This window comes from Stenotrophomonas sp. RS-48, assembly GCF_030053245.1.
Classification (GTDB): Bacteria; Pseudomonadota; Gammaproteobacteria; order Xanthomonadales; family Xanthomonadaceae; genus Stenotrophomonas; species Stenotrophomonas maltophilia_P.
The window spans coordinates 1-54,649 of sequence record NZ_JASGBV010000020.1; the positions used below are offsets into that span (position 1 = coordinate 1).

The 54,649-nt window shown below is 66.1% G+C and carries 57 protein-coding genes, 1 tRNA gene and 1 pseudogene (1 of these 59 cut by a window edge); 28 read left to right on the top strand and 31 right to left on the bottom strand.

Annotated elements, in window-relative coordinates; all coding sequences use genetic code 11:
• Nucleotides 1–2,287, bottom strand: a 2,287-nt coding sequence (locus tag QMZ25_RS04540; protein WP_283219193.1) for a methyl-accepting chemotaxis protein, incomplete at its 3' end; no start/stop codon positions are given.
• Nucleotides 2,288–2,497: 210 nt separating this feature from the next.
• Nucleotides 2,498–3,391, bottom strand: a complete 894-nt coding sequence (locus QMZ25_RS04545; protein ID WP_053517184.1) for an NAD(P)-dependent oxidoreductase — start codon at nt 3,389–3,391, stop codon at nt 2,498–2,500.
• Nucleotides 3,392–3,595: 204 nt separating this feature from the next.
• Between QMZ25_RS04545 and QMZ25_RS04550 the strand changes: the two genes are divergently transcribed.
• On the top strand, nt 3,596–3,883 hold the full coding sequence (locus tag QMZ25_RS04550) for a hypothetical protein (protein WP_053517182.1): 288 nt from the start codon (nt 3,596–3,598) through the stop codon (nt 3,881–3,883).
• Between the two features lie 10 nt (nt 3,884–3,893).
• Here QMZ25_RS04550 and QMZ25_RS04555 read toward each other — a convergent pair whose 3' ends face one another.
• Nucleotides 3,894–4,244, bottom strand: a complete 351-nt coding sequence (locus tag QMZ25_RS04555; protein ID WP_128987752.1) for a VOC family protein — start codon at nt 4,242–4,244, stop codon at nt 3,894–3,896.
• 223 nt (nt 4,245–4,467) lie between these two features.
• Between QMZ25_RS04555 and QMZ25_RS04560 the strand changes: the two genes are divergently transcribed.
• Nucleotides 4,468–7,821 carry an autotransporter serine protease gene (locus QMZ25_RS04560; RefSeq protein ID WP_283219194.1) on the top strand — a complete coding sequence of 1,118 codons (3,354 nt, stop codon included), beginning with the start codon at nt 4,468–4,470 and terminating at the stop codon, nt 7,819–7,821.
• Nucleotides 7,822–7,903: 82 nt separating this feature from the next.
• Here QMZ25_RS04560 and QMZ25_RS04565 read toward each other — a convergent pair whose 3' ends face one another.
• Nucleotides 7,904–8,356 (bottom strand): PA2169 family four-helix-bundle protein, encoded by a 453-nt coding sequence (locus tag QMZ25_RS04565; protein WP_053517176.1) that lies wholly within the window; start codon nt 8,354–8,356, stop codon nt 7,904–7,906.
• 458 nt (nt 8,357–8,814) lie between these two features.
• On the opposite strand from QMZ25_RS04565, the gene QMZ25_RS04570 reads away from it, so the two are divergent.
• The gene (locus QMZ25_RS04570) at nt 8,815–9,312 is read left to right on the top strand and encodes a ferritin-like domain-containing protein (RefSeq protein ID WP_283219195.1); all 498 of its coding nucleotides are present in this window, start codon (nt 8,815–8,817) and stop codon (nt 9,310–9,312) included.
• Nucleotides 9,313–9,362: 50 nt separating this feature from the next.
• A complete protein-coding gene (locus QMZ25_RS04575) occupies nt 9,363–9,641 on the top strand; it encodes a hypothetical protein (RefSeq protein ID WP_053517173.1) in 279 nt (92 codons plus the stop codon).
• Here QMZ25_RS04575 and QMZ25_RS04580 read toward each other — a convergent pair whose 3' ends face one another.
• From QMZ25_RS04580 to QMZ25_RS04590, 3 genes are read right to left on the bottom strand one after another with little or no spacing between them, the layout of a single operon-like run.
• Entirely contained in the window at nt 9,642–10,403 is a 762-nt protein-coding gene (locus QMZ25_RS04580) for a DNA-formamidopyrimidine glycosylase family protein (protein WP_065174477.1), read from the bottom strand. It abuts the gene before it with no gap.
• Nucleotides 10,396–11,166, bottom strand: a complete 771-nt coding sequence (locus QMZ25_RS04585) for a DUF72 domain-containing protein (protein ID WP_283219196.1) — start codon at nt 11,164–11,166, stop codon at nt 10,396–10,398. Before QMZ25_RS04585 ends, QMZ25_RS04580 begins: the two co-directional genes overlap by 8 nt.
• Nucleotides 11,163–11,636, bottom strand: a complete 474-nt coding sequence (locus tag QMZ25_RS04590; RefSeq protein ID WP_053517167.1) for a BLUF domain-containing protein — start codon at nt 11,634–11,636, stop codon at nt 11,163–11,165. Before QMZ25_RS04590 ends, QMZ25_RS04585 begins: the two co-directional genes overlap by 4 nt.
• A 235-nt stretch (nt 11,637–11,871) precedes the next feature.
• On the opposite strand from QMZ25_RS04590, the gene QMZ25_RS04595 reads away from it, so the two are divergent.
• Complete coding sequence (locus QMZ25_RS04595; RefSeq protein ID WP_053517166.1) at nt 11,872–12,186, top strand: KGG domain-containing protein; 315 nt, start codon at nt 11,872–11,874, stop codon at nt 12,184–12,186.
• 58 nt (nt 12,187–12,244) lie between these two features.
• Here the strand turns inward: QMZ25_RS04595 and QMZ25_RS04600 are convergent, their stop codons facing one another.
• The 4 genes from QMZ25_RS04600 to QMZ25_RS04615 all read right to left on the bottom strand — a co-directional run bounded on the left by QMZ25_RS04600 (nt 12,245) and on the right by QMZ25_RS04615 (nt 15,816).
• Complete coding sequence (locus QMZ25_RS04600; protein WP_283219197.1) at nt 12,245–13,732, bottom strand: FAD-dependent oxidoreductase; 1,488 nt, start codon at nt 13,730–13,732, stop codon at nt 12,245–12,247.
• A 120-nt stretch (nt 13,733–13,852) separates the two neighbouring features.
• Nucleotides 13,853–14,761, bottom strand: coding sequence for a manganese catalase family protein (locus tag QMZ25_RS04605; RefSeq protein WP_053517164.1), 909 nt, complete (start codon nt 14,759–14,761; stop codon nt 13,853–13,855).
• Nucleotides 14,762–14,791: 30 nt separating this feature from the next.
• Entirely contained in the window at nt 14,792–15,313 is a 522-nt protein-coding gene (locus QMZ25_RS04610) for a ferritin-like domain-containing protein (protein ID WP_053517162.1), read from the bottom strand.
• 164 nt (nt 15,314–15,477) lie between these two features.
• Nucleotides 15,478–15,816, bottom strand: coding sequence for a hypothetical protein (locus QMZ25_RS04615; protein ID WP_283219198.1), 339 nt, complete (start codon nt 15,814–15,816; stop codon nt 15,478–15,480).
• 191 nt (nt 15,817–16,007) lie between these two features.
• Here QMZ25_RS04615 and QMZ25_RS04620 point away from each other — a divergent pair, with 191 nt between their 5' ends.
• Entirely contained in the window at nt 16,008–16,400 is a 393-nt protein-coding gene (locus tag QMZ25_RS04620) for a response regulator (RefSeq protein ID WP_053517160.1), read from the top strand.
• Nucleotides 16,401–16,442: 42 nt separating this feature from the next.
• Here QMZ25_RS04620 and QMZ25_RS04625 read toward each other — a convergent pair whose 3' ends face one another.
• The 3 genes from QMZ25_RS04625 to QMZ25_RS04635 form a co-directional block, all read right to left on the bottom strand.
• The gene (locus QMZ25_RS04625) at nt 16,443–16,871 is read right to left on the bottom strand and encodes a BLUF domain-containing protein (protein ID WP_053517158.1); all 429 of its coding nucleotides are present in this window, start codon (nt 16,869–16,871) and stop codon (nt 16,443–16,445) included.
• Between the two features lie 123 nt (nt 16,872–16,994).
• Nucleotides 16,995–17,489, bottom strand: a complete 495-nt coding sequence (locus QMZ25_RS04630; RefSeq protein ID WP_065181605.1) for a hypothetical protein — start codon at nt 17,487–17,489, stop codon at nt 16,995–16,997.
• A gap of 7 nt (nt 17,490–17,496) precedes the next feature.
• Nucleotides 17,497–18,660 carry a zinc-dependent alcohol dehydrogenase gene (locus QMZ25_RS04635; protein WP_065174470.1) on the bottom strand — a complete coding sequence of 388 codons (1,164 nt, stop codon included), beginning with the start codon at nt 18,658–18,660 and terminating at the stop codon, nt 17,497–17,499.
• Between the two features lie 157 nt (nt 18,661–18,817).
• On the opposite strand from QMZ25_RS04635, the gene QMZ25_RS04640 reads away from it, so the two are divergent.
• From QMZ25_RS04640 to QMZ25_RS04660, 5 genes are all read left to right on the top strand, one after another.
• Nucleotides 18,818–19,012: a hypothetical protein gene (locus QMZ25_RS04640; protein WP_053517152.1), complete on the top strand. Its 195-nt coding sequence runs from the start codon at nt 18,818–18,820 to the stop codon at nt 19,010–19,012.
• A gap of 99 nt (nt 19,013–19,111) precedes the next feature.
• Nucleotides 19,112–19,750, top strand: a complete 639-nt coding sequence (locus tag QMZ25_RS04645; RefSeq protein WP_164151277.1) for a DUF6766 family protein — start codon at nt 19,112–19,114, stop codon at nt 19,748–19,750.
• A gap of 3 nt (nt 19,751–19,753) precedes the next feature.
• A complete protein-coding gene (locus QMZ25_RS04650) occupies nt 19,754–20,326 on the top strand; it encodes an isochorismatase family cysteine hydrolase (protein WP_197600683.1) in 573 nt (190 codons plus the stop codon).
• Between the two features lie 74 nt (nt 20,327–20,400).
• Nucleotides 20,401–21,042, top strand: a complete 642-nt coding sequence (locus QMZ25_RS04655) for a glutathione S-transferase family protein (RefSeq protein WP_197600684.1) — start codon at nt 20,401–20,403, stop codon at nt 21,040–21,042.
• A 251-nt stretch (nt 21,043–21,293) separates the two neighbouring features.
• Nucleotides 21,294–22,049: an SDR family NAD(P)-dependent oxidoreductase gene (locus QMZ25_RS04660; RefSeq protein WP_111186237.1), complete on the top strand. Its 756-nt coding sequence runs from the start codon at nt 21,294–21,296 to the stop codon at nt 22,047–22,049.
• A gap of 52 nt (nt 22,050–22,101) precedes the next feature.
• Here the strand turns inward: QMZ25_RS04660 and QMZ25_RS04665 are convergent, their stop codons facing one another.
• On the bottom strand, nt 22,102–22,509 hold the full coding sequence (locus QMZ25_RS04665) for a hypothetical protein (protein ID WP_065181602.1): 408 nt from the start codon (nt 22,507–22,509) through the stop codon (nt 22,102–22,104).
• Nucleotides 22,510–22,692: 183 nt separating this feature from the next.
• On the opposite strand from QMZ25_RS04665, the gene QMZ25_RS04670 reads away from it, so the two are divergent.
• Together QMZ25_RS04670 and QMZ25_RS04675 are read left to right on the top strand one after the other, a co-directional pair.
• The gene (locus QMZ25_RS04670; protein ID WP_065174465.1) at nt 22,693–23,085 is read left to right on the top strand and encodes a DoxX family protein; all 393 of its coding nucleotides are present in this window, start codon (nt 22,693–22,695) and stop codon (nt 23,083–23,085) included.
• 178 nt (nt 23,086–23,263) lie between these two features.
• Nucleotides 23,264–23,881: a hypothetical protein gene (locus QMZ25_RS04675; RefSeq protein WP_197600686.1), complete on the top strand. Its 618-nt coding sequence runs from the start codon at nt 23,264–23,266 to the stop codon at nt 23,879–23,881.
• A gap of 25 nt (nt 23,882–23,906) precedes the next feature.
• Here QMZ25_RS04675 and QMZ25_RS04680 read toward each other — a convergent pair whose 3' ends face one another.
• On the bottom strand, nt 23,907–24,689 hold the full coding sequence (locus QMZ25_RS04680) for an SDR family oxidoreductase (protein WP_197600687.1): 783 nt from the start codon (nt 24,687–24,689) through the stop codon (nt 23,907–23,909).
• Nucleotides 24,686–25,012, bottom strand: coding sequence for a nuclear transport factor 2 family protein (locus tag QMZ25_RS04685; protein ID WP_065174462.1), 327 nt, complete (start codon nt 25,010–25,012; stop codon nt 24,686–24,688). Before QMZ25_RS04685 ends, QMZ25_RS04680 begins: the two co-directional genes overlap by 4 nt.
• A gap of 99 nt (nt 25,013–25,111) precedes the next feature.
• Here QMZ25_RS04685 and QMZ25_RS04690 point away from each other — a divergent pair, with 99 nt between their 5' ends.
• The 3 genes from QMZ25_RS04690 (at nt 25,112) to QMZ25_RS19205 (ending at nt 27,850) form a co-directional block, all read left to right on the top strand.
• Nucleotides 25,112–26,047, top strand: a complete 936-nt coding sequence (locus QMZ25_RS04690; protein WP_197600688.1) for a LysR family transcriptional regulator — start codon at nt 25,112–25,114, stop codon at nt 26,045–26,047.
• A 384-nt stretch (nt 26,048–26,431) separates the two neighbouring features.
• A complete protein-coding gene (locus tag QMZ25_RS04695) occupies nt 26,432–27,235 on the top strand; it encodes a type I restriction enzyme HsdR N-terminal domain-containing protein (protein ID WP_196768732.1) in 804 nt (267 codons plus the stop codon).
• Between the two features lie 357 nt (nt 27,236–27,592).
• Nucleotides 27,593–27,850: a cysteine peptidase family C39 domain-containing protein gene (locus tag QMZ25_RS19205; RefSeq protein ID WP_197600690.1), complete on the top strand. Its 258-nt coding sequence runs from the start codon at nt 27,593–27,595 to the stop codon at nt 27,848–27,850.
• On the opposite strand, the gene QMZ25_RS04700 is transcribed toward QMZ25_RS19205, so the two are convergent.
• From QMZ25_RS04700 to QMZ25_RS04715, 4 genes and pseudogenes are all read right to left on the bottom strand, one after another.
• Complete coding sequence (locus tag QMZ25_RS04700; RefSeq protein WP_283219223.1) at nt 27,766–28,176, bottom strand: hypothetical protein; 411 nt, start codon at nt 28,174–28,176, stop codon at nt 27,766–27,768. The two genes, QMZ25_RS19205 and QMZ25_RS04700, sit on opposite strands and share 85 nt — an antisense overlap.
• 22 nt (nt 28,177–28,198) lie before the next feature.
• Nucleotides 28,199–28,387, bottom strand: coding sequence for a hypothetical protein (locus tag QMZ25_RS04705; protein WP_283219199.1), 189 nt, complete (start codon nt 28,385–28,387; stop codon nt 28,199–28,201).
• Between the two features lie 113 nt (nt 28,388–28,500).
• Entirely contained in the window at nt 28,501–30,108 is a 1,608-nt protein-coding gene (locus tag QMZ25_RS04710; protein WP_283219200.1) for a hypothetical protein, read from the bottom strand.
• Between the two features lie 81 nt (nt 30,109–30,189).
• A pseudogene (locus tag QMZ25_RS04715) lies at nt 30,190–30,465 on the bottom strand (ATP-binding cassette domain-containing protein); the annotation flags it as partial.
• A gap of 234 nt (nt 30,466–30,699) precedes the next feature.
• Here QMZ25_RS04715 and QMZ25_RS04720 point away from each other — a divergent pair.
• A complete protein-coding gene (locus QMZ25_RS04720; protein ID WP_065181630.1) occupies nt 30,700–31,194 on the top strand; it encodes an integrase in 495 nt (164 codons plus the stop codon).
• A gap of 69 nt (nt 31,195–31,263) precedes the next feature.
• Here QMZ25_RS04720 and QMZ25_RS04725 read toward each other — a convergent pair.
• From QMZ25_RS04725 to dtd, 4 genes are all read right to left on the bottom strand, one after another.
• Nucleotides 31,264–31,339, bottom strand: a tRNA-Ile gene (locus tag QMZ25_RS04725).
• A gap of 65 nt (nt 31,340–31,404) precedes the next feature.
• Nucleotides 31,405–32,805, bottom strand: a complete 1,401-nt coding sequence (gene yjjJ / locus QMZ25_RS04730) for a type II toxin-antitoxin system HipA family toxin YjjJ (RefSeq protein ID WP_283219201.1) — start codon at nt 32,803–32,805, stop codon at nt 31,405–31,407.
• A 196-nt stretch (nt 32,806–33,001) separates the two neighbouring features.
• Nucleotides 33,002–34,855, bottom strand: coding sequence for an RNA polymerase sigma factor RpoD (gene rpoD / locus QMZ25_RS04735; RefSeq protein WP_053517130.1), 1,854 nt, complete (start codon nt 34,853–34,855; stop codon nt 33,002–33,004).
• A 92-nt stretch (nt 34,856–34,947) separates the two neighbouring features.
• Complete coding sequence (gene dtd / locus QMZ25_RS04740; protein WP_053517128.1) at nt 34,948–35,388, bottom strand: D-aminoacyl-tRNA deacylase; 441 nt, start codon at nt 35,386–35,388, stop codon at nt 34,948–34,950.
• 61 nt (nt 35,389–35,449) lie between these two features.
• Here dtd and QMZ25_RS04745 point away from each other — a divergent pair, with 61 nt between their 5' ends.
• The 4 genes from QMZ25_RS04745 to QMZ25_RS04760 all read left to right on the top strand — a co-directional run bounded on the left by QMZ25_RS04745 (nt 35,450) and on the right by QMZ25_RS04760 (nt 39,675).
• Nucleotides 35,450–36,370 carry a lauroyl acyltransferase gene (locus QMZ25_RS04745; protein ID WP_065174456.1) on the top strand — a complete coding sequence of 307 codons (921 nt, stop codon included), beginning with the start codon at nt 35,450–35,452 and terminating at the stop codon, nt 36,368–36,370.
• A gap of 74 nt (nt 36,371–36,444) precedes the next feature.
• A complete protein-coding gene (gene ribA, locus QMZ25_RS04750) occupies nt 36,445–37,581 on the top strand; it encodes a GTP cyclohydrolase II RibA (protein WP_074899932.1) in 1,137 nt (378 codons plus the stop codon).
• A gap of 73 nt (nt 37,582–37,654) precedes the next feature.
• Nucleotides 37,655–38,155, top strand: coding sequence for a PH domain-containing protein (locus QMZ25_RS04755; RefSeq protein WP_053517123.1), 501 nt, complete (start codon nt 37,655–37,657; stop codon nt 38,153–38,155).
• Nucleotides 38,152–39,675, top strand: a complete 1,524-nt coding sequence (locus QMZ25_RS04760) for a PH domain-containing protein (protein WP_277381113.1) — start codon at nt 38,152–38,154, stop codon at nt 39,673–39,675. Before QMZ25_RS04755 ends, QMZ25_RS04760 begins: the two co-directional genes overlap by 4 nt.
• A gap of 100 nt (nt 39,676–39,775) precedes the next feature.
• On the opposite strand, the gene QMZ25_RS04765 is transcribed toward QMZ25_RS04760, so the two are convergent.
• A complete protein-coding gene (locus tag QMZ25_RS04765; RefSeq protein ID WP_065181628.1) occupies nt 39,776–40,834 on the bottom strand; it encodes a CDP-glycerol glycerophosphotransferase family protein in 1,059 nt (352 codons plus the stop codon).
• Between QMZ25_RS04765 and QMZ25_RS04770 the strand changes: the two genes are divergently transcribed.
• On the top strand, nt 40,833–41,639 hold the full coding sequence (locus QMZ25_RS04770) for a glycosyltransferase family 2 protein (protein ID WP_128987737.1): 807 nt from the start codon (nt 40,833–40,835) through the stop codon (nt 41,637–41,639). The two genes, QMZ25_RS04765 and QMZ25_RS04770, sit on opposite strands and share 2 nt — an antisense overlap.
• A 225-nt stretch (nt 41,640–41,864) precedes the next feature.
• Here the strand turns inward: QMZ25_RS04770 and QMZ25_RS04775 are convergent, their stop codons facing one another.
• The 5 genes from QMZ25_RS04775 to def form a co-directional block, all read right to left on the bottom strand.
• Entirely contained in the window at nt 41,865–43,130 is a 1,266-nt protein-coding gene (locus QMZ25_RS04775) for an O-antigen ligase (protein WP_283219222.1), read from the bottom strand.
• Between the two features lie 143 nt (nt 43,131–43,273).
• Nucleotides 43,274–44,986: a glycosyltransferase family 39 protein gene (locus QMZ25_RS04780; protein ID WP_283219202.1), complete on the bottom strand. Its 1,713-nt coding sequence runs from the start codon at nt 44,984–44,986 to the stop codon at nt 43,274–43,276.
• Nucleotides 44,987–45,008: 22 nt separating this feature from the next.
• Nucleotides 45,009–46,340, bottom strand: a complete 1,332-nt coding sequence (gene rsmB, locus QMZ25_RS04785; RefSeq protein WP_053517118.1) for a 16S rRNA (cytosine(967)-C(5))-methyltransferase RsmB — start codon at nt 46,338–46,340, stop codon at nt 45,009–45,011.
• A 3-nt stretch (nt 46,341–46,343) separates the two neighbouring features.
• Entirely contained in the window at nt 46,344–47,267 is a 924-nt protein-coding gene (fmt, locus tag QMZ25_RS04790) for a methionyl-tRNA formyltransferase (protein WP_283219203.1), read from the bottom strand.
• A gap of 121 nt (nt 47,268–47,388) precedes the next feature.
• Complete coding sequence (gene def, locus QMZ25_RS04795) at nt 47,389–47,901, bottom strand: peptide deformylase (protein ID WP_053517114.1); 513 nt, start codon at nt 47,899–47,901, stop codon at nt 47,389–47,391.
• A 126-nt stretch (nt 47,902–48,027) separates the two neighbouring features.
• Here def and QMZ25_RS04800 point away from each other — a divergent pair, with 126 nt between their 5' ends.
• The 6 genes from QMZ25_RS04800 to QMZ25_RS04825 all read left to right on the top strand — a co-directional run.
• Nucleotides 48,028–49,158 (top strand): LysM peptidoglycan-binding domain-containing protein, encoded by a 1,131-nt coding sequence (locus QMZ25_RS04800; RefSeq protein WP_053517112.1) that lies wholly within the window; start codon nt 48,028–48,030, stop codon nt 49,156–49,158.
• Between the two features lie 79 nt (nt 49,159–49,237).
• Nucleotides 49,238–50,365 (top strand): DNA-processing protein DprA, encoded by a 1,128-nt coding sequence (gene dprA, locus QMZ25_RS04805; protein WP_164151334.1) that lies wholly within the window; start codon nt 49,238–49,240, stop codon nt 50,363–50,365.
• Between the two features lie 43 nt (nt 50,366–50,408).
• Nucleotides 50,409–50,882 carry a DUF494 family protein gene (locus tag QMZ25_RS04810; RefSeq protein ID WP_053517108.1) on the top strand — a complete coding sequence of 158 codons (474 nt, stop codon included), beginning with the start codon at nt 50,409–50,411 and terminating at the stop codon, nt 50,880–50,882.
• 39 nt (nt 50,883–50,921) lie between these two features.
• Nucleotides 50,922–51,659 (top strand): pilin, encoded by a 738-nt coding sequence (locus QMZ25_RS04815; protein ID WP_279941959.1) that lies wholly within the window; start codon nt 50,922–50,924, stop codon nt 51,657–51,659.
• A gap of 48 nt (nt 51,660–51,707) precedes the next feature.
• Complete coding sequence (locus tag QMZ25_RS04820; RefSeq protein WP_053517104.1) at nt 51,708–52,640, top strand: RDD family protein; 933 nt, start codon at nt 51,708–51,710, stop codon at nt 52,638–52,640.
• Between the two features lie 191 nt (nt 52,641–52,831).
• Nucleotides 52,832–54,649: the 5' portion of a DNA topoisomerase I gene (locus QMZ25_RS04825; protein ID WP_283219204.1), read on the top strand. Its footprint extends 684 nt past the window's final position; 1,818 of the gene's 2,502 nt are visible here — the first part of the coding sequence; the start codon lies at nt 52,832–52,834; its stop codon lies off the right edge, out of view.

Sequence of the window (54,649 nt, forward strand, 5' to 3'; positions counted from 1 at the left end):
CCTGGCCGACGATCTCCTGCATGGTGTTGCCTGCGCGGTGCACCAGCTGCGCACCGCTGCCGACCTGGGCCACCGATGCGTCGATCAGTCCCTTGATTTCCTTCGCCGCTGCGGCCGAGCGCTGGGCCAGCGCACGCACTTCGCTGGCCACCACGGCGAAGCCGCGTCCCTGCTCGCCCGCACGCGCGGCCTCAACGGCGGCGTTCAGGGCCAGGATGTTGGTCTGGAAGGCGATGCCGTCGATCACCGAGATGATCTCGGCGATGCGCTGCGATGAGGTTTCGATCTGCTGCATGGTCTGTACCACCTGGCCGACCACCTTTCCGCCTTCGCTGGCCACGTCCGCCGCCGATGCGGCCAACGTGTTCGCCTGCAGGGCATGATCGGCATTCTGGCGCACGGTGGAGGTCAACTCCTCCATCGACGCTGCCGTTTCTTCCAGGTTGGCCGCCTGCAGTTCTGTGCGACGCGACAGATCGCTGTTGCCCGCGGCGATCTCGCCGGCCGCCAGGCGGATGCTCGCCGCTGACTGCTGGATCTGGCCGACGATATGGGTCAGCTGTTGCGCGGTGCTGTTGGCATCGTCGCGCATCACCGCGAACACACCATGGAAGTCGCCCTGCATGCGTGCACTGAGATCGCCGGCGGCGATGGCGCGCAGCAGCGTGGAAAGCGCCGCGAGGTTGTGGTCGCTGGCCCGCATCATCGCGTTCAGTGTGGTCACCATGCGGCGGAAATCGTGCTCGAACCGCTCACTGTCACCACGCACGGCAAAGTCGCCGGCGGCAGCAGCGGCGGCCAGCTGCTGGATCTGCTCGTTGATCGCCGCAAGGTTGCTCTTGGTGGTGGCCATGGCGGCGGTGAACACCGCCTTCTCGCCCGGCAGCGGCTCCATGTCCACGCTCAGATCGCCCACCGCGTAGCGCTGCATCACGTCCACCAGCCGCTGGGTGACCGCATTGCTGGACGCCACCAGCTGATTGCTGTCGGCCACCATGCGACCGTACTCCCCCGGGAAGGCCGCCGCGTCCATCCGGTAACTGAGCTCGCCCGCATCATGGCGGCGTGCCATCTCCGCCTGCGCCGCCATCACAGCCTGCAGCTGTCCCCGCATGCCCTGCATCGCCTCGAGCAGGCGCCCGACCTCATCGTTGCCGCGCGCCGGCAGCGCGGTGTCCAGCTTGCCCGCCGCCACGTCACCTGCAATGCGTACCGCCTGCGCCAGCGGCCGGATCGCCAGGTGACGCAGCAGCAGGTAGACACCGGCGCTCAATGTCAGCGCGGCCAGCACGCCGACCAGCAGCGTCAGCCACAGCAGCTGGCGAGCCTCGGCCACGATAATGGCATGCGGCACCACCACACCCAGCGCGAAGCGCTGCGGGGCATCGCCAACCCGCAGTGGCACGTACAGGCGCACATTGCCGGCGCCATCCGGCTCGAACGCTTCGACGGTCCTGTCGGCCGCGATTCCGGCCAGCATGTCGCGGGTGAAGGCATCGGTGCGCGGCTTGCCGATCTCGGCGGCGTCGGCCGAAGCCAGGACTACGCCCTTGGGCGAAAGCAGTTCAACGCGGCCTGCTCCCATCGGCGCAAGCGTCGCCAGATGCTTCTGCAGTGCCGCCAGCGAGAAATCGACGGTGAACACGCCGAGGAACGTGCCGTTCTCCACGATGGGCGTGCTCAGGGTGCTCATCAGCACCTTCTGGCCGGCGATCTCATAGGCATAGGGCTCGCTCACCTTGGGCAGCTTGTCGCGGCTCGGCCCCATGTACCAGTCACCGGACCCGCTGGCGGTTTCGGTGTAGTCGGTCATCACCGACTGCTGCGGTTTGCCATCCTGCCAGGCCCAGTAGCTCATGTAGCGACCGGTGGCGTCATGGGCCTCGCTGTTGACGAACTCCGCGTCCCTGCCATCGAAGGCATCGGCCTCCCACATGGTGCTCTTGCCCAGCCACTCCGGGTGCGCGCGCAGCTGTTCGCCGAGCACGGCCGCCAGGCTGGCACGATCAGGCTGGTCGCCCCGCGCGCGCTGGGCCAGGACGGCCTCGACCATGGCATCGTTGCTGGCGAAGGCGGTGCCCAGATCGGCCGCAACCTGGCGCGCTTCGGCATGCGCCTCGCTGGCCATGGTCTGCCGCGACGCGTTGATCAGGCTGGCACTGGCCTGGCGGTAGATCAGAAAGGCGGTCAGGCCGAAGCACAACAGCGCGATGGCAGCGGTGCCCAGCATCAGCTTGTGGGCGATGCTGCCCGGACGACGGGCAGCGGCGGAGCGGGAAGACGGCATGGGAGGGTCCGCAAGGCAGGTCAGGACATCCGGCACCGCGTTGGCGCCGCGCTGGTGCGCGATCCCTCGCGCGGCGACCTGTCTGAGCCGGGCGATGCCCGGCACCGCAAGGGCGCACCGGGTTAGCGGCCGTTCCGCGGCGGGGTTGAGTCGTTGCCCTGCGTCAAGCTGAATGCACTCAGTTTGGGATGGCTCATACGTGCGGCGAACCTACTCGACCACCCGGTCCTTCAACCACTGCGTGCGTGGCAGCACTTCGATGCTGCCTGCCGCGTACTGCTGCAGTACATCGTCCGGACCGTAGCGCGGCTGCCAGCCCAGCACCGCAACCGCACGGCTGCCGTCGTACACGCGGTCGATGCTCAGCGGCAGTGGCCAGCCGCGGCGCTCGAACTCGGCCAGCAGCTGCGGTGCGCGCCGCGCCAGCACCCGGCGTGGCTGGGTGGCCAGTTCCAGGCAGTCCTCGCGCCGGAAGGGGGTCGGCGCGCAGGCGATGTAGCGCTGGAACGGTGCGCCCCCGTTGTGCAGCAGCGCGGCATGCGCGCTGGCCACATCGCGTGCATCCAGGCCCCGGTGCAGGCGGAACATCGCCATGCGCTCGGGAGGCTCGGGGAAGCAGCGGCCCATGCGCAGCACGCGCACGGCGAACGCCTCCGATGCCGCGGCTTCGGCCAGCGCCTCGGCCTGCAGCTTGGTGCGGTGGTAGATGGTCCTGGGCAGGGGTTCAGTGTCTTCGTCGATCCAGCGACAACCGCCTGCCACCACGGCATGGCCATAGAGGGCGGTGGTGCTGGTCAACACGAAGCGTCCGACGCCGGCGTCACGCGCCAGCCGCAGCAGCTGCGCGGTCGCCTCCACGTTGATCTGCTGGAACACCGTGTCCGGCACCAGCCCGACATGCGGTGCATGCAGCGCAGCGGTGTGGATCACCGCATCCACGCCGCGCACGGCACGCTCCAGTGCCTTCGTGTTGGTGACATCGGCAATGATGCGTGTGGTGGCGAACGGGCTGCGATCCAGCCCGATGACTTCATGGGTGGCCGCCAACGCGCCGAAGATCGCGCGCCCGATCCGCCCGGAACTTCCGGTCAACAGAATCTTCATTGAGTCCATTCACTCAACAGCGCCCGGGAGCTACCGGGATGAACCGATTCTAGGCGTGGCCTGTGTCCAGGGCGATAGCGGCGCTGCGCAAGTGCAGCGTCAACGACAGGCAGGCAGAACGTGAAGACCACGCGCCATCTGCGGACGTACCGTTAGCCTGCCGTCGGCAAGCATGAGGCTCCGCCACGCCAAGAGAGATCCCCTATGGCCAGCAGCAACCGCGGGTTCGCGTCGATGGACCAGCGCATGCAGCGCGCGATCGCCGCCAAGGGTGGGCGCGCCGCCCATGCCTCCGGCAACGCCCATGAATTCAGTCCCGCCGAGGCGCGCATTGCCGGCCGCAAAGGAGGCGAAGCCATCAGCCGCGATCGCCAGCACATGGCCGCGATCGGTCGCGAAGGCGGGCATGCACGCCACGCCCGCGCACAACAGCAGCGCCAGCAGTCCGATCAAGGTCCACAGGGCCGCGACGAACCGGGTCAGCAGGACTGAGCGACGCACCTCAGCCGTGGCTGAGGAGGTTCAGCAGGCGCCCGAACGGGTCGCGGACGAAGAACCGACGCACGCCCCATGGCTCCTCGACGGGGCCATACACGACGTCGATGCCGGCGCTGCGGATCCGTTGCAGGACGTCATCCAGATCGTCCACCTCGATCGACAGGTCCGGCACCGGCGTACCCGATCCGCCCTCGCTGGCGAAACTGAGCTGCGCAGGTGCAGTGTCCTGCCCGGCGTAGGTGACGATCCAGCCATGATCCATCACCACCGGCATGCCGAGGATGCCACCGTAGAACGCGGCGGCGCGCGCCGGATCGGGCGTGGCGATGTTGGCGACGATGCGTCTGACAGCCATGACGTTCCTGTTCAATGAGGGGCAAAAACGAAACTGCGCGACCGGCCGGCACACCGTCAATCTTCAGGGACGCGTGCACAGACTGATGCGGCAGGGTGCGAAAAGTGTGGCTTCCGTCACGAAACATTAACGCGTTAACAAAATTCCCGTCACATCGCTGGGGGTGAAACGCATTCAGGACAGTTAGCGGCTGGGTAGACCGTCAATCAAGGAAGTTTGCCTGATGAATCACCCGCTGCATGGCCGTTCGTCCCGCTCCCGTTCCCCCTTGCAACGCCCGCTGGCACTCGCGGTGGCCAGCTCCCTGCTACTGGCAGCCGCCCTGCCGGCGATGGCCTCCGATTCACTCGATGCCTGGCAGCAGCAGCGCCAGCTGCAGGCGGCGTGGGCCCAGCCGGGCCATGCACAGACGGACGCAACCGTTGGTCCTTCGGCGCAGGCCACGTCCACCCCGGTCCTGGGCAACGCGGGCGATGCCGCCAGTTGGCACAGCGACGAGTTCAATGCCGACTGGGGCCTTGCCGCGATGGGGGCCGACCATGCCTATGCCCGCGGCCTGACCGGCCAGGGCGTACGCCTGGCGCTGTTCGATTCCGGCTCGGCGCTGGCCCACCCGGAATTCGCCGGCCGCAACACCACCAGCATCACCATCGGCCCGGACTGCGCGACGGCGGGGATCGTCGCCGGCGAAGGGGCCTGCTCGCAGACCCGCGGCGAACAACCCGGCTACAACTATTACGGCCTCGGTGCCGGGGTGCCGGCGGCGCTCGCCGGTCGTCTGATCGCGGCCGGCCTGCCCTACGGTTTCAGCTACGCCGACCATGGCACCCACGTGCTGGGCACCATCGGCGCCAACCGCGACGGAACTGGCATGCATGGCGTGGCCTTCGGTGCCGACCTGACGGCAGCGCGCGTGTTCGGTGACACCTACTATGAGTGGCGCCTGGATCCGGATGGCTTCTATCGCCCGCGCGCGGTGTACCGCACCGACCCGGACGACGACGCCGTACTGGATATGTATGCGCAGATCCAGGCGCAGGGCGTGCGCGCCATCAACCACAGCTGGGGCATCTCGACCCGCAACATGAGTGCCGCGGCGCTCGACCGCCAGTACGCCGCGATTGGCGCGGATTACGACGTCTACGGCAGCATCTATGCAGGCAGCGACGCTGCCCCGGGGTCGACCCTGATCCAGGTATGGTCGGCAGGCAACGGCAGCGGCGCCGTCGCGGGCATCACTGCAGCCCTGCCCCGCTGGAAGCCGGAGATCGAACCCTACTGGCTGGCCGTGGCCAACGTGCGCCAGCCGGTCGCCGACGATGGCGAAACCGACTATGTGCTCGACGACAGCTCCAGCATCTGCGGTGCCGCCGCCAACTGGTGCATCTCCGCCCCGGGCACCGACATCGCCAGCACCATCGTCTCCGGTGAGATCCAGGGACGCATCGAGGAAACCAGCGAGTACCTGCGGCTGATCATCGACAGCGAGAACACCGAGTACACCTACGGCCTGAAGACGGGCACCTCGATGGCAGCCCCGCACATCACCGGCGCTCTCGGGCTGCTGTTTGAGCGCTTCCCCTACCTGGACAGCGCACAGGTCCGCGACGTGCTGCTGACCACCGCCCGCGATCTGGGCGATCCGGGCATCGATGAGATCTACGGCTGGGGCATGGTCGACCTGCGCAAGGCCATCGAAGGCTTCGGCTCGCTGCGCGTGGACACCGATGTGGTGATGAACCAGAAGGCCGGTGGACTGAAGGTCTGGGAAGGCGAGGCCTGGGATGACTGGACCAACGACATCGGTGGCCCCGGCAAGCTGACCAAGTCCGGCATCGGCTGGCTGCGCCTGAGCGGCGACAACAGCTTCAACGGTGCGGTGGTGAACGATGGCGTCCTGGAACTGAATGGCGCCAACTCGCTCACCTCGGCAGTGGAGGTGAAGGGCGGCCAGTTCCTGCTCAACGGCTCGCTGGTTTCCACCGCCCTGAACACCACCGGCGGCGTCAGCACGGTCAGCGCCGGCGGCGTGCTTGACCACAGCAACCTGGTGGTCGATGGCGGCGTGGTCTCCTTCAACGGCACGCAGACCGGCGGTAATACCACCGTGGGCGCCAACGGCCTGCTGAAGGGTGTCGGCACCCTGGGTGCCACCCGGGTCGACGGCATCATCGCGCCGGGCAATTCGATCGGCACCCTGACAGTCAACGGTGACTACGCGCAGGGCGCTACCGGCGTGTTTGCGTCTGAACTGGCGCCGGGAGGCCGCAGCGACCAGCTGCACGTCACCGGTACCGCCACGCTGGACGGCACGCTGGTCGCGCTGCCCGAACCGGGTGTGTACTACCTGGGTGAGCAGTTCAACATCCTGCGCGCCGACGGTGGCATCAACGGTCAGTTCGCCCGTACCGACTTCAGTGCATTCTCGCCGTTCCTGCAGTTCAGCCTGGCCTACAGCGCCAATGGTGCACGCATCGACGTGGCCCGGGGTGCGCTGCTGGCCACCGCGGCCACCACGCGCAACCAGCGCGCCGTCGCTGGCGTAGCCGACGGCCTGGCGATCAACCAGGGCCTGCCCCGACCGCTGACCCAGCTGTTCCCCGCCCAGGTCGGTGCCGCGCTGGACGGCCTGAGCGGCGAGCTGCATGCCGCCACGCCGCTGGTGCTGGTCGAGAGCAGCCGCTACGTGCGTGATGCAGCCTTGTCGCGGCGTGCGGGCGATGCGTCGCCGGGCAGCACCGGCGACGCGACCGGTGCGTGGGTACAGGCGATCGGCGGCAACGGCAAGCTCGATGGCGATGTCGAAACCGCGCGCACGGATGCCAACAGCAACGGCCTGCTGGTCGGTATCGACCGCGAGTTCGATGGCTGGCAGGCCGGCGTACTGGCCGGCACCGGCCGTACCGACGTCAAGCAACGCGACCGCCGTGCCAAGTCGAAGATCGACAACACCCACTTCGGTGCCTACGCCAGCCACAGCTGGGGCGGCTTCGGTCTGCGCGGTGGCGTGGCCTGGAGCAAGCACGAGGCAGAGAGCACCCGCGAGCTGGCGTTCGCAGGATTCAGCGACACGCTCACCGGCCGTTATGACGCCCGTACCCGCCAGGCTTTCCTCGAAGCCGGCTATCGTTTCGGCTCTGCTGAAGGCGGCCTGGAGCCCTACCTGCAGGTTGCCCGCGTCGAAGTGGACCTGAAGCGCATCAACGAGCGGGGCGGCGCCGCCGCACTGCAGGGCAAAGTGGAAGACACCCGCACTACCGTGGCGACCGCCGGGCTGCGCTTCGACAAGGGTCTGAAGGCATCCTTCCAGCAGGACAGCTGGCTGCACCTGCGTGGCGCGGTGGGTTATCGCCGGGCCTCCGGCGACCGCAGCCAGGTGGCCAACCTCGCCTTCGCCAACGGTGGCAGCGCATTCGCCGTCAGCGGCGCGCCGATCGCCGACAGCGCTGTCGTGGCCGAGCTGGGGCTGTCCGCGTGGCTGACCCCGCGGCAGTCGCTGGAACTGGGCTACAGCGGCCAGTTCGGCAGCGAGAGCCGTGACCACGGCGCTACGGCGCGCTGGTCCGTGCGCTTCTGATCCACGTTCAACTTACCTTCTGAAGAGCATTGGGGCGGCCTGGGGCCGCCCCTTTTTTCTCCGACGAATGCAGCCCGCGCGATCAGGCTGCCTTCATCGCGTGCTTCCGCGCACGCATCACGTTGTGGCATTCCTGCACTTCCGGCAGCAGCTGAGTCACTTCCTGGCGTACCGCCGGCGGCAGGCCCTCATCCTTCAGCGCGTCCTTGAAAGCTGCCAGCAGGCGGTCTTCCGATTCTTCCAGCTCGGCCACATAGCCATAGTTGGTATCGCCGAACGCTGCGCGCACCTTGCCGTAGAACTGCTGCATCGAGCCGACCAGGGTGCCGTGCTCTGCAGGCTTGCCACCGGTGGCCGCAACCGCGCCACTGAGTGCCGACACGATGCGGCCCTTGACGCCGGCAATGCGGGTGAACAGTGCCGCCAGCTCGGCGTCCTTCACCTTCGTGGCCGCCTCTTCGTAGAACGACTTGCCGTCGCGTGCGATCTCGATCAGGTCGTTGAGACGATGTTCGATGGTGGACTGGGTGCTCATGTTCTGCTCCTGAAGTTCAGATTCGTTGGGAACGGACAACGGTGTGCGTTGCCTGCATCACTACCTTGGCCAAAGGGCTGTGGCCCTGGGGTGAGCGTCGTTTGATGCATGCATCACGTCGCTCAACGCGGACTGACCGCCGCTACCAGGGCACGAAAAGGATGATCCCGGTGATCACCAGCACGGCCGCCAGCACTCCCAGCAGCACTTTCCCCTGGCGCCAGCTCGGCGTCGGCTTTCCTGGCGTGTTCATCGTGTTTTCTCCTGTCGATTCGGACGCTGGCAGCCTGATGCATACGTCAGCGTCGGCACGTGCACGCCATGTGCATCGCGCGTGCACATGTGAGGGCCCTGCATGGACCATGCCGGTGAACAGCGATATCGCGCTCACCGCCTGTACGCCGGGCATCAACGCCGGGCCCGCTACGGTCATCCTTCCTTCCCGACTGGAGCCGCACATGGCCATCAAGACTGCCGAAGACCTGTTCATCCACGAACTTTCGGACATCTACAGCGCCGAGAAGCAGCTGACCAAAGCCCTGCCCCGCCTTGCCCGTGCGGCCGAGAATCCGGATCTCGCCGCCGCCTTCGAAACCCATCTGGAGGAAACCCAGGGCCAGATCGAGCGGATCGACCAGGTGGTCGAGACGCTGGGCATCCGTCTCAAGCGCATCAAGTGTGCAGCGATGGAAGGGCTGGTGGAGGAAGGCAAGGAAGTCATCGACAGCATCGACAAGGGACCGGTGCGTGATGCCGCACTGATCGGTGGCGCCCAGAAAGTCGAGCACTACGAGATCGCGTCGTACGGCACCATCGCCGCGCTGGCCAAGCAGCTGGACTACAAGGACGCGCTCCCCCTGCTGCTGGAAACACTGGCCGAAGAAAAGTCGACCGACGAGAAGTTGACCCTGCTGGCCAAGGGGGGTGGCAACGCCAAGGCAGCACAGGCCGCCTGAGTTCCGCTGCAATACGCCGCCAGGGACGGCGGCGGCAACAGGAGATCCCGATGCATCCGGATATCATCGGCTGGATGGCGACCCTTGTGCTGGTCGCCACCTTGCTCAGGCAGATGGTCAAGCAGTGGCGTTCGCCACATCCCGAGACACTGTCACGATGGTTGTTCGCAGGCCAGATGGTGGCCTCGGCGCTGTTCACCCTCTACAGCCTGATGCTGGGCAGCAGCGTCTTCGTGGTGACCAATCTGCTTCTGTTGGCGACGGCTCTGCTTGGGCAGGTGTTGGCGCGGCATCGCCAGAGGCAGGCCCCCCTCCCTCCCCCCTGTTGATCACCGCTGGCGGATACCGGCCGGCCCGGGATCGCCGAACAGGACCTGATCGCGGGGACAGAAAAAGCTGCGTCGCCGGGTTCTGCCCAGATACTGCTTGCTGACGGGGCCGCCACATCGCGGACAGCTGCGTTTGGCATGCACCTGCCAGTGCCTCTTGAGCTCGTGGCGACGCTTCCATTCCAGGAACTCGTAGCTGTAGGTCCTGGCTTCGCGGATCAGTGATCCCAGCCTGCGCGGCGGCAGGTCACCCACACGCGTGGCCGGGTGTACGCCGATCCGGAACAGCACTTCGTTCTTGATGATGTTGCCAACGCCGGCAAAAACGTTCTGGTCCAGCAGTGCGTCGCACACCAGGACGTCAGCCATCGCTTTCAGGCGGCGGCGCGCGAGCCGGGGGTCCCACGCATCGCTCATCACATCGGTGCGCCAGTCGTAGGCTTCTTCCAACGGGCCGTCGATGAGTTTGACCGAACAGGCATAGAGGTTCAGTTCGCCGGCATCGAACCTCAGCGATACGCGCGGAGGCGAAGGCTTGCGCTCATCGATACGCCAGCTGCCGAACAGCATCAGATGGATCCGCAAGGTATGCGTGCCGAACTCCAGCAGGAAGTGCTTCCCCCAACTACGCACGGATCGCACGCGCTGCCCTGCAAGCATGGACAGGTCAATCCGGCTGTTGCCCCCGACATGTCGCAGTATCTGGCCGGTGAACATCTCGGCGGCCTCGCGCAGCAGCACGATGGAAGGGCCTTCAGGCATGGCCGTGTTCTCCGAGCAGTGCCTGCAATCGCAGTGCATTGCTGACCGCATGGCCCTGCGCCGTGTTGTCCAGGATCATCCAGGCGCAATGGCCGGCACGCGCGCGGTCCCTGAGCAGCCCGGCCAGCCGTGCCAGTGTGGTCTCGTCATAAGCGCTGCGATAGATATCCGGCTGGCCGTGCCATCGCCAATAGCTCCAGCCGCGGGCCCCGCCCGGCTCGCCCGCCTGCGCGACCCGCGCCGGGTCCGCCGCCACGCGCGCGATGTCATGGACCGCCAGCAGCGCATCCACCTCGGCACTGAACCAGGACGGATGTCGAGGCTCGCACGCCACCTGCCTGCGCGTGCGCCGACGCAGATCGTGCAGAAACGGTTCGACGTGCTGCGGCTCGTACGCCAGGCTGGGAGGCAACTGCAACAGCAGCGCACCCAACCGGCTGCCGAGTTCTTCCACCGCAGCCAGGAACGGGTCGAGCAGCGGGCCGGCACCGCGCAGCCGCTGCTCGTGCGAGATGGAACGCGGCATCTTCACCGTGAAGCGGAAATCGTCCGAAACGGAAGCGGCCCAGCGCCGATAGGTCTGGGGCAGGTGCGGGCGATAGAACGAGGAGTTGATCTCGACCAGAGAAAGGCGCGTGGCGTAGCGCTGCAGCAGACTATCACCTCCACCGAAACTGGAGCGATCCGCCGCCGACAGGGACCATCCTGCGCAACCGATGCGTATCCGCGTTCCGGCAGGGTGCGGTTCCACCCCAGCGCTCATGACCCGCTCCCACCAGCAGGCGCAGCCTGCATCATCGGTCCGCCCTGATCGGCTCGCAGGAGAGGCGCCGTCAACAGCTGCAGCCTGTCCAGCGCGCTGGTCGGAATTCCGCTGGCCGTGCTGCGCACGAACCCGGTCCAGTCAGACAGGGCCACCCTGCCGAGTGCCGTGTGCTCCACCTGCAGCCAACCCATCCGCCAGTGCGAGAACTGGCGGCGACCGATACGACCGCGGTTGAGCTCGACCACACTGTGATGGCTGCTGCTGTCGAGGATGCGCCGCCACGCGGCGTCCACGCCCTGCTGTGGCCCCTCCAGATACTGAAGGAAGCGATGACCATCGAACAGAAGCACGCCGGTGATGTCCGCTGCTTCATTGAATGCCACCGCGTCGTTGACGAGACCGCGCAGCCGTTCCGCGCTCAATGAGGCAACGGCTTCGCTCGCATAGGCAATGGCACGCAGAGGCATGGGGGCACCGGTGATTGCAGGGGTCTCTACCTTAGTCCTTGCTACCGAAGGTGCGGTGATTCCGGCGTGCAAGCCGCGTTCAAGTGCGGGGCCGGCTGTGCGCTCGTGGTGATGGCATGGGGAATACGGCAAGCGCGGACGACATCGTGTTGCCGCATGAAGCACCGCCGGCTAGCGGCGGATGTGGATGATGGTCGGTGCCGTCAATACGACGGCTCAACACTGGAGACATTCCATGGCCAACCAGAATCAGAACCAGGGCAACAGCAACCGAGGCTTCGCTTCGATGGACGAGGACAAGCAGCGCGACATCGCTGCTAAGGGCGGACGCGCTGCGCATGAGTCGGGCAACGCACACGAGTTCAGCCCGGAGGAAGCCCGTGAAGCCGGCCGCAAGGGCGGCGAATCCGTAAGCCAGGATCGTCAGCACATGGCCGACATCGGTCGCGAGGGCGGGCAGGCGAGCCGCGGCGGCGGAAACCGGGGCGACGGTCAGCAACAGCAACAGCAGCAACGCGGCGGCAATAACCGTGGCGGCCAGCAGCGCTGATCGGTCGTGACCGGATGCAACAGCGGATGGGCGGGCAACGTTCCCGCCCATCTTCACATCAACGGCGCGGCTCCAGTCCCGTCCGGGCCGGACCTTCCAGCAATGCGCCGGTCGCGCTGAAGCGGCTTCCGTGACAAGGGCAGTCCCAGCTGCGCTCCAGCCCATTCCACTGCACCAGGCACTTCAGATGCGGGCATACCGCTGACATCACATGCACATCGCCCGCGTCGTCGCGATGCACGGCCAGATGATCGCCGCCCACCTGGACGACCACGCCCTCGCCTGGCGCGATGTTCGCCGTGCGCATGTGTGTCGCCCGCATCCGGTCCGCGATCATATGCTTGGCGACGGTCGCGTTGCAGCGGGCCCATCCGGCAATCGAACGCAGCGGTGTGAACCGCATGGGACTGAACAATCGCGCCGCATCGGTCTGCACACCCTGGATGCCCTCGCAGATGGCATGCGCCGCCACACCTGCCCAGGTCAGGCCGTCAGCACCGTAACCGGAGGCTATCCAGACGTTGTCATGGGCACTGTTGCCGATGAAGGGCAGCCGGTCTGCCGGCCGGAACTGCTGCGCCGACCAGCTCACGGATGGGCCTGACACAGCGAAATGGTGCTGCAGATCCGCCTCGAGGGCTGCGCAGGGATCTGTGGCGGGGGTCTCTCCGACGCGGTGCGATTCACCCACCATCACCAGCCAGGGCGCGCCGTCCGGCCCGGTGGCACGCCGCAGGGAGCGGTGCCGGTCCGCAATCCAGTGAATACCGGCGGCGGGCGGCCCGGAGACGGGCGCGGCCACCGCGTATTCGCGATAGCACTCCATCTCTGCCTGTACGAGATTGAAGCCCGCAGGTGAGTGGGTAGCGAGTACGAAATGGTCGGCGCGGATCGAGCCATGCCGTGTGCTGGCGATACCCGCCTCGGGATCGAGCGCGGTCAACGCGGTGTGCTCATGGATCCGGACGCGGCCTGACAATCGCATGGCAAGTCCAGTGCAGAACGCAGCCGGGTCGAACTGCGCCTGCCCCTCGAGCGTGAAGGCGTGGCCCAGCGTGAACGGAAGTCCGTGCTGCCGATGCCGGCACGGCAGGCCGGCGCAGGTGTACGCCTGCAGCTCCCTCTCGAACTGCAGTGTCGCCTGCCGGTCCCGGCCCTGGACTCCGTACTGCATCGGGACCCGGTCGAAACCGCAACGCAGGTCGTATCGTCTGACCAGCAGTTCGATCGCACGGATCGCCTGGGCGCGCCACCGCACCACGCGGGACACGACATCGCCTCCCCAGCGCGCGACCAGATCCGCCATGTTCGAAACCGGTGCATACAGATTACCCGTCGACAGACCCGTATTACGCGAAGCAATGCGTCCCGCGTCCACCACCACGACGTCCAACCCGCAATCGGCAAGCCTGGCTGCAGTCAGCAGGCCCGTCATCCCCGCGCCCACCACCAGCACCTGCGTGCGCAGGTCGCCCTGTGCCGGCGGACAGGGATGGCTCTGCATCATCTCCAGCCACAGGCTGGTGCGTGGGCGCGGGTCGTTCATGGTCACTCGTCTCCCTCCGGAGAACCGTTTATGGCGATCAGGGGGTGAAGCGGCGGCGGCCTCGCTGTGTACGTTCTGTCGGCCATGTATCCGTTACAGGGTGCCGCGCCCATCGCTGCATCATGGCTCGCGCGCCGGAAGATCCAGCGCACCCGAGCCGGGACCGGCACCCAGCTCGGCACCGGTCGCCGGCCTCGCCTCTGGATCAGACATCGTGCGCACCGTCATCGCCTGCACGGCAGCCTGTTCACGTGTGTCCAGTTCCACCGAGGCGCTGCCGTCGCCGCCATCCAGGGCCATCTGCGCATCGCGGTCGTCGACGCGCTCCCAGAGCTCGCCGCTGTTCCAGCTCCCCTGCAATCCCTCCGATCCTTCGCCCTGCGACAGGTCCACGTACAGATCCGTGTAGGCCGGGTCACCGGGCAGCTTGCCGGGCGGGAAGTTGGGCTGGATGCTGTGCAGCGCCTTCTCGAATGACTTCATATGTGCCACCTCGCGGGTCATCAGGAAGCGCAGTGCGTCCTTGATGCCGGGATCGTCGGTGACGTTGATCAGGCGCTCATAGACCAGTTTGGCGCGGGCCTCGGCGGCAATGTTGGAGCGCAGGTCGGCACTGGGGTCACCGATCGTATCGATGTAGGCGGCAGTCCACGGCACCCCGCTGGAGTTCACCAGCGCAGGACCGGCACCGTAGAGGATCTGCTCTGTGTGGCTGGTGCTGTTCTGCCCCAGCAGCCGCATGTCCTCGGCCTCTGCCAACGCCTCGGACTGTATCGCCTTGGGCCCGCGGTTCAACAGCGCGATGATGGTGCCGATGATTTCCAGGTGGCTGATCTCTTCCGTGGCAATGTCCATCAGCAGATCCTTGCGCCCGGGATCACACTCCGCCAGTCCCTGGGTGAAGTAGCGCATGGCCGCCGCCAGTTCGCCCTGCGGCCCGCCGAACTGCTCCAGCATCAGCGTGGCCAGCTGCGGGTTCGACGCACGCACGCGTACGGTGTACATCAATTTTTTGTGATGGAAAAACATGGCAATCTCCAGTAGCGGGCACGCCCTGTCCTAGCGCTTGGCTTCAGCACCGGGGGTTTCATCACGGTTGAGGAAGGCACCGACCAGGCCGTCCTGGTGATCTTCCAGCCAGCGCGCCATGGCAACCTCCTCCTGCAGGATCTGCCCGCACACGGCAGCGATGTCGGCAGCGCCGGCACGCTCGGCGGCGATGATCAGGGCGCGGTACGTGGCGATCTCGGTATTCTCGAAACCAAAGGACAGACCCAGACCCTTCACGACCTCATCCTCCATCAGGCTGTTTCCGGCCGCGTGGATGGCGGCCGTCAGGCTGGCGAACACGCCCTTGGCCGTGGGCACGCTGCCACCCAGTGATTCAATGCACTGGCGCAGCGATGCAGCCTGCTGCTGGGTCTCCTGAACGTGCTGGGCGATACGCGCAGCCAGCGCGGGATAGTTCTCGATACGCGAGGCCATGGCCTTCATCATGGTCTCGGCTTCCTGCTCCATTGCGTAGGCGTCCTGCAACCACTTCAGCAGGCGCTCGCTGCGAGCCGTAGTCTTCTCGGACATCACGACACTCCGGTGCGGGGCAACATGCCACCGCGGATCATGCTGAAGGCGTGTCGATCAGCTGCACGTGGTCATGCGTGAGCGGTTTCCAATGGCGCGTCAACATGACGCCGATGCCGCGCTAACACCCTTGCGTCGTGCTGTCCATTGCCGCCGATGCGCGCTCAGGCCTGCAGCACGGATGAGGGAGCCGCAGGCGGCATCGTGTACGTGCGCGCGGCAGCGGCCGGCCGGCCCTCCGCAGCGGACAGCACCTGCATGACCCGATGCTCGGCTCGACGCTGCGCGGCCTCCACGCCCACCACGTAGACGAAGCGGCCATCGAACTTGGCCTGTGCGCCGTCGAGACCGTCTGCCAACAGCAGTGCCCGCTTCAGCGACTTCATCCAGGCGCGGGAGGGCACCCCGTCAAGTTCGACGACGACTGCCGTCCCACCGCAGGCGAGCGGCATGCTTTCCACGCGCAGCACCTGGGGCGCAGACAGGGATCCGGAAGCGTTCATTGGGCGACTCCTCGTGCGGGGACGGCGGCAGTATCCACAGTGATCGCCAAGGCATCGTCAACGTCGCCGGCCCATCCGTGCACGCTGCCTGCACGGCACGCGCGGCTTCGCGTCGACACCACATCATCTCCGCATCGCCTTGATGGCCTGCGGCGGACACTGTCGTCCCCACGGCTCTATAGACCTACCTCATGCCTCGCACGACCGGCCAGCCTCCCTGCAATCTGCTTCTGGTGGAGGACCAGTTCGATCTGGCGGCACTGATGGAACAGGCACTTGAGGACAGTGGCGACCACGTCACCCATGCCTACAGCGTGTTTGACGCCCTCGGCCTGCTGGACCGTCAACGGTTCGATGGCGCGGTGCTGGATGTGGAACTGCGCGATGGCGTGGTGTTTCCGGTAGCCGACCGCCTGGCCGAACTGAAGATTCCCTACCTCTTCGTCTCTGCGGTGTACGACCAGCTGGTACCTGCGCGCCACCGGCGTGCCCCCTTCGTCGCCAAGCCGTTCCACATCGAGGGCCTGCAACGCGCTGTCCGTCAGACGCTCTGCAGCGATACGGCGGCGGGAGGCCAGCGCTGAACCAGATCGTGCAGCAGCGAAACACGCGCCGCCGACGACGGCTCAGGCCGCGCGGGCGTAGGGCTCGACCACGGCAAGCAGCCGCTCCATCGCCGTTGCATCCTCGTGACCGTCGGCAGCGCGCAGGATGAAGCTGGTCCAGTCCGCCCGGGCGATGTCCCGCAGGATGTCAGACTCTGTATGCAGGCATCGCATTGGCCAGAACGGCAACCGGCGCTGACCGACTCGACCGTGGGCCAACTCGATGATGCCACCATGGCTGCTGGCACCCGTCACCCGTGAGTAGGCCACCTCCAGTCCATCCGGTGGGCCTTCCATGTACTGCAGGAACCGCTGCCCATCAAACAGCAGCACACCGGTTACACCCGCGCCTCGATTGAAACGCGCGGCGTCGGCCATCAGGGATTCCAGCTTCCCGGCCGTGAAACCCTCGCTGGCCTCACTGATGTAGACGATGGCTCTGTTCGGCACGCTCCGGCTCCTGCTCCCACAAACATCGAGCCTATCGTGCTTCCCGTTCAGCGCCTGTATACACGTACCGTGACCCGGTCACACTCCGCTGCATTCATACTCGTGTCGGCGGCCGCAACGCGGTCATCGCGAAAGAGACCGGTCTGCGCGCAGGCAGTGCCGCAGTTCCCACAGCCATGACAACGCAACCACCATCGCCGGCAGCAGCGTGAGCACCCAGTCCTGCGCCGGCGCCGGGCGCCATTGCAGTGCCCACGCCGGTTCAGCGTGATGGGCTACCCAAAGCACGAACAGCCACGGTGCCACATCCAGCACGCTGTGCACATGCTGCTCGGCCGGACTAATGCGTCGCCGGCCATCCGCGCTGGCGGTATCGAGATACCCCGCGATCGCATGGGCGGCCGCCAGCACGGCAAGCAACACCGCCAGCGCCCGCGTATCGGCCAGCAGCAACCAGGCCAGCACACCAGTCCCCACAAGCCCCAGCTGCACCCCATGCAGCGTGCTCTCGCGCAGGCCCGAGGTGTGGGGCAGATCGGTGCGGCGATGAAAATGGAAGTCCAGCGTGCCTGCGGCAAGCCACAGCACGTACAGGACCATCATGGCCGAGGCGCTCATGCTGCCCTCACGGCGTAAGCACGATTTTGCGGCAGTCATCGTCCTTGGCATCGAACATCGCGTAGCCCTGTGCGGCGTCGGCCAGCCGCATGCGGTGGGAGATGATGTCGCCCGGGTCGAGGCGGCCCTCCATGATGGCATCCAGCAGTTCCGGCATCAGGCCCTGCACATGCGTCTGTCCCATCTTGAAGGTCAGGCCCTTGTCAAAAGCATCGCCGAGCAGGAAGCCGTGGATGAAACCGGCATAGACGCCGGGAATGCTGATCACGCCGCCCCGTCGCGCGGCCGCGATGCACTGCCGGATCGCCACGCCACTGCTGCCTTCCAGCTTGACGGTCGTCAGCGCTGTTTCCAGTGCACTGCCTTCGGCCTCGAATCCGACGGCCTCGATGCAGGCATCCACGCCCCGGCCACTGGTCTGGCTGAGGATGTAATCGGCAGGATCCGGAATATCCCTGAAATCGATCGGAATGACGCCGTAGGCATCCCGTGCATAGTCCAGCCGGTAGGACAGATGGTCGACCATGAAGATGGTTTCCGCACCCAGCAGGCGGCAGCATGCTGCGCTCATCAGGCCGACTGGACCCGCCCCGAAGATGGCCACGGTCGAGCCCGGCCTGATGCCCGCGTTGAGTGCAGCCTGGTAGCCGGTGGGCAGGATGTCGGACAGGAACAGGACCTGCTCGTCCGCCACACCGTCCGGAATCCGCAGCGGGCCGATGTTGGCCTTGGGCACGCGGACAAATTCAGCCTGCCCCCCGGCCACGCCCCCGTACAGGTGGCTGTAGCCGAACAGCGCTGCAGGAGGCAGCAGGCCTTTCTGGTTGAGCGCCGCCCCCTTGCCGGGATTGGTGGTCTCGCAGGCGGCATACTCGGCCAGGCGGCAATGGAAGCACTCACCGCAGGCGATCACGAACGGGATCACCACGCGGTCACCGGCGCGCACCTGGGTAACGGCGCTGCCGACCTCTTCCACGATGCCCATGAATTCATGGCCGAGCACATCGCCATCATGCAGGTCCGGGATCTTTCCGCGATACAGGTGCAGGTCCGAGCCACAGATGGCCGTCGCGGTCACGCGCAGGATGAGATCGTCATCCTGCGCCAGCACCGGATCGGGAACTGTCTCGACACGCACATCCCTGCGGCCGTGATAGGTCAGTGCCTGCATCGTGCTTCTCCAAGGGAACGGACCTGCAGGATCGCAGCCCGCCCCCTGCGGGCAGAGTGACCGCACGGTGTGCGGGATGTTCATTCGACTGCGCCATTGCGTTAACCCTCACGCGTGCACGCTGAAGCCTCCATCCACCGTCCACGGGAAGACTGCCATGAGCAACAAGCTGCCGTTCAACCCCACCGTCGATGTCGATGACCAGGCCAAGGCACATACACCCGACAAGCGCCGCAACGACAACGCCAGATGGAAGGAGCACGACATGCCCGACGATGGCGATGGCCCCAAGGCGCGCCCGGATGACTATGAACGGCTCGATCCGGACCCCACCGGAAAGCGCCATCGCTGAGTCCGCCTCACGGACCGCATGCGCGGGATTCACGGATGTTTCTTGACCGGCCACGCAAGCTCACCGCATCCCCATAGGATCTGCATGGCGAGGTGCTGCATGTGGAAGCGGAACGGTCTGTCACTGGTTCTGCTGGCTCTGACCCTGCTGTTCATTGCCGGCCAGGCACTGTCAGGACTGCAGGTGCACAACGAGGAGCTGGTCCATCACGGCCGCGCGCCGCTGGATCTGTGGCATTACCTGGCCAGCGGCCACTTCATCAGTGCCACCTTCGAGAACTGGGAAAGCGAGTTCCTGCAGATGGGCATGTACGTGCTGCTCACCGTCAGCCTGCGCCAGCGCGGCTCTGCGGAATCGCGCCCACTTGACCCTGCACAGGAACACGCACGGATCGAGCCCGGCCCGACACCCTGGCCGGTGCTGCGTGGCGGTATATGGAAGACGCTCTATGGACATTCACTGGCGATCGCTTTCGGACTGCTCTTCCTGGTCAGCTTCAGTCTGCATGCCGTCGGCAGCTGGAAGGCGGAACAGGTTGAACAGCAGTTGCAGGGGCTTCCCCCACCGTCCTTCCTGCAGCATCTGACCAGCAGCACGTTCTGGTTCGAGTCCATGCAGAACTGGCAAAGCGAATTCCTGGCGGTACTGGCCCTGGTCGTGCTGACCATCTTCCTGCGGCAGAAGGATTCCCCGCAGTCCAAGCCCGTGCAGGCGCCGCATGCGCAGACCGGAGACTGAGCCATGCCACGCCAGAATGCCACGACCGCACTGCTGGTCATCGACATGTTCAGCCGCTTCGATTTTCCCGACGCTGGCGCGCTGGCGCCCCTGGCGGAGCGGGCCGCGACCCGCATCCGCAGGGTGCGTGACCATTGCGATGCCCGCCGCTGGCCGGTGATCCATGCCAACGACAACTTCTCCGACTGGCAACGGGATTTCCGCCAGCAGGTGGAGCAGTGCAGGCGGGACGGTGGCAGTGCCGCGCGCATCGCGGACAAGTTGGCGCCGGCCCCTCACCACTATTTCGTGCTCAAACCGAAGCACTCGGCGTTCCTCGCCACGCCCCTGCCGATCCTGCTGGCCAAACTGGGGGTCCGCCACCTGTGGCTCACCGGCATGGCGACCGATTCCTGCGTACTGGCGACCGCGCTGGATGCCAACGCGCGGGAGTTCAAAGTAACCGTGGTGGCTGATGCCACCGCGGCGCTGCCAGCACGCAGGAGAGTGGCACTGCAGACGCTGGAGCGTTCAGGCGCCGCACGGATCGAGACGGTTGCCGGGCTGCTGTCCTCGCCGCGGCGAGCGCAGCACTGAGCAACGGTCGATTTCCGGTCCTGCCGCTCGTCGAAACAGGGAAGGCAGGCCTCCGGCCGGCCGGAGCACCTCCGATGACCCCGATCCTCACTGCCTTCGCCACCTCGCCCGATCGCGGCCAGGGCCTGGCCCGCGACATGCGCGTGCGCTGGGCACTGGAAGAACTGGGCGTGGCCTATGACGTCCAGCTGCTGTCCTTTGCCGAGATGAAGCAGCCGGCCCATCTGGCGCGCCACCCCTTCGGGCAGATCCCCACCTACCAGGAAGGCGAGCGGGTGCTGTTCGAATCCGGCGCGATCCTGCTGCACCTGGCCGAGCACCATCGCGGCCTGCTGCCGGCCGGGGACAGCGCCCGCATGCGCGCGATCATGTGGATGTTCGCTGCGCTGAACACCGTCGAGCCGCCCATCGTCGAGCGATCCATGGCATGGCTGCTGGAACGCGAGCAGCCCTGGTATGCACAGCGGCAGGTGATGCTGGACGAGCGCGTGCACGCACGGCTGTCCCAGCTGTCGGCATGGTTGGGCGACAGGGCCTGGCTGGAGGACGAATTCAGCGTTGGCGACCTGATGATGGTGGCGGTGCTGCTGCGTCTTCAAAGCAGCGGCATGATCGGCGGGTATCCGACGCTGGCCGCCTACCTGGCACGGGCCACGGAACGCCCTGCCTACCAGCGCGCATTCGCCGCCCAGCGGGCGGTCTTCCAGAGCCGGTAGCCCTGCATCGGGCGGAACCCCGATGCGCCGACACGGTTGACGCCTCACCAGGCTGCGCCTACAGTCTGCGCCGCAGCCGCGCAACGGCGCTGCCGCAGGCGTTATCGTCATCCAACGCGCCCACAGCCGGGAGGGCCTCAGCAGAGGAAACCCGGGCGACAGGCGCCACGGTACTGCCCTGCCCTTCGCTCCTGCGGGAGTGGATGCATCACGCCGTGGCCTTTCCCAAGACCCTCTGGAAAGGCACTCCCATGAACCTCACCGGCAACACCATCCTCATCACCGGCGGCAGCCGCGGCATCGGCCGTGCATTGGCCGAGGCGCTCCACGACCGCGGCAACCAGGTCATCATCACCGGCCGCGACCGGGCACTGCTGCAGGCGATCGGCGAGCAGCGCCCGGGCCTCGTCGCCCTGCCGCTGGAGCTGGGCGATCCTGCATCACTGGCGGACCTGGCCGAGATCGTCCATGCCCGCTTCCCCAGCCTCAACGTGCTCATCGCCAACGCGGGCATCTCCCGCCCGGAAAACCTGGCCAGCGGCCACTGGGACGACTTCGATGCCGAAGCCATCATCGACACCAACATCCTGGGGCTGCTCCGCACCGTGGCCACGTTCCTGCCGTTGCTGACACAACAACGCAGCGCCACCTTGATGGCCACCGGTTCTGCGCTCGCCTTCCTGCCACTGGCCAGCTTCCCGACCTACTGCGCCAGCAAGGCGTTCCTGCATTCGTGGCTGGTATCGCTGCGTCATCAGCTTCGCCATCTGCCGGTGGAGGTGCTGGAACTGTCGCCCCCGTATGTGCAGACCGGACTGACGGGTGAGGCGCAGGCGACCGACCCGCGCGCGATGCCCGTGCAGGAGTACGTGCAGCAGGTTCTGCTGAAGCTCGAGCGTGGGGACCACCCGCGGGGTGAGCTGCTGCTGGAGCCGGACCAGGCGCGACGCTGGGCCGAACGCGATGGCACCTACGACACGCTCTTCGCACTGATGAATCCAGCCTAGCGCAGGCACGGAATGCAATGTAGGCCGCCGCCGGCAGACGCCGGCGGTGGCTTCAGCGCGCGCTGCGCCGGCAGGCCGCCTGCACCAGCATCAACTGCGCGACCAGGATCAGCATCGCGCATCCCGACAGCAACCACGGGTCGATGTACCACTGCGCGTTGAAGCTGAAGCTGCCTGAGGAAATGCGCTTCCAGCCGTTGAAGTGCTGCATCGCCGCCACCACGAACGCGAAGCCTCCCGCGGAGAAGGAGAGCCAGGGCACGACGATGCCGCCGGGCCGCGCGAACAGGGTCAGCACCCCCAGCACGCCGATGACCGTGCGCTGCACACGGCAATAGGGACAGACGTAGGCCAGCCCGCTCCACTCCACCGACCACGCCAGCAGGCTCACCAGCACAGCCACGGCGCCTGCGATGTACAGGATCTTCGCTGGAATCGTCATGCCGCCATCGTCTGCCATCCTGTGCCTCCTTCGTCTCCGGACCCGCGCAGGGTAGCGTGAAACGCGCCGTATGACCCCACCCCGCATCCCTGTGCGCGGAATGCTCTCAACGCGGGCTTCACCGGCTCTGGAGTCCGATCGGCCCATCTCCTGTGCCCTCGCGCACGGCCACCCTGCCTGTCTCCGCCTGAGGATATCGACGTGAACCACTCATCGCCTCCCCTTGCCATACTCGTTGCACGCGTACTGCTGATGCTGCTGTTCCTGGTCTCCGGCCTTGGCAAACTCGGCAACCTGGCCGGCACACAGAGCTACATGGAGACGATGGGCGTGCCCGGCATCCTGCTGTGGCCAACCATCGCGTTCGAGATCATTACCGGCCTGTGCATCCTGCTGGGCTTCCAGACCCGTCTGGTCGCCGCGGTCCTGGCCGCCTTCAGCCTGGTGACCGCCTTCATCTTCCATCACCAGTTCAACGATCCCACCCAGCAGATCATGTTCCTGAAGAACATGGGCATCGCCGGTGGCTTCATTCTGCTGGCCTGCACCGGCGCCGGCCGCTACAGCATCGATGGTCGCCGGCGTCGCGGATGAGGGCACGCTCGTCCATCTGAGGCTGACGGGGGTGGCAGCGTGTCGTTTTTCACCGCTCCCCCGCCTTCGCGATCTGCGCCGGCGCCCGACACCGCGCCGGTTGCGGCCCCCTGCCTTGCCTGCATCGGCGAGCCTGTGATTACGTGGTGCTCCAGATCGGCAACGCGCAAGGTCCTGCATGAGCGACACGGTGGATACCTTCTGCCCCTGGATCATCGGCCGTCCCTGCCTGCCGGTCGGCGAATGGGCGGACTGGTCACAGGTGCTGGTGGCAGTGGTGATCGGCTTCGCTGCCATCTATGTGCCCTGGCAGATGTCCCGCGCGCAGACCCAGCGCCGCATCACCACCTCGCTGACACTGTGCGGCATCACCCTCTTCCAGTTCCTGCAGGCGGCGAAGCTGGCCACGGATCGATCCGGCGACACACAGCTGTATCGCTACCACCGCACCTGCGGCATGGACATGCTCAACTCGCTGCGTCAGATTCCAACGCACGAGCTGATCGACTGGGATGTGATCCACGCACGTATCCATCTGGAGATGCGCTGCGTGCAGCTGATCGAGTACGCCGACAACTGGCATATCGAGCAGGAGGGCTTCGCGCGCCTGCCCGACAGTACGCTGGAGGAGCTGGCGCACCGCATCGGCCTGCTCCATGCAAGCCTGGATGAGGTGCGCGGCCTGCTGTTGCGCAGGCGGATGTTCTGGCCATGGCTCTCGCGCCGGATCGTTGCCTTCGAGCGGCTGCCGACAGCACCCGGGCCGGTCAGCCGGAGCGCATCAGCGATCCAATAAGGGTGGCCGACGCCAAGCCCGTCCATCACACGGTGGGGACCGTACCCCCATCGATCCGATACTCCGTCCCTGCGATCGACGCGGAGCGCGGGGAGGCCAGGAAAGCGATCAGGTCGGCCACCTCCTGTGGCTTGGCAGGTCGACCCACCGGAATCCCGCCCAGCCAATCCATCACGATCTTCCTGCCACCTTCGTAATCCGTTCCGGCCTCTGCGGCCATCCTCGCCGCGAACGCCACGGACGCCTCGGTCTCGATCCAGCCCGGCGCAACGCTCAGTACGCGCACTCCCTTGGGTGTCACCTCTCTGGCAAGCGACTTGCTGTACGTGGTGAGAGCGCCCTTTGCCGCAGCGTACGCAGTGGTGGACTCCGGCAGCGGCAGCACGCGCTGGATCGAGCTGACATGGATCACCACACCCGAACCCTGGTGCAGCATCGCAGGCAGCAGTGCACGGTCCAGGCGCACCGCGGACATGAGATTCAGGTTCAGCTCGGCGAACCAGTGCGCATCGCTAATGGCAGCGAAGCCACCACCGGGCGTGTTCGAGCCTCCGAGCACATTGATCACGATGTCCACACCTCCCCACTGCCGGAGGACGGCCTGCGCAAGGTGATCCGTGCCTTCCGCGGTCGACAGGTCGGCAGCGACGTAGGTGACGCCCTCGCGCGTCTGGGTGGGAATGGTACGCGCGGACGTCGTCACGCGCGCTCCGGCCTCCGCCAGGGTTTTCACAACGGCAGCCCCCAGTCCCAGCGTTCCTCCTGTGACCACTGCCCTCAGGTCCTTCAGTTGAAGGTCGAAGTTCATGCCGTGATCTCCAGCGATGCGATCCGGCCACGCTCCAGTCGAAAGCGGTACGTCAGAACCGTCGGGCTGCCGGGAAAGTCACCAGTGACGTCGGCCTGCACCCTGTGGATGTCGTCCTGCCGCTCGATGGCAAACGGCACACTCGTCGCGTGGTACCGGGCCGTTGCCTCGGCCATGAACGCCTTGATGGCATCGATGCCCACGTAGGTATGTCCGTCGTCCTTCATCACCGCGTGTGCCGTGAAGCACTGCGTCAAGGCGTCCGGGTTCTGCTCTGCCGCGAAGTACGCCGCAATGGGCTCGGGAAGGGTCAAGGCGCTCACGTTTCTGTCTCCTCGGGTGGATGGCCCGTAGGATGCTCACCCAGGCTAATTTATTGAATATCCTAGAATCCGGATGGGCTCTTTAGAAACGAGTACATAATGCGCGGATCCGACTTTGCTGAACTCAGGGCCTTTGTTGCCGTCGTGGAGCGTCAGAGTTTTGCGCGAGCCGCAGAGCATCTTGGCCTGTCGCCTTCGGCGCTGAGCCAGACGATCCGCCAGCTCGAAGGTCGCATCGGCGCCCGCCTTCTGAATCGCACCACGCGCAGCGTCGCACCCTCGGCAACGGGCGAACTGCTCTACAGGCGCATCGCCCCGCTGTTCCGGGAGATGGCTGCTGCAGTGGCGGATGCCGGTGAGGCGACGGGGCGGATGAGCGGCACGCTGCGCATCAACACGCTGGGCATCGCGGCAAGGACGGTCATCGCCCCACGGCTTGCGCGCTTCCATCGCGCGCATCCTGATGTCGTGCTCGACATCGTGGTCGACGATGCGCTGGCCGATATCGTCCGGGGCCGCTTTGATGCAGGCATCCGCGTCGGCGGCCAGCTGGAAAAGGACATGGTGGCCGTCCGCCTCACTCCCGACATGAAGATGATGGCGGTGGCATCGCCCGACTACCTCTCACGTCGAGGCACCCCCACCTCGCCGGCCGAGCTGCACGAGCACGCGTGCATCAACTGGCGACTCGAGATGGATGGCAGGCACTATCGCTGGGAGTTCGAGAAGCAGGGGCATCGGCTCGATGTAGCCGTCGATGGCCCTGTCATCACCAATCACGCTGACGTCGGCATTGCTGCTGCGCTGGGTGGGCTCGGCATTGCCTATCACTTCGAGCAGGACGGCGTAGGCGAACTGCTGGCCCAGGGGCGGCTGGTCAGGGTCCTGTCGGACTGGTCGATCTCACGCCCCGGGCTGTTCCTCTACTACCCGAGCCGGCAGCATCGACCCGCCCTGCTGGGCGCCTTCATCGACTGTCTTCTGGATCAAGGGCCATTCGAAGAAGGGAAGCAGACAGAGGTGCGGTCGCGCTGAGGATGGGGTGGGCGCAGCACTCACAAAATCCGACCATCTCATTGAATTTAAAAGAAATATGCCCCCTCCCTGATCTTTGACTCACATCTTGATTCGCTTTGAATAGGCCTGTGAGTTGCCTCCGAACCAAGCCCAATGGACTAATGGCCACAGCCGTATCGTCCCTCATCAGGCAGATGCATTCCGTAGGCGTCAGGACGATCTCGTCATCCTCGGGGGCCCCTGAAGCAGTGCCCGGCTCCTATTCCAGACTCCGTTCTTCAAGATGCTATTGAATCGGTGCAGGATCATCCTGGGCGGCAGCAGATGTACCCAGGCCCCTTGCAATCCATTGCGCGGGACTGGTCAAAGCATCAGTATCCGCAGACGACAACGGGAAGGAGCATGGATGTGCTGAAGATTCCAAAGAAGGTCTCGGACAGGTGGCCCACAACGGTAAGGTCGCTGGTCTCGGTCGCCATTTCCCACAAGACCAAGGATGTGTCTGAAGCCGATACGGTGACTCTGGTCAAGGACATGCTTGCCGACATCTTCGGTTACGACAAGTACAACGAACTGACTAGCGAGCAGCAGATCAGGGGAACGTTCTGCGACCTGGCGGTAAAAATCGATGGCAAGATCAGAGTTCTGATCGAAGTGAAAGCAGCAGCAATCTCACTGAACGAGACACATCTACGCCAGGCCATCAACTATGGTGCCCACGAGGGCATCGAGTGGATCGTGCTCACCAACGCTCTGGAATGGCGCCTCTACAGAATCAAGTTCGGCCAACCCATCGAGTACGAACTCGTCTCATCGTTCTGCATAGCAGATGTCAACCTGAAGAACGAAGAAGACCAGCGAAAATTGTTCCTGCTCTGCAGAGAAGGAATCACCTCTGACGCAATGGGCCTGTATCACCAGCACATCTCCGTACTCAACAAATTCACGGTTGCGCAGGTTGTTCTCGGTGAGCCGGTCGTTTCTGTCATCCGCCGGGAGCTTCGCCGTCTTTTCCCGGAACTGAAGATCGAGTCGGAAGCAGTTGTCGAGCTTCTCAACAATGAGATTCTGAAGCGCGAGGTCCTGGACGGAGAGAAGGTGAAGGATGCCCAGCAGCGCATACGCCGCGCAGTCTCCAAGAATGCCAAATCGAAGGCAAAGAACGCTGTTTCGCCCGACACTGCGCGAGAGCCAGTACCGGGCTAGCTCCTAGGGAGCGCGCAACGCCTCTCCAGCTTCATGCCAAGGCGCGATGCTCCCTTTCGCGCCGACGAGGTCACTAGTGGGGGCGGCCACTCAAGGGAGGCCGCCCATCCGACCGGGGTCGGGATGAAAGAGACCGTTGCATGCACTCAGCTCCCGCCACATTCCCCATTGAGACGGGCTGCCAGAAGCCTGCCCGCAACCATCAGATCTGCCCGCGCGATGCTTCCCAGAACCAGCGCAGAACCGCGGCGACTCAAATCCAATGCACTCAAAACCGCCAGTCGTTGTATTTGATTTTCGAATGGTTGTTTGAGCCGCTTTTTGGCATCCAGAGACGTGTGCTTGAGGAAAATCCCAATGGCTGATGCCTCCGCATCTGCAGAGCAGAGGCGCCCCGATCGACATTCGCGAGCGGACGTCTGGACCGAACTCCGTTTTGGATGGGGTCGCGAAACGCCATTGATCCTGCAGGCAGAAACCGCTGAATGTGGGCCAGCCTGTCTGGCCATGGTCGCGGGGCACCACGGTCATCAGGTAGATATGCTGGGAATGCGGGCGAAATTCAGATCTCCGTACTCGCCTGGGGTCTCTCCATCGACGAATGGATCATCATGACTCCTGTCCGGCAATAGGAACCCCATATGACGGAACTTGAGCTCCTCAACAAAGTGGTCAAATGTCTCTTCAATCGGGATGTCGCGTCCAAGCACACTCAGTACGCCGATAGCACTGATCTTTCGCTCGGTCTCCAGCTCGTGAAGCCGCCCAACCGTGCGCGCGATCTTCTCATGCGATCCCTTCCCTTTATGGGTTACCCGGAATCTATCGTTGTACTCGGCTGGACCATCAAAACTAATGCCCACGGCAATACTGAACTCTGAAATCAGATCTTCCCACTCGGCCGTAAGGTGATATCCATTTGTCTGTATGCCAAGACTCAACCCGCATATGGGGGCCAACGTCTCATACAGAGCAGAAACCAGTCCCCCTGAAATCGAGATCCCTCATCAGGGTGGGCTCCCCGCCGTGGAAGACGATGTTTACATTCCTGATGCCTAGATCCTCGACGCCACGCTTGATGTAATCAGCGACGGCTGAGAATTTGCCAGGCTTCATGATTGGATCGCGGTCCTTGTAGGAATCATCGCCCATGAAGAAGTACTAACAGTAGCTGCAAGCGAGGTTGCAGCGCTCGATCTTGATGATGACCTGCAGCTCATGTAGCTTCTGAATCGGGGAAGATGCGTTGCTGTTGACTACGTCGATCATGGTTGCCCCATAGGCGTGATTCGGGAAAGATGAAACGGCGTGTATAGGGATCTTGGGGGGGATTGGCACGACACGATCGACGGTTTCGCAGAGTTGTCGGAGTAGTCGATGCTCACTGCTCCTCCATTCCGGCAAGCTGAAATCCATGCAGATCGAGCGTCCAACACATGCTCTTTAAAATCAAACCCATCTATTGCCGCGGGTTTTCCCCCAGGCGTCAGAGAGCTACAGGTCTTCACCTCGGGATCAAGCACAATCACTCCGCCACCGGTAAACAGGCCGTAGTTCCCTTGGCAGTCGTTGCGTGAAACCTCTCGCATCAGTTCGGCGGCAATGCGGAACTGCTGGTCCTTGCTCAAGCCGCTGATCGTTTCGCGAAGCACGTAGCCATTCTGGGCTAGAAGTTCGATCATGGCGTTCTGCACCGACGATCGCGCACCGAATGCCTCATTTAAGTCGGTGCGTTCATTGAAACGAGACGAGGAGTTCTCCTGCAGGGTACTTTTCCAGAACGTTCCCAGAGAAGCTGCTGGATCAGAATCTGTCCGGACGAGGTTGAGGAACGTGTAGACCATCCCGCAGGAGTAAGCGAGTTGATACTCGCCCTCACTGATCAGGTCGTTCAATGGTCGCTTCTTGTGCTCTGCCTGGTCGATACATGACTCTGCAGCTGCGCCTACGTCACGCGTGATCCCTTGCTCCTTGCTCCCAGTCTCCTCCGACAGAAACAAGCTCGCTGCCATTTCTGCCCCGCCCTCGAGCAGCATGATTCTGCTTTCCTGCGGGAGTGACTCCATCATCTGCACATCTTGATTCCACTGATGAAATGCTTCATGAGCAATGAAGTGAGACAAGTCTTTTGGAAAGCCTTTTGAGGTGTCCAGGCAACCCGCGCGAAGGCCAATCAGCAGCAGTCCGGGCAATGAGCTTCCGCTGAAGTGGCAGCCCTGCTGGGTATTGGCGCCCTGCTCAATCAAGAAGATTACAGAGCTCACGCTATGCCGCTCAGGTCCGAGGGCGCGCCTATAGAACTTCTGGGCCTTCTCCAGCCAATCCTGATACTGGCTCCTGAACGCCTGTGGCACGCCTTGATCCGCCAGCATCGTTGGAACGGGTACTGGCCGCCCATCGCTGAAGAATGCGTAGCCTTCGAACGCCGTCACCGGAGAGTTTGCCGGGTGCTGTGAGGCTCCTGAATCGATATCGCCACATAGGCGTTCATACTGCGGATCTTCAGGATTGATGAGGGGCCGGAGGTTGATCGCGACAGTTGAGGGCGCCAACCTGATGATTAGCGGATACTTTCTTCCCTCGGGAAGCAGACTCCTGCTGATATCCAGGGTATAGGCGTGTTCGTCCGAGCGGGCGCTCTTCGACGCTTGCCACTCCTGCAGGTTGAGTTTGGGCGTACCCCGCGAGGTCACTCGCAAAGTCGCCCTTGACATGGCTATGTCGACCTCAAGGCCGGACGCGAGGCAATCACGCTTCCCGGCCCACGCGTTTGCCGTGAGCAGTGCCCACATGAGCAAGGTTGCCAACAGCGCCCACGGCTTTGGAGCTATTGGCACCAGTCGAATGAAAGCCTTGCCGGCAGTTTCGCGCATATCACACCGTCCACAGCCACTTCCTTGAAGCCTCAGACTCAGCATTACTCAGCCCTCCCGGTGGTTTATCTCGAACCGTTCGTCTGCACTTTGTATTGTCTCCATCCGATGGGCGATCACCACCCGGGTCATGCTCGACATCTTCACGGCCGCATTGACGCGCCGCACACACTCGAGGTCCAGATGGCTGGTTGCCTCATCCAGCACCAGCAGACGAGGGCGGCGATACAGCGCCCGAGCGAGGATCACTCGCTGCTTCTGCCCTCCAGACAGGCTGGAGCCCATGTCGCCTGCCAGAGTTCTGTAGCCCATTGGCATCGCCTCGATATCGTCGCTCACTGCGGCGAGTGTCGCCGCTTTCCTAGCAAGGCGAACCATCAGTTCCGTTACCTGCGCCGCACGTTGGCTTGGCGCCTGCGGCACGGCTACTGCAAGCACAACCCCGCACAAGGTGTTCGTCAGGCGAAGGAGGCCCGTGAACACAGAATGCCCACGTCCGAAGCATTCGCCAAGGTGCTAGCCTTCGCCCGCGAGCGCGGTGCCAGGTCGCCTCACACAAAGGGTAGCTGCCCCGCCTACATCGCCCCAGCGATGGTGCTGGCATTCAGCGCACGTCTGCGGGGCATCGAGGTCTGCACGCTGACTGACGTTCACCGCCTCGACCAGGGCGTGCACGGCGAACGACGGAAAGGCTCGCGTGCGTCGATCACAGAATGGAACAGCGAAATGACCGAAGCGTGGGAGACGCTGGTGACGCGGCGTGATGCGATATGGAACCGCGACGGCCGGAACTTCGCCATACCTATCCGACCTGAGAAGCGTTTTCTGCTTGTGGAGCAAACGGGAAATCCTATCGCACGATCTTCAACGTCCAGTGCCTGGCAACGGTTCATCCGTATGGCAATAAGCGAGGGCGTGATTGAGGAAAGCGAGCGGTTTTCGATGCATGGCCTCAAGCACCGGGGCGTTACCGACACCGCGGGCAACCTTGGCGACAAGCAGGACGCTGCCGGGCACAAGTCGCCAACAACGACAGGCCGCTACGATCACGGCATGCCGGTCGTGAAACCACCGCGCAGGCGCTGAATTTTCCCGACAATTCTCCCGGCGGCACAAAAAAGACACTTGGGCGGGAGCCTAAGTGCCTGCTCTTTATGGTGGGCCCACCAGGATTCGAACCTGGAACCAAAGGATTATGAGTCCTCTGCTCTAACCGTTGAGCTATAGGCCCGTGCAACGTGAAAGTGTAGTTGAGTCAGGCCTTCTCTCGCCACCGACCGGCCGCAGAAGCGTGCCTCAGCCGAAACGGTTCCCCATGGCCCGGACCCGAGCTGCATTCTGTCCGGCCACCTCCAGCAGCACCTTGGACCGCAGCAGGCCCGACGCTGCTACCCGCTCCCAGAAATCTACCGCCAGCGGAGCCGCCCAGTGCAGGTGATCCAATTGGCCTGCGCGCCGTGGTGCGACCGGGGGAAGCGGCGTTGTCGCCCGCAGAACGCCGGTTCGCGAGGGGGCCAGGGACATCGGCAGCATGTCGTAGGCAGGGGCAAGCGGCAACGCCCCGCGATCCAGCAGATGGAAGCCGACGTTGCCCTGATGCATATCGGTATTGCCAATCAATTGCCCAAAGGCGTGCAGCCGCGACAGGGCGGTTGCGGTCTCCTGATGGATCCACCGCTGCGCCAGCAACTGCTCACCCGCCTGCCCCCAATCCATGGTTACGTCACCCACATACGCCGAGGACAGGGCCAACAGCGACACGAATCCACGCCGTCCCAGTGTGCCCGGCGAGCGGTCAAACCGCTTCACCTCCAGGAAGGTGTGGCTGTCGGTCTGGATGAGCGACGATTCTGCTGCAGATACACCCGCCTCGCGCAGAACCTCAAGCGCCAGATGCTCGCAGACCAACAGGTCTGCCCACCGCTCGGCAGCCTCCCCCGCGCCCGGCAGGGCGAACTTCACCAGCGCGGCATAGCGGCCGCCATCGTGCTCGACCGTCGCGGTGAACTTGGGCTGTTCGCCGCCGGGCGAGGAGCCGACATCTTCGCCTTCCAGCGCAGCAGTTGCCCATTCGGGATAGCGCTGCTGCCGATCCTCGCTGCGCACGCGGTCCGGCGGTGTGTCCATCGTCGCAAGAGCAGACGCAACCGCGTCCCCGCCCAGCAGCAGATTGCCGACATCGGTACCACCTGCGCGCACCAGCGCCTGAAGGGTGTCGCCAAGCTGCCAGCGGTTGATGTCCTCAGGGAGGCCAAGCTCACGTCCGCGTCGGTGGGCGAACGTTCTTCCCAGGAATCCCTGTGGCCTCAGGTCATCCAGATACCAGGGCAGGCCCGGGAAGCAACCCATGATGTCGCCCTCGGGCGGGCGGACAAGATTTGGACGATCCCCTTGCGTCTGAACGTAGAAGGTGTCGCCGCGCAGTGCCACGACCTGCCCCAGCTCTTCCAGACGTCCATCTTCGCGCATGCGGAAGAGAGGCCATTCGCTGCCAGCGGGGGTGTCCTGGCGCTGGGCGTAGGCAGTCGCCCGGGTGCGGCCCAGCCGCACGACCGCGCCTCCCGCGTCGGCGACCAACCGTCCCAGGGTCGGGCGAGTGATCCCAAGGCCCGCCAGAAGATCGGCCGCCGGCACCACCTGCCCGGGGGGCAGGCGCTCCAGCAGGTCGTTGACCAGGTGAGTGCGGGGACGGGCCATGCGCCGGTATCGTTACGAGTTAATTTACGTATTCTTGCCACATGGTGAGGTGATGTGCAAGGCACAGGTCAAAGCAACCCTTTGATTCTCATAGGGCCACGCCGCTTCACCACCTGAATTAAATTACGAATTAATTTACGAAAAAAGAAAACCCCGCCGAGGCGGGGTTTTCCAGTTCACGACACAACCGCTGGAATCAATCGATATCCAGGAAGCTGCGCAGCTGTTCCGAGCGGCTCGGGTGACGCAGCTTGCGCAGCGCCTTTGCTTCGATCTGGCGGATGCGCTCGCGGGTCACGTCGAACTGCTTGCCGACTTCTTCCAGCGTGTGGTCGGTGTTCATGTCAATGCCGAAGCGCATGCGCAGCACCTTGGCTTCCCTCGGGGTGAGGCCGGCCAGCACGTCACGCACGGTTTCAGACAGATTGATGTTGGTGGTGTTCTCGATCGGGGACTCCACATTGGTGTCCTCGATGAAGTCGCCCAGATGGGAATCCTCGTCGTCGCCGATCGGGGTTTCCATCGAGATCGGCTCCTTGGCGATCTTCATCACCTTGCGGATCTTGTCTTCCGGCATGTCCATTTCCTTGGCCAGCTCCTCCGGCGTGGCCTCGCGGCCGTACTGCTGGAGCATCTGGCGGGAAATGCGGTTCAACTTGTTGATCGTCTCGATCATGTGCACCGGGATACGGATGGTGCGCGCCTGGTCGGCGATCGAGCGGGTGATGGCCTGGCGGATCCACCAGGTCGCATACGTGGAGAACTTGTAGCCGCGGCGGTACTCGAACTTGTCCACGGCCTTCATCAGGCCGATGTTGCCTTCCTGGATCAGGTCGAGGAACTGCAGGCCACGGTTGGTGTACTTCTTGGCGATCGAGATCACCAGGCGCAGGTTGGCCTCGACCATCTCCTTCTTGGCCTTGCGCGCCTTGGCTTCACCGTAGGCCATGGCACGGCTGATTTCCTTCAGCTCTTCCAGGTCCAGCTGGGTCAGCTTCTCGATGTCGATCGTGGCCTGCTGTTCGGCAATGATCTGGTCCTTCACCTCACGCAGCGCCGACGACCACTTCTGCTTGCGCTTCAGTGCGTCTTCCACCCACTCCAGGTTGGTCTGGTTGCCTTCCCAGGAGCGGATGAAATCCTTGCGCGGCATGCGCGCGGTGACGGTGGCCAGGTTCAGCACGCGGCGCTCATGGCTCTTGATCTCGGCCATGGTGTCGCGCAGCTGCTTGGTCAGCACGTCGGTCAGCGGCAGCGGCAGCTTCAGGGTGACGAACACGGCCGACATCTCTTCGCGCAGGCGCGGCAGATTCTTCTTGTCGCCCTTGCCGGCGGCCTTCTTGAAGGCATTGAAGGCATCGCTCAGGGCCTGCATGCGCGCAGCGACTTCCTCCGGGTCCGGACCGGTCGGTGCGGCTTCCTCATCGGCGCCGTCGACATCATCGTCCTCGTCCTCGTCGGCTTCGGCGTCGGCATCGTCGCTGTCATCGGCGGCGGCCGCCGGCGGAGCCGGCTCTTCGTCGGTCAGGTCGTTGAAGCCGACGATCACTTCGGCCAGGCGCTTCTTGCCTTCCTTGTGGGCTTCGTAATCGGACAGCAGCGATTCGACCGACACCGGGAACTGGCCCAGTGCGGCCTGTACCTGGCCCAGGCCTTCTTCGATGCGCTTGGCGATGGCGATTTCGCCTTCGCGGGTCAGCAGCTCGACAGTACCCATTTCGCGCATGTACATGCGCACCGGGTCGGTGGTACGGCCACCTTCGGTGTCGAGCGCGCTCAGCGCGGCAGCGGCTTCTTCGGCCGCGGTGTCGTCGACTTCGCGGTTGCCGGTGTTGCCGTCGTTGAGGAGGAGAGTCTCCACATCCGGCGCAACTTCATGGACATCAATGCCCATGCCGTTGATCATGCCGATGATGTCTTCGATCTGTTCCGGGTCGACCATGTCGTCCGGCAGATGGTCATTGACTTCGGCGTAGGTCAGGTAGCCCTGTTCCAGGCCCTTGCTGATCAGTTGCTTGATTTCGGATTGGGCAGGACGTTCGTTGGCCATGTAGTGCTCGCGCCACCGGCTGGGTAGGAAATAGGGAACGTAGCATTATACCAGCCCGGGGCCCCGCCTGCCGGGCGGTGGTCCCGGCGGCTTCAGGGCCTGAGAAGGAAGGTCACGGGACCATCATTGACCAGGCTGACGATCATATGGGCACCAAAGCGGCCCGTTTCCACCCCTGGCGCGTGATTTTCACGGCAGATGTCGACAAATCGATTGAACCCGCGTTCAGCCTCGGCCGGCGGCGCCGCAGTGGTGAAGCTGGGGCGCATGCCCGACCGGGTGTCGGCCGCCAGGGTGAACTGGCTGACCAGCAGCAGGCCGCCGCCGGTATCGCGCAGCGAGCGGTTCATCTTCCCGGCTTCATCGGCAAACACCCGGTAGCCCAGCAGGCGCTCGGCCATGCGCTGCAGCTGCGGCTCGGTGTCGCCCGGCTCCATCCCCACCAGGGCCAGCAGGCCTGGGCCGATCTGGCCGACGGCCTCGCCATCGACGTGGACGGCGGCCTGGCTGACGCGTTGGATCAGAACGAGCATCTGTGGGTTTCCGGTCGGGGGGCCGGCCACGATAGCAGCGCCCTTGGCTAAACTTGCGTGGATGAACCCGCAACGCAAAGCCCGGCTGGCCTATCGCGCCACCACCCTGTTCACGCGCCTGCCCTGGCCGCTGCTGCGCGGCGTCGCGCAGGCCCTGGCCTGGGCCTGGATCCGTCTCAACGCCCGTGAGAGTCGCGTCACCCGCCGCAACCTGGAGCTGGCCTACCCGGATCTGGACCCCGTTGCGCGCGAGCGCCTGCATCGCGATCTGCTGCGCTCCACCGCCCTGCAGGCCATCGAGACCCTGCGCCTGTGGAGCCGCCCGCCGGCCGAGAACCTGCGCCTGCACCTGAAGCAGCGTCACGGTGAAGCGCTGTATGACGCGGCGCTGGCCAGCGGCAGGGGCGTGATCGTGGCCGCGCCGCACTTCGGTAACTGGGAGCTGCTGAACCAGTGGCTGGCCTCGCGCGGACAGATCGCCATCGTCTACAAGCCGCCGGAGGATGAAGCCAGCGACGCGTTCCTGCAGCTGGTGCGGGGTGGACAGAACGTGCAGCAGGTGCGCGCCGAGGGCCCGGCGGTGCGCCAGTTGTTCAAGGTACTCAAGGACGGCGGCGCCACCGGCATCCTGCCGGACCAGCAGCCGAAGGCCGGTGACGGCGTGTTCGTTCCGTTCTTCGGTGTGCCGGCGCTGACCATGACCCTGGTCAACCGCCTGGCCGAACGCACCGGCGCCATCGTCCTGTATGGCTGGTGCGAGCGCATTGGGCCGGACATGGAATTCGCCCTGCACGTCGAGCCGGCCGACCCCGCAGTGGCCGACCCGGACCCGCAGACTGCGGCCACCGCCCTCAACGCCGGGATCGAACGCATCGCCCGCCGCGATCCGGCGCAGTACCAGTGGACCTACAAGCGCTATACGCTGCGGCCACCGGGCAGCGGCGAGGATGATCCCTACGCGACCGAGGAACACCCGCACTGAGTCCCACCGTGCCGCCCTGCGACCGGCGGCCGCAGCACGTTGAATACGACGCCGGCGCCCCCATAGAGACTGCGATGTCCGCCTCCCCCGGTCCTGCCATGCCTGCTGCCTCCTCCCTGTTCGGCGACCCGGCCGCGATCCGCTGCGAGCGCGCGGTCGCGGAACTGCGCGCCGGTCGCCCGGTCCTGCTTCACGACGGCCAGGGCCAACGCCTGGCCGTGATCGCGCTGGACAGCGCCACCGCCAGCAGCTTTGCCGCCTTTGCCAGCGCAGCGCGCGAGCGTCATTACCTGTTCCTGACGGCGACCCGCGCCCGCGTGCTGGGGGTGGAGGCACCTGACGGTGTGCGCCTGCCGCTGGCCGGTATCGCCTTCGACGCCCTGCCGACGCTGGGCTACCTGCGCGAGCCCGGGCCGATGCCGGCTCACTGGACCGCAGGCGATGCCTTCGATGCCGGCGCGGTTGAACTGGCCCGCCTGGGCCTGCTGCTGCCGGCCATGGTCGCGGTGCGCCTGGATGCGGATGATGCGACCTTCGACGGCGCCGCCGACGTCGCCCTGTGCGACCTGGCCGAAGGTGCGGCGCACGCCGCCCACGACTATGAGCTGGTCGCCCGTTCGCCGGTACCGCTGCGCGATGTCGGCATGACCACCTTCGCGGTGTTCCGCGGCGGCGTTGCACAACGCGACCAGGTGGCGATCATCGTCGGCGACCCGGACCTGTCTGCCGTGGTGCCGGTACGCGTGCACTCCTCGTGCCTGACCGGCGACCTGTTCGGTTCGCTCAAGTGCGACTGCGGGGACCAGCTGCGACGCGGTCTGCGCAAACTGAAGGAGCTGGGCGGCGGCGTGCTGCTGTATCTGGACCAGGAAGGCCGGGGAACGGGCATCGCTGCAAAGATGCGCGCCTATGGCTACCAGCACGACGGGCTGGACACGATCGACGCCGATGCACAACTGGGCTTCGGCGCCGATGAGCGACGCTATGGCAGCGCCGTGGCGATGCTGCGCGGCCTGGGCATCAGCCGCGTGGCCCTGCTCAGCAACAATCCGACCAAGGCACAGCGCCTGCGCAATGCCGGCATCGAAGTGCTGGACTGCATTCCGGTCACTGGCGAGATCACGGCCGAGAACGAACACTACCTGCGCACCAAGGCCGACCGTGCCGGCCATCTGCTCGATGTCGATGCACTGATCCAGGCGGCGCAGTAGCGCGCCCGACCTGCTACCGTCTGCGCGGTGCGGCTGCGGCCGCCCGCCTGCCCTGCCGCCCGACGGAGCCCGTGTGACCGACCAGCCTCTTCCTGCTGTGCCCATCAACGACTGGCAGCCGCTGCCGGCCCGCGCCGCACGCCTGGCCGCGCTGGAAGGCGCATTCGGTGGACTGTTCGTGCCAGGCGCACCGCTGGCAGCCGCGTGGTGGTTCTTCGATCTGCCTGCCGGGCTGTGGGGTGCAGCGTCGGGCCTGCTGGTCGGCGCCCTGTTCGGCGCGTGGCTGGGCCATCGCCGCCTGACCCGCACACGCTGGCGCCTGGACGCACAGGGCCTGGGCCTGCGCAGGGACCTGATGTGGCAGACCGAAACGCAGGTACCGGTCTCGCGCGTGCAGCACCTGGATCTGCGCCGTGGTCCGCTGGAGCGGCGTGCCGGCCTGGCGACGCTGATCGTGCACACCGCAGGCACCCGCCTCAGTGCCGTGACTGTCAGCGGCCTGGATGATGCCGACGCCGAACGCCTGCGCGACACCCTGGCCCACCAGCTCGATCAGGACGCCGACGCCCTGTGAGCCAGCCACCGCCCCTGCCGCCCCCGCTGCCACGCGGCGGCGACGAACAGCGCCTGCACCCCTGGTCATGGCTGTTCGTGCTGCTGATGCAGCTGCGGCACTACTTCCTGCCGCTGGTCGCGCTGCTGGTGTTCGGCCAGCGCGGCGACCGCGACCCGCTGTGGGCGCAGCTGATGCCGCTGCTGGCCATCGCCGCGCTGGTGGTGGTCTCGGTGCTGCAGTACCTGAGCTACCGCTACCGCATCGGCAGTGATGCGATCACCGTGCGCAGCGGGCTGCTTGCGCGCAACCGCCGGGAAATTCCCTTCGCCCGCATCCACAACGTGGAAGTGCGGCAGAACCCGTTGCACCGGCTGTTCGGCGTGGCCGAGCTGCGCCTGGAGTCGGCCGGCGGCGTGCGCCCGGAGGCAGAGATGCGGGTGCTGCGGTTGGACCAGGCACTGGCACTGGAGCAGTTGGTGAAGCAGCGCGGAAAGGCGCCTGGCAACGCACCGGCTGCCACCGCCGACCCGACCGATGAAGTGCTGCTGCGCATGTCCACTGCCGAAGTGATCCGGCTTGGCCTGCTGTCCAACCGCGGCTGGGTGCTGTTCGCCGCCGCCATCGGTGCGCTGCTGCAGGTGATCCCGCGCCGTTCGCTGGACGGCGTGATCTCCAGCGGAGGACGCGAGGCGTTCGGCTACGCCAGCCAGCTGCACGAGGGCCTTGCCGGCCTGCTGATCCTGGCCGCGCTGGTGCTGGTCGCAGGCTGGCTGCTGATGCGCCTGCTGTCGGTGGTGCTGGCCCTGCTGCGCTATGCCGGCTTCACCCTGACCGAGCAGGAACACCGGCTGACGGTCGCGGCAGGCCTGCTCAGCCGCACGCGCAGCAGCGTGGCGCGCCGGCGCATCCAGGCCTGGACCCTGCGCGAAGGCACCCTGCAACGCTGGTTTGGGCGGCGCCAGCTGCAGATCGACAGCGCTGCCGGCGGCCCCACCCGCGAGGAAGATCGGGCGCTGCGCGAACTCGCGCCGCTGGCACCGGCCGCCGACTGCGATCATCTGGTGCAGCGCCTGCTGCCTCAGCTGCAGTGGCCGCCCGCGCACTGGCAGCCGGTGCCGCAGCGCGGCTGGTGGCGGTTGTGCCTGGGCAGCGTACTGCTGGTGCCGTTGCTGGCCGCCGCGATGTACTGGCGCTGGGGAACACCCGGCCTGCTGGTGCTGGGCTGGCTGCCGGTCGCGCTTTGGGTCGCCCATCGGCAGATGGGCCGCATGGGCTGGCATCTGGATGATCGCTACGTCGCGGTGCGCGGCGGATGGTGGAGGCGCTGGTGGCGCTGGGCGGAACTGGACAAGCTGCAGGGCCTGCGCCTGCAGCGCTCACCGCTGGACAGGCTGCTGGGCACGGCCAGCCTGCAGTTGGACACCGCAGGCGCGCATGGTGATGTGGCCCTGGCGCTGCATTACCTGCCGCACGCACAGGCACGGGCGCTGATGGCGCAGCTGGCCGCCGCGCTGCCGCGCCGCAAGCTGCGCTGGTGACCCGTTGCCGCCCTTCCACGCCTGGCGTGGATCTACTGTAGAGCCGAGCCCATGCTCGGCTTGCCACAGCCGAGCGTGGGCGTGGCTCTACATCCCCCGATCACCGCTGTGATGGCCCCCAGTAGCCCAGATCCCTGCGGATCTGCAGGTCACGCATCCAGCTGCCGAAGGGTTTGCGGCGCAGCGCGCCCATCTCGCCGGACAGGAAATCCTCGGTTGCGGCAATCACCCGCTCACTGGAGCGGCCGTCACGGTACGGATGGATCGCGTCGGCATAGCGCACGATCTCCGCCTGCAGGGCGGCATCCGGGTGCAGCGCGCGCTGCAGCATGACGGGCAGCTGCGCCGGCACGTCGAAATCGATCATGTGCGGTTTCGGGACGCGGTTGCGGAAGGTCACCACCGGCTTGTGCTGGACGATGAACTCCGAAACGATCGAAGACGTATCGGACACCAGCACATCAGCGGCGCGCTGTGCGGCCATGACCTGCTCCGGTTCGATGAAGCGGGCATTGGCGCCGGCCAGCGCACGGTAACGCTCGAACAGCTCCGGCGGGCACTTCGGGTGCAGGGTCAGCAGCCAGTAGCGCTCCCCGGCCGCGATGTCGGCGGCGATCTGCGCATGCAGGTGCGGGGCGGCGCTGAGCCGCTCGGTGAAGGTCGAGCCGAACAGGATCACCGGACGACCGCCCGCCGCTGCGCGCAGCGCGGCGCTTTCGCCACCATCGTCGCGGAACAGCGGGTCCAGCTTCGGCCAGCCGGTCTCGGCCACCGCGAAGTGACCCTGCAGGGCGGCGATGTCGCGGAACGGCGCGGTGGTGGCCGGGCCCTGGGTGCAGTACAGGTCGAACATCCCGCGTACCCGGAAATGGCCACGTGCGCTGTCGCGCTTCTCCACGTTGAAGCCATGGAACAGCTGCACCTTGGCACCGGACAGGAACGTCGGCACCCAGTTGGCCGCGCTGTACACCGCGCGCGGGCGCATCGCCAGGGCCTGCTTCAGGCCGATCACGGGCACGCCCGGCAACTGGCTGCCGGCGGCGCCACCTTCGAACCAGGCAGCCACCTCCTGCCCGGACGCGTGCAAGGCCTGCGCCAACGGGGCGAGAATAGGCAGCGCATAGCGCTCCGTCGCAAACAACAGGTACCCGGCCATCATGTCCTCCACGACCGCTCCCATCGAACGGCCTCGCATCTCGGCGTGCATTATCGCGTTCAACGAGGCCGGCCGCATCGGCGACTGCCTGGCCTCGCTGGCCTTCTGCGACGAGATCATCGTGGTGGACTCGTATTCCAGCGACGCCACCGTGGCCATCGCCGAGGCCGCCGGTGCCCGCGTGCTGCAGCGGCCGTTCGATGGCTTCCGCAGCCAGAAGGCGTTCTGCGTCGAGCAGGCAGCACATGACTGGGTGGTGTGCCTGGATGCCGACGAGCGCATCAGCCCGGAACTGCGCGCCTCCATCGAACAGGCCCGCGAGGGGGGATTCAGCGGCCACGCGGGCTACCGCTTCGCCCGCCTTTCAGAGTATTTCGGCCGCTTCCTGCGCCACGGCAACGCCTATCCGGACCGGGTGATGCGCCTGTTCGACCGCCGCCGCGGCGGCTGGCGCGGCACCCGTGAGATCCACGAGGCCGCCAGCGTCGATGGCAGCGTCGGCACCCTGCGCGGCGACCTCATCCACTACCCCTACCGCTCGCTGCAGCAGCAACTGGCCAAGACCGAGAAGTACGCGCGGATGATGGCCGAGCACGAGTTCGCACGCGGCAAGCGCGCCACCCTGGGCAAGCTGGTGCTGGCACCGGCCTGGCGCTTCTGGCGGGGATTCGTTTTCCGCGGCGGTTTCCGCGATGGTTGGCACGGCCTGGTCTATGCCTACGTGCGTGCCAACTACGTGCGGCAGAAGACCATCATGCTGTGGATGCTCGGCAACGGTCAGGCGGTGGCCGACCCGCCGCAGCCCTGATCCGCCGGGCATGGCCCGGCGCTACCGCTCCCGCGCACCTGCATCCGCCGGGCATGGCCGGCGCGACCGCTCCCGTGCACCTGATCCGTCGGACATGGCCCGGCGCTACCGCTCCCGCGCACCTGCATCCGCCGGGCATGGCCCGGCGTTGCCGCTCCCGTGCACCTGCGTGCGCCGGGCATGGCGGTGCAGGGGTAGCGCCGGGCCATGCCCGGCGGCGGGGCGTCAACCCGCGTTGGCCCCGCGGTGGCGGGCACCTTCCAGGATCGACAACCCGGCCAGCAGGCCGACGATGGTGACGTAGAAGCTGGCCGTCATCTGGTGCGCGAACATCGACTGGGTCAGCCCGCACAGCACGTACGTGGTCACGATCATGATCCCGGCCGCGGCAGGCCCGCGGAACGTACTGCGCCCGCTGCGCCGATGCAGGCGCACGAACACCCACAGCGGAACGCCATACACCGCCAGCAGCAGCAGCAGGCCGGGCATGCCCTGGGTGGCGGCCCATTCGGCCACGTCGTTATGAGCATGGCCAAGGTGGCAGCGCTGTTCGTCCGGGTTCTCGCGGCAGACCGGCACACGCTGCATCGCGTCATCGAAGTGGCCGATTCCGACACCGACCAGCGGGTGGTCCAGGAAGGTATCCCAGGCAACCTGCAGACGCTCCACGCGGGCACCGGCGGAAGAGTCGCTGTCGCCCTGCTCCATGCGCTGCATGTCGCTGTGCAGCTCGCTCAGCCGCACCTGGTGACGCAGCTCGGGCACCGACAGCAGCAGGGTGGCGCCAATCGCCAGCATGCCTGCCAGCACCGACAGGCGGGCGGTGCCGGTCCGCCAGCGCAGGCTCAGCGCCAGCACCACCAGCAGAGCCAGCAACGCCGCGAACACGCCACGGCTGCCGGTCAACACGATGGTTCCACAGCCGGCCGCCATGCCGACGATCACCAGCGACCAGCGTCGCGAAGGTCGGCAGAACACCAGCAGCACCATCAGCACCATCACGATGTCGGCCAGCACGATGGCATTGGTGAACAGCTCCGCACGCGGAGCCCCCTGCAGTACCTGCCACAGCGACATCGCGAAGGTGACCAGCAGCCCGGCCAGCGCGCCACGCCAGAGCCAGCGCAGGTCCGGGCGCAACGCGCAGACCCACAGGGCGATCCAGGGGATCACCACGAAGCGCGAGCGGTTGTCGACATCGCGCAGCCCCTGCTCGAACAGCAGCACCGACAGCAGGCCCAGCGCCAGCACCGCGAGCATCAGCCAGGTCAGCACCTTCACCGGCTGCCCGCCCATGTGCCGGGCGCGCCACAGCAGTTCCGGCGCCAGCAGCGTGCTGGCCAGCAGCAACAGTCCATACGGAAGCAGGTTGATCGGCACGGTAAGCACCAGCGCCGGGAGGCAGAACAGACCGATCTGCGCCAGCCAGTGCGCCGCGCGCTGCCGACCGCCGACGGGGGCTCCCGGCAGGTCGCCGGCCGCGGGGTTCAGGTTGTCCGGTGGAGCTGGCACGTCGGAAGTTTCGCTGCGGGTGTGCGGGAAGAACGGGGGCGGCCACAACGGCCGCTCCCAGTGTGCTGTTTTACTGCCTTTGTCGCCTGTTGGGCAGACTGGACAAGCGTGGACACAGGCCGTTATCCCCGTTCCTGCAAACGCCGTTCACGTTCGCGCTCGCGATCGCTGGCCTGGCAGGGCGCGATCACCGCCTCTGCCGGCACCAGCCACCAGCGGCGACGGTTGGCCACGCCCGCCGGTTCGGCCCGGTCGCGGTCCACGCATGGCAGCAGGGCGTCCTCCTGCACCAGCAGCCAGCGCCGCGCCGGCACCAGCCGCTGCCAGCGCGTCGCCGCCTGCAGTTGTTCATCCCAGGGGGTGTTGAAGCCGAACGTGGCCGCCGGTCGATCGGCCATCAGCAGGTTCTGTTCCTTCCAGGCCACCAGGCCCAACTCGGCCTGCGGGCCGATGCGCTCCCCCACATGGCGCATCAGGCCCCGCGCCGAACCCGAATCGTTCAACAGCGGGTAGCCCACCAGGCTGTACAGCACCCACACCGTGGCCAGGGTCGACACCATGGCCAGATGACGCCGGCCACGGCCAGACAGCAACAGGCTGGCCACACCGCAGGCGCCCATCGCCAGCGCCGCCCAGGCCAACGCATCCATCACGCCCGGTGCCAGACCACGTTCGTGCTCCAGCCTCGACTCAAATCCCGGCTCGCCCAGCAATGCCAGTGCGCCTGCCAGCAGCGTGCCGAGCGCCAGGGCCAACGTGAACAGCCCCAGCAGTGCCTGCACGTCGCGACGGCGCAGAAGGCCGGGCAGCAGCGGCGCCAGGGCCAGGCAGAACATCGGCAGCGCAGGGAGAATGTACACATCGCGCTTGCCCTCGGGAATCGAGAAGAACAGCACGATCAGCAACCACCACCCCAGCAGAAGCAGGTAGCGCGCGTCGCGTCGCTGCAGCCGGCGGCGCCAGGCCGGAATCGCCCACGGCAGTGCCAGGAACGCGGGAATCCACATCGACGGCATGATTGCCAGGAAGTACCACCACGGCTGGTGATGGTCCCAGGACTGGGCATAACGCCCTGCGGTCTGCTGGAACAGGATGTCGTCCATGTAGGCGCGGTACTCGTCCAGCCCGGTCGCCAGCGCCGCCAGCACCATCGGCAACAGCCACAGCGCCACCGCCAGCAGGAACGCCAGCGGCGCCAGCCAGAAGCGCAGGTCGCGCGCATGCAGGCGCACACCGTTCCACCGCAGGGCCGAGCCGATCACGGCCGGAACGAGCATCAGCAGGGCGATCACGCCCACGCCCTTGGTGATGACGCCGATCCCGGCGAAGAACCAGCCCAGCCACCACCAGCGCCATGCCGGGCCCAGCAGCAGGTGGCGCAGCAGCCCGTAATTGGCCAGGGTGATGAACAGCACCACCAGCGGATCGATCTGTGCCTTCTTCGCCTGGAAGGTGAACTGCAGTGCGAACAGCAGTGCCCAGCCTGCGTACAGGCCGACGCGTCGCGTCCACAGCCGAGCGCCGAGATCGACCACGCACCACAACGTGCCCAGCGCGGCGATCAGCGAGGGCAGCAGGAACGCCAGCCGCCAATCGCCGATCAGGTGATAGAGCGTGGCCTGCCACCACATCAGCATCGGCGGCTTGTCCGAGTACAGCTCCAGGCCGCGATGCGGGAACAACCAGTGACCGCTGTCCACCATCTGCTTGGCGACGAGCGCGAAGCGCGGCTCATCCGACGGCCAGGGATCGCGCAGGCCGAGTCCAGCCCCCAGCACCAGCAGGGCCATCACCACGAACAACCACGTCTCTCGCGACGCGCGGGTTTTCAGCATGAGGACTTGAACGGCAGCGGATTCACACCGCTTTTAGCAGACGCGCGTAGAAGAATCCGTCAGCATCGCTGTCACCGGGCAGTCGTTGGCGTGCAATGCCTTCGCAATCCAGCCCGAACGCCTCGTCCAACGGCTGCGCCACCGCATCCGGGTGCCACTTCAGGAACGCGCGGATCTGCTCGATGTTCTCCGCACGCAGGATCGAGCACGTGGCATACAGCAGGACGCCACCGGGGCGCAGCATCGACCAGCATGCCTCCAGCAGCCGGGCCTGAACGCCGACCAGCGCATCGATGTCCTCGGCGCGGCGGTGGAACATCACATCCGGCTGGCGGCGGATCACGCCCGTGGCCGAACAGGGCGCATCGAGCAGGATCGCATCGAACGGCGTGCCATCCCACCACGCGCCAGGATCGCTGGCGTCTGCCGCCAGGGTCTGTGCGCCCTCACCGACACCCGTGCGCGCGTACGTGTCACGGGCACGCGCCAGGCGACGGGCGTCGATGTCCAGCGCCAGCAGGCGCAGGCTGGGATCACGCTCCAGCAGGTGCGCCGACTTGCCGCCCGGTGCGGCGCAGGCGTCCAGTACCCGCGCCCCGGCGGCCGGCGCCAGCGCATCGGCCGCGCACTGCGCCGACAGATCCTGCACCGAGAGCGCGCCCTCGGCGAAGCCGGGCAGCTGGTTGACAGCGACCGGCGTCGCCAGCCGCAACGCGTCCGCACTGAGCGGACTCGGCTCGGCGACGATACCGGCCTCGGCCAGCACGGCCAGGACTTTCTCGCGGCCACCGTGCTGGCGGTTGGCGCGCAGCCACAGCGGCGCAGGCTGCAGGCTGGCGCTGAAGATCGCCTCGGCCTGCGCCGGCCAGTCGCGCTCGATGGCCTCGGCCAGCCAGGACGGAAATGCATCGCGGGCCGGCTGTTCCGGGAATCCCTCACGCTGGGCGCGGCGCAGGATGGCATTGACCAGGCCCGCCTGGCGCTCACGGCCCAGCGCACGCGCTGCGTCGACGGTGGCCGACAGGGCCGCGTGCGCCGGCAGTTCCAGTACGTCCAGCTGGGCGAAGCCGACCATCAGCAGCGTGCGCAGGTCTGCATCGCGCGCCGAGAGCGGCTTCTGCATCCACGCCTGCAATGCCGCGTCATAGGTACTGCGACGGCGCAGCACGGCAAAACACAGCGCTTCCAGCAACGCCCGATCACGGCTGTCGGCCAGCTTCGGCAGGGCCCACGCCAGTTCCGCCTTCAGCGAACGGCCACGGGTGAACACCTGGGCCAGCACGCGTGCGGCCAGCATGCGGGTGGCTGCACCCGGCGCCGCCCTGGCGATGGAGAAGTCATTCTGTTTCGTCACCGCTTACGCTCCCACGCGCAGGTCGCGACGGGCGTTGAGGTAATCGGCGGCAGTGATCGCCTTGCCACCTTCGCGCTGCAGCACGCGCAGGCGCAGCGCGCCCTGGCCGCAGGCAATGTCGATGCCTTCGCGGCCGGCAGCAAGTACCGATCCCGGTGCCTGGCCGTGCTCCATCGCCTGCGCCACGGCGCCATGGATGCGCACGCGCTCGCCGGCCAGCGTTGCTTCGGCGACAGGCCACGGGTTGAACGCGCGTACGGTCCGCGCCAGCAGCGCTGCATCCTGCGTCCAGTCCAGCTTCGCCTCGGCCTTGTCCAGCTTGTGTGCGTAGGTCACGCCCTGCTCCGGCTGCGGCCGCGCGATCGGCTTGATGCCGGCGCGCAGCAGTCCCAGGCCATCGGACAACACCTGCGCACCCAGCTCGGCCAGCTTGTCGTGCAGCTGGCCACCGGTATCGGTGGCCGCGATCGGCAGCGCCTGGTGCAGCAGCACCGGGCCGGTATCCAGTCCGGCTTCCATCTGCATCAGGCACACGCCCGTGGTCTCGTCACCGGCCTGGATCGCGCGCTGGATCGGCGCCGCACCGCGCCAGCGCGGCAGCAGCGAAGCGTGCACGTTCCAGCACCCGTAGGTCGGGATGGCCAGCACGGCCTTGGGCAGGATCAGGCCGTAAGCCACCACCACCATCAGGTCCGGCTTCAGGTCACGCAGCTGCTGCTGGGCCGCTTCGTCCTTCAGCGATTCGGGCTGGTACACCGGAATGCCGCGGGCCACCGCCTCGAGCTTCACCGGCGAGGGGGCCAGGCCGCGACCACGGCCTGACGGACGGTCAGGCTGGGTGTAGACGGCCACGACCTCGTGGTGGCGCGCCGCTGCGCGCAGCGATGACACCGCGAATTCCGGCGTACCGGCAAAGACAATCCTCATGGCTACCCCACTTGCAGGATGGATTCGTGCAGGAAAGAAAACGGCGCCGTCGGCCGGCGCCGTACAGCCCACGCGCTGCGCGCGGGCACGGGCCACCCCTGCGGGCGGCCCGGAGCGGCGATCACGCCACGTGCTTGCGCTGCTTGGCCAGCTTCTTGCGGACCATCTCGCGCTTGAGCGGCGACAGGTAATCGATGAACAGCTTGCCGTCCAGGTGATCCATCTCGTGCTGGATGCAGGTGGCCAGCACTTCGCCAGCCTCCATCTGCTGTTCCTGGCCATTGCGGTCAAGGAACTTCACGGTGATGGTGTCGGCACGGGTCACGTCGGCGAAGATGCCCGGCACCGACAGGCACCCTTCCTGGTACACCCGGCCCCCGTCCTTGGCGACGATCTCCGGGTTGATGAACACCAGCGGCTGGTTCTTCTCTTCGCTGACATCGATGACCATGAAGCGCTTGTGCACGTCCACCTGGGTAGCGGCCAGGCCGATGCCCGGCGCGTCGTACATGGTCTGGAACATGTTGTCGACCAGTTCCTGGAAGGCCGGCGTGGTCACTTCGGCGGCGTCGATCAACGCGGCCTTGGTACGCAGGCGCGGATCGGGGAACTCAAGAATCGGGAGGAGGGCCATGGCAGTTTCCGGATAGGGGGCCGGCACGCCGGCATACGTCGCAGATTCTAGCTGCAACGCTTGCCTTGCGCCCCGGTTTCTGGACTATAGTGCGCGGACCTGTTGGGGAATCAGGGCTTCACACCTATGTTGCTTCGTTTTCGTACGGTCGTCGCCGCGGCGATGCTGACCGTGGCTGCCTATGCTACCGCCGTGGAAGTGAATGGCGGGCACCCGGATACCTATGTGGTCCGAAAAGGGGACACGCTGTGGGATATCGCCGCGCGTTTCCTGCAGAAGCCCTGGCTGTGGCCGGAGATCTGGCAGGCCAACCCGCAGATCGCCAATCCGCACCTGATCTATCCGGGTGACGTGCTGAGCCTGGCCTACCTGGACCGTGTGACGGCCCAGCCCGGGCCCCGCCAGGAGGCCCCGATCGATGCCATTCCGCTGGCCCAGGTCGAGCCGTTCCTGAAGCAGCTGAGCGTGGTCGACCGCATCGACCACCTGCCCTACGTGGCGGGCCTGGAAGAAGACCGCCTGCGCGCCAGCAGTGGCGAAGCCGTGTACGTGCGCCTGGCCGATGCCCAGGTCGGGCAGCGCTGGGCCGTGGTCCGCCCGACCGTGCGCTATGGCGTGCCCAAGCCCACCGAGGACCTGACCGCCAATGGCGAGGTCACCCCCGGCAGCGGCAACCTGTGGCGGGCCTACAACGCGCCGACGCGACGTGCGCACCAGATGCTGGGCTACGAGCTGATGCAGGTCGGCACGGGCACCATCACCCAGGTTGCCGGCGGCAAGGTCGAGGCGTCCACCCTGGTGCTGGACAAGAACAGCGGCGGGCGTGAAGTCCGCGCCGGCGACCGGCTGGTGCCGGTCGAGGCAAGGCCCTACGACCTGCAGTTCGTCCCGCATGTGCCGGCGGCGGGCGTCGAGGGCGTGGACGTGCGCGTGCTCGCGGTGACCGACATGTTCAGCGTTGGCGGGCCACGCGATGTGATCGCCATTTCGGCGGGCCGCGCGCAGGGCGTGGACAACGGCACCGTGTTCTCGCTGTGGCGGCCGGGCCGCCACGTCGCGCACCGGATGAAGTACCCGGGGTCCTCGCGCATGGATGATTCGCTCAGTACCGGCGCCGGCCGGGTCTCGCTGCCCGACGAGTACGCCGCGCATGCGATGGTGTTCCGCACCTTCGACAACGTCAGCTATGCGCTGGTGATGCAGGGCGTGAAGCCTGTACGAGTGGGCTACAGCGCGCTGCATCCGGACACGAAGTAGGGTTGCCGGGAACATCCCTGACAGCCGCACGCGAAGGCGCCCTAGGGCGCCTTTGTTGTCTGCGGTCGATAGTGGGGGGATGACCAAGCAGGCAGATGAGGCGCTGGTGCGCCTGGTGATGGCGGGAGGCGCGCTGGCGCCGCGGCGGGCACTGCTGCAGGGCGCGGGCAGCGCCGAAGCGGCCCTTGCGCTGGGCGTGGCCGGCTGGCGCGCCCATGGCTGCACCCCGGAGCAGTGCGCGGCACTGGAACGCCCCGATGCGCAGCGGTCGAAAGCCGCCCTGCACTGGCTTCAGGACGACCACCATCACCTGCTGGCCGTTACCGACCCGGCCTTCCCGCCCCTGCTGCCGGAGGTCCCCAACCCGCCGCTGGCGCTGTTCGTGGCCGGCGACCCCGGCCTGGCCTGGCGCCCGGCGGTGGCGGTGGTTGGCAGCCGCTCACCCACACCGGCCGGTCGGGCACTGGCGGCGCGTTTTGCCGGCAGCTTCGCCGAAGCCGGACTGGCGGTCGCCAGTGGGCTGGCGGCCGGTATCGATGCGGCCGCCCACCTTGCGGTGCTGGACGCCGGCGGCAGTACCGTTGCCGTCATCGGAACGGGCCCCGACCGTGCCTATCCGGACCACCATGCGCCACTGCAGGCCCGGATCGGCGCCGAGGGTGCCGTGCTCAGCGAGTACCTGCCCGGTACGGCTGCCCGTCCCGGCCACTTTCCGGCGCGCAACCGGCTGGTGGCCGGGCTGGCCCTGGCCACCGTGGTGATCGAGGCGGCGCACCGGTCCGGCGCCCTGATCACGGCGCGCCTGGCCGCCGAGGCCGGTCGCGAGGTATGCGCCGTGCCCGGCTCGGTGCTCAATCCGCGGGCAGCCGGCTGCCATCGCCTGATCCGCGAGGGAGCCGCCCTGGTGGAACGGCCCGAGGACGTGCTGGAGCTGCTGGCCCCGGCCCTGCGCCAGCAGCTGCCGGCCTTGCAATCGCGGCTGGCCACCCCCACTGAACAGGCAGTGCCAGCGGACCTGCCGGCACGCTGGGTCGGCGACCCTGACTACCAGCGGTTGTGGCAGGCCCTGGACCTTGACCCAATCAGTATGGATTCACTGATCACGCGCTGTGGATTGACGGCGCCGCAGGTGTCCTCCATGCTGCTGGCCATGGAACTTGCGGGAATCGTGGTCTGCGTACACGGCCGCTACTGTCGAACTCCCTAGTTTCTTCACCTCCACAGCGTCGCGCGACGCAGGCCGAGGGGCAATGAAAGAGAGCATCCTGGATGTACTGCTGTACCTGTTTGAACACTATTTCAGCGAAGATGCGGACCTGATCCGTGACCGCGATTCGCTCCAGAACGGCCTGATCCAGGCCGGATTCAGCCCTACCGAGATCAACAAGGCATTCGACTGGCTCGATGCCCTGGCGGCACAGCGTCCGAGTGTGGCCCAGGCGCGGGTCGATGGCCCGGTGCGCATCTATCACGGGCCCGAGCTGGACAAGCTGGACGTGGAATGCCGCGGTTTCCTGCTGTACCTGGAGCAGCACGGCATCCTCGATGCCGACCAGCGCGAGCTGGTGCTGGACCGGGCGATGGCGTTGGACCAGGACGAACTGGACCTGGACGATCTGAAATGGGTCGTGCTGATGGTGCTGTTCAACCAGCCCGGCGCCGAGGCGGCTTACGCCTGGATGGAAACGCAGATGTTCATGGACGAGCCAGAACCCCTGCACTGACCGTACACTTGGGGCATAGCGCATTCAGGAGCGTGCCCCGTGAGCGAGTGGTTCCATGCAGAAGGCAACCGGCAGCAAGGCCCGCTGCCGGCAGAACAGCTGGTCGAGCTGTTCCGCAACAATCAGATCAGCCTGGACACCCTGGTGTGGCGCGATGGGCTGCCGCAATGGCAGCCATTGCGCAGCGTGGTGGATGAGCTCGGCCTGATCGTACCGGCCGTCGATGCCGCCCGCGACGAACCCGGGCTGCAGCCCCCTGCCCCGCAGCCTCCGGTACTGCCGGCGGCAACCCCCTATGCCCACAGTGCGCCCGCGGCCGCGTTGCCGCCACCGAAGAAGGGCCTGTCCGGCTGCGCCCTGACCGCCATCATCGGCGGGGCACTGCTGCTGGTGGTGGTACCCATCGTGGCGATCCTGGCGGCCATCGCGCTGCCTGCCTACAACGACTACACCCTGCGCTCCAAGGTCGCCACGTCGCTGACCGCACTGCAACCGCTGAAGGACCAGGTGCAGCATTTCGCCGACGAGGAAGGACGCTGCCCGGGGGCCAACGATGCCGGTTTCCCGGCGCCGGGGGACTTCTCCGCCGCAGGCCTGTCAGCGGTCCACATCGGCCGCTTCAACAACGGTCATTGCGGTATCGAAGCCACGCTGGCCGCGCCCGGCAAGACCATCGATGGCGATCTGCTGTGGCTGGAATACGACCGCGACAGCGGCCGCTGGGAATGCAGCGGCGAAAGCAACGACAAGTATCTGCCGCAGCAGTGCCGCGGCTGAGCCATCGGCACTACACCCCAAGCAAGGACGACCCAGGAGGGACACACAATGACTGAGTGGTATTTCGCCGAAGGACAGCAACGCCAGGGACCGCTGCCGGTCGAGGACATCCGCCAGCGCTTCCAGCGCGGCCAGCTGACACTGGATACGCTGGTCTGGCGTGAGGGCATGGCGCAATGGGCCGCGCTGCGGCAGGTGGTCGACGAGCTCGGCCTGCAGACCCTGGCCAGCGCCACCACGGCCGCTGACAGTGGCGGCTTCGACCTGCGCAGCGACTACCAGGCCATCGACAACGGCACGGCGCCGCTGCCCGGCACCGGCGCGCTCAGCAGTTCGCCCTACAGCGCGCCGGGCACCGCGGCCATGGCCGGCCACGCGCAGCCGGTGATGGGCGGCGAAGTGGTCTATGCCGGCTTCTGGAAGCGCGTGGCTGCCTATGTGATCGACTACTTCGTGCTGCTCATCCCCGGCACGATCATCGGCGTCATTTCCGCCCTGGCACTGGGTGCGGGCATGGGGGCCGCCGGCAGCGGCGAGTCGGCCATCGAGATCATGGGCCAGCTGGTCAGCGGCCTGCTCAACCTGGTGATCTCCATGGTGTACTACACCTGGTTCCACGCCTCGCGCGGCGGTGCCACCCTGGGCAAGATGGCCGTCGGCATCAAGGTCGTGCGCAGCAACGGTGACCGGCTGACCGTGGGACGTGCCTTCGGACGCTACTGGGCCGCCGTGCTGAGCGGCCTGATCCTGTGCATCGGCTACCTGATGGCCGCGTTCACCGAGCGCAAGCAGGGCCTGCACGACATGATGTGCGACACCCTGGTGGTGGACCGCTGGGCCTTCACCGACCAGCCGCAGCTGCAACGCCGCGAGCTGGGCGTGGTCACCATCGCCGTCCTGGTCATCACCGCCCTGCTGGCCCTGGCCGGCCTGGTCCTGATGGTGGCGGCCATCGGATTCATCGCCAAGATGGCCTCCTGACCGGCCATCCTCACGCCTGGGCGCTTGACATGGAGCGTCCGGGCGTGATTCCTCTAATAAGGAAACCTGAACGCCCGGCACCCAACCGGGCGTTCAGTTTATGGATTTGCCCGTGGCCGCTTCACTAATGCGGCCGTTTGCTCCACCCTAGCGGCCCCTCCCCTGCGGCTCGCCCCACAGACACTGCTGCCATGCCCAAGCACCTGCTCATCGTCGAATCGCCGGCCAAGGCCAAGACGATCAACAAATACCTCGGCAAGGACTACACCGTCCTGGCCTCGTATGGGCACGTGCGCGATCTGATCCCGAAGGAAGGCGCGGTCGATCCGGACAACGGGTTCGCCATGCACTACGACGTGATCGACAAGAACGAAAAGCACGTCGATGCGATCGCCAAGGCGGCCAAGGGCGCCGATGACATCCTGCTGGCGACCGACCCGGACCGCGAAGGCGAGGCGATCAGCTGGCACATCGCCGAGATCCTGAAGGAGCGCGGGCTGGTCAAGGACAAGCCGATGCAGCGCGTGGTCTTCACCGAGATCACCCCGCGCGCCATCAAGGAAGCGATCAACCAGCCGCGGGCCATCGCCAGCGATCTGGTGGACGCCCAGCAGGCACGCCGTGCGCTGGATTACCTGGTCGGTTTCAACCTGTCGCCGGTGCTGTGGCGCAAGGTCCAGCGCGGCCTGTCCGCCGGCCGCGTGCAGAGCCCGGCACTGCGCATGATCGTCGAGCGCGAGGAAGAGATCGAAGCCTTCATCGCGCGCGAATACTGGTCCATCGCCGCCGAATGCGCGCACCCGTCGCAGCACTTCAATGCCAAGCTGGTGAAGCTGGACGGACAGAAGTTCGAACAGTTCACCATCACCGACGGCGATACCGCCGAGGCCGCCCGCCTGCGCATCCAGCAGGCGGCGCAGGGCTCGCTGCACGTCACCGACGTGGCCAGCAAGGAGCGCAAGCGCCGCCCGGCGCCGCCGTTCACCACCTCCACCCTGCAGCAGGAAGCCTCGCGCAAGCTCGGCTTCACCACCCGCAAGACCATGCAGGTGGCGCAGAAGCTGTACGAAGGCGTGGCGATCGGCGATGAAGGCACGGTCGGCCTGATCTCCTACATGCGTACCGACTCGGTCAACCTGTCGCAGGATGCGCTGGCGGAAATCCGCGACGTGATCGCCCGCGATTACGGCATCGGTTCGCTGCCGGACCAGCCCAACACCTACCAGACCAAGTCCAAGAACGCCCAGGAAGCGCACGAAGCGGTGCGACCGACCTCGGCGCTGCGCACGCCGGCGCAGGTGTCGCGGTTCCTGACCGACGACGAGCGCAGGCTGTACGAACTGATCTGGAAGCGCGCGGTAGCGTGCCAGATGATTCCGGCCACGCTCAACACCGTCAGCGTCGACCTGTCGGCCGGCAGCGAACACGTCTTCCGTGCCAGTGGCACCACCGTGGTCGTGCCCGGCTTCCTGGCCGTGTACGAGGAAGGCAAGGACAGCAAGAGCGCCGAAGACGAGGACGAAGGCCGCAAGCTGCCGGCGATGAAGCCCGGCGACCGCGTGCCGCTGGAACGCATCCTGGCCGAGCAGCACTTCACCCAGCCGCCGCCCCGCTTCACCGAGGCGGCACTGGTCAAAGCGCTGGAAGAGTACGGGATCGGTCGTCCCTCGACCTACGCCTCGATCATCCAGACCCTGCTGTTCCGCAAGTACGTGGAGATGGAAGGTCGCAGCTTCCGTCCGTCCGACGTCGGTCGTGCAGTGTCCAAGTTCCTGTCCAGCCACTTCACCCAGTACGTGGACTACGACTTCACCGCCAGGCTTGAAGACGAGCTGGACGCCGTCTCGCGCGGCGAGGAAGAGTGGATCCCGCTGATGTCACGCTTCTGGGAGCCGTTCAAGGAGCTGGTCGAGGACAAGAAGGAATCGGTTGATCGTGCCGAAGCCAGTGGTGCGCGCGAGCTTGGCACCGACCCGAAGACCGGCAAGCCGGTCAGCGTGCGCCTGGGT

Coding starts and splice junctions, on each gene's coding strand:
- QMZ25_RS04635 (WP_065174470.1), bottom strand. CDS start 18,660: ATGCAGGCACTGACCTATCACGGCCGCAGGGATGTGCGTGTCGAGACA.
- QMZ25_RS04820 (WP_053517104.1), top strand. CDS start 51,708: ATGACTGAGTGGTATTTCGCCGAAGGACAGCAACGCCAGGGACCGCTG.
- QMZ25_RS04680 (WP_197600687.1), bottom strand. CDS start 24,689: ATGAACTTCGACCTTCAACTGAAGGACCTGAGGGCAGTGGTCACAGGA.
- def (WP_053517114.1), bottom strand. CDS start 47,901: ATGGCCCTCCTCCCGATTCTTGAGTTCCCCGATCCGCGCCTGCGTACC.
- QMZ25_RS04705 (WP_283219199.1), bottom strand. CDS start 28,387: ATGGGCGATGATTCCTACAAGGACCGCGATCCAATCATGAAGCCTGGC.
- QMZ25_RS04655 (WP_197600684.1), top strand. CDS start 20,401: ATGACCCCGATCCTCACTGCCTTCGCCACCTCGCCCGATCGCGGCCAG.
- QMZ25_RS04800 (WP_053517112.1), top strand. CDS start 48,028: ATGTTGCTTCGTTTTCGTACGGTCGTCGCCGCGGCGATGCTGACCGTG.
- fmt (WP_283219203.1), bottom strand. CDS start 47,267: ATGAGGATTGTCTTTGCCGGTACGCCGGAATTCGCGGTGTCATCGCTG.
- QMZ25_RS04575 (WP_053517173.1), top strand. CDS start 9,363: ATGCATCCGGATATCATCGGCTGGATGGCGACCCTTGTGCTGGTCGCC.
- QMZ25_RS04650 (WP_197600683.1), top strand. CDS start 19,754: ATGCCACGCCAGAATGCCACGACCGCACTGCTGGTCATCGACATGTTC.
- QMZ25_RS04595 (WP_053517166.1), top strand. CDS start 11,872: ATGGCCAACCAGAATCAGAACCAGGGCAACAGCAACCGAGGCTTCGCT.
- QMZ25_RS04580 (WP_065174477.1), bottom strand. CDS start 10,403: ATGCCTGAAGGCCCTTCCATCGTGCTGCTGCGCGAGGCCGCCGAGATG.
- rpoD (WP_053517130.1), bottom strand. CDS start 34,855: ATGGCCAACGAACGTCCTGCCCAATCCGAAATCAAGCAACTGATCAGC.
- QMZ25_RS04645 (WP_164151277.1), top strand. CDS start 19,112: ATGTGGAAGCGGAACGGTCTGTCACTGGTTCTGCTGGCTCTGACCCTG.
- QMZ25_RS04590 (WP_053517167.1), bottom strand. CDS start 11,636: ATGCCTCTGCGTGCCATTGCCTATGCGAGCGAAGCCGTTGCCTCATTG.
- QMZ25_RS04710 (WP_283219200.1), bottom strand. CDS start 30,108: ATGCGCGAAACTGCCGGCAAGGCTTTCATTCGACTGGTGCCAATAGCT.
- QMZ25_RS04720 (WP_065181630.1), top strand. CDS start 30,700: ATGGTGCTGGCATTCAGCGCACGTCTGCGGGGCATCGAGGTCTGCACG.
- QMZ25_RS04560 (WP_283219194.1), top strand. CDS start 4,468: ATGAATCACCCGCTGCATGGCCGTTCGTCCCGCTCCCGTTCCCCCTTG.
- QMZ25_RS04665 (WP_065181602.1), bottom strand. CDS start 22,509: ATGGCAGACGATGGCGGCATGACGATTCCAGCGAAGATCCTGTACATC.
- QMZ25_RS04630 (WP_065181605.1), bottom strand. CDS start 17,489: ATGAGCGCCTCGGCCATGATGGTCCTGTACGTGCTGTGGCTTGCCGCA.
- dprA (WP_164151334.1), top strand. CDS start 49,238: ATGACCAAGCAGGCAGATGAGGCGCTGGTGCGCCTGGTGATGGCGGGA.
- QMZ25_RS04640 (WP_053517152.1), top strand. CDS start 18,818: ATGAGCAACAAGCTGCCGTTCAACCCCACCGTCGATGTCGATGACCAG.
- dtd (WP_053517128.1), bottom strand. CDS start 35,388: ATGCTCGTTCTGATCCAACGCGTCAGCCAGGCCGCCGTCCACGTCGAT.
- QMZ25_RS04770 (WP_128987737.1), top strand. CDS start 40,833: ATGTCCTCCACGACCGCTCCCATCGAACGGCCTCGCATCTCGGCGTGC.
- QMZ25_RS04780 (WP_283219202.1), bottom strand. CDS start 44,986: ATGCTGAAAACCCGCGCGTCGCGAGAGACGTGGTTGTTCGTGGTGATG.
- QMZ25_RS04545 (WP_053517184.1), bottom strand. CDS start 3,391: ATGAAGATTCTGTTGACCGGAAGTTCCGGGCGGATCGGGCGCGCGATC.
- QMZ25_RS04620 (WP_053517160.1), top strand. CDS start 16,008: ATGCCTCGCACGACCGGCCAGCCTCCCTGCAATCTGCTTCTGGTGGAG.
- QMZ25_RS04565 (WP_053517176.1), bottom strand. CDS start 8,356: ATGAGCACCCAGTCCACCATCGAACATCGTCTCAACGACCTGATCGAG.
- QMZ25_RS04675 (WP_197600686.1), top strand. CDS start 23,264: ATGAGCGACACGGTGGATACCTTCTGCCCCTGGATCATCGGCCGTCCC.
- QMZ25_RS04610 (WP_053517162.1), bottom strand. CDS start 15,313: ATGTCCGAGAAGACTACGGCTCGCAGCGAGCGCCTGCTGAAGTGGTTG.
- QMZ25_RS04660 (WP_111186237.1), top strand. CDS start 21,294: ATGAACCTCACCGGCAACACCATCCTCATCACCGGCGGCAGCCGCGGC.
- QMZ25_RS04745 (WP_065174456.1), top strand. CDS start 35,450: ATGAACCCGCAACGCAAAGCCCGGCTGGCCTATCGCGCCACCACCCTG.
- QMZ25_RS04555 (WP_128987752.1), bottom strand. CDS start 4,244: ATGGCTGTCAGACGCATCGTCGCCAACATCGCCACGCCCGATCCGGCG.
- QMZ25_RS04550 (WP_053517182.1), top strand. CDS start 3,596: ATGGCCAGCAGCAACCGCGGGTTCGCGTCGATGGACCAGCGCATGCAG.
- QMZ25_RS04695 (WP_196768732.1), top strand. CDS start 26,432: ATGGATGTGCTGAAGATTCCAAAGAAGGTCTCGGACAGGTGGCCCACA.
- QMZ25_RS04585 (WP_283219196.1), bottom strand. CDS start 11,166: ATGAGCGCTGGGGTGGAACCGCACCCTGCCGGAACGCGGATACGCATC.
- QMZ25_RS04615 (WP_283219198.1), bottom strand. CDS start 15,816: ATGAACGCTTCCGGATCCCTGTCTGCGCCCCAGGTGCTGCGCGTGGAA.
- QMZ25_RS04810 (WP_053517108.1), top strand. CDS start 50,409: ATGAAAGAGAGCATCCTGGATGTACTGCTGTACCTGTTTGAACACTAT.
- QMZ25_RS04600 (WP_283219197.1), bottom strand. CDS start 13,732: ATGAACGACCCGCGCCCACGCACCAGCCTGTGGCTGGAGATGATGCAG.
- QMZ25_RS04605 (WP_053517164.1), bottom strand. CDS start 14,761: ATGTTTTTCCATCACAAAAAATTGATGTACACCGTACGCGTGCGTGCG.
- QMZ25_RS04690 (WP_197600688.1), top strand. CDS start 25,112: ATGCGCGGATCCGACTTTGCTGAACTCAGGGCCTTTGTTGCCGTCGTG.
- QMZ25_RS19205 (WP_197600690.1), top strand. CDS start 27,593: ATGGCTGATGCCTCCGCATCTGCAGAGCAGAGGCGCCCCGATCGACAT.
- yjjJ (WP_283219201.1), bottom strand. CDS start 32,805: ATGGCCCGTCCCCGCACTCACCTGGTCAACGACCTGCTGGAGCGCCTG.
- ribA (WP_074899932.1), top strand. CDS start 36,445: ATGTCCGCCTCCCCCGGTCCTGCCATGCCTGCTGCCTCCTCCCTGTTC.
- QMZ25_RS04570 (WP_283219195.1), top strand. CDS start 8,815: ATGGCCATCAAGACTGCCGAAGACCTGTTCATCCACGAACTTTCGGAC.
- QMZ25_RS04765 (WP_065181628.1), bottom strand. CDS start 40,834: ATGATGGCCGGGTACCTGTTGTTTGCGACGGAGCGCTATGCGCTGCCT.